The sequence below is a fragment of the Ruegeria lacuscaerulensis genome, from assembly GCF_013033355.1.
GTDB lineage: Bacteria > Pseudomonadota > Alphaproteobacteria > Rhodobacterales > Rhodobacteraceae > Ruegeria > Ruegeria lacuscaerulensis_A.
Genome location: NZ_WQDY01000005.1, coordinates 1 through 56787 on the forward strand (window position 1 = coordinate 1; position 56787 = coordinate 56787).

A 56787-nucleotide genomic window follows, 5' to 3' on the forward strand; every position below is an offset into this window, starting at 1 on the left:
CGGGCCTAAACGTTGCACTAAAGAAGGCCGTTCCACAGGGGCGGCCTTTTTCGTTTTTGGCGAGGCTCAAATCGATGCTAAAATATATCACATTGAAATGTTTGGATTGAAAAGGAACCTCAGGATGCCTTTAGCAATACGTTCGCTTTGTTTTGCCGCAGCAATTTCTTTTTCAGCCACTTGTGCGTTTACACAACAAATTGCCGATCGTATTTATTCAGGCGGCCCTATTATAACGATGAATGATGCACTCCCTTCCGTCCAAGCGGTCGCGGTCAAGAACGGTCGTATTCTGGCGGTTGGATCTCTGTCTGATCTCTCTGTGCATGAAGGTGAGGGCACACAAACTTTCGATCTGAATGGGCGCGCACTTCTTCCGGGCTTTGTTGACAGTCATGGACATGTTGTGATGGGCGGGCTGCAGGCATTGTCGGCCAACCTGCTTTCACCGCCTGACGGAGAAGTCACGGATATCGCCAGCCTGCAAGCTACATTGTCGAATTGGGCAGAAGAAAATTCAGAGGCCGTCGAACAGGTGAAAATGATCGTTGGTTTTGGATACGACAACGCTCAACTGCAAGAGCTGCGTCATCCCACGCGAGAAGACCTTGATGTAGTTTCCAGGGACTTGCCCGTCATAATTATCCATCAGTCCGGGCATCTGGGAGTCGCGAACACAAGGGCTTTGGAGTTGGCTGGCATTACAGCCGCTTCAGAAGCGCCTCCGGGTGGCGTGATTCAGCGCGATGAAGAAGGCGAACCTAACGGTGTTCTGGAGGAATATGCTTTTTTCTCGGTTCTTGTGCCGATGCTGGGAAATCTGGGTGAGGAAGGTCTGGTGGCCTTCGCCCGCGCCGGAGCCGACCTTTGGACCAAGTTTGGATATACGACCGGACAAGAGGGGCGATCTTCTGGTGAGATCGTAGAGGTACTAAGAAAGGTCGGTGCCACGGAAGGACTTCCCATCGACGTTGTCGCGTTTCCTGACGTATTGGAGGCCCGGGATTATATTCGCGATAACACCTCTGCGGACTACGTCGACCGGGTTCGGGTCGGCGGCTGCAAACTTACAATCGACGGGTCACCGCAGGGTTTTACTGCTTTGCGGGATCGTCCCTACTATGATCCAGTCGGCACCTATGATGCCGGCTACGCAGGATATGCTGCAATAACAATGGATCAACTGCAGGACGCTGTGAACTGGTGTTATGAGAATGGGTTCCAGATCCTTGTGCATTCAAACGGTGAAGGCGCGTCGGACATGCTGATTGCCGCACTGGAAGAGGCGCAAATCAAATATGGCGATCCGGGCAACCGCCCGGTTCTGGTGCACGGGCAGTTTCTGCGGGAAGATCAAGTGGCCAGCTTCAAGCGCCTCGGGGTCTTTCCATCACTTTTCCCGATGCACACTTTCTATTGGGGCGACTGGCACCGCGATCATACTGTTGGACCAGTGAACGCCGACAATATCTCGCCCACTGGATGGCTCCGCGAACGTGATATGATTTTCGGCACGCATCACGATGCGCCTGTCGCCTTTCCAGACAGTATGCGTGTTCTTGCGGCAACGGTGACCCGCCGCACCAGATCGGGTGATATTCTTGGGCCGCATCAGCGGGTTGATGTCATGACCGCTTTGAAGGCGATGACGATCTGGCCCGCGTGGCAGCACTTTGAAGAGGACAGCAAGGGCTCAATTGAGGTCGGTAAAGTTGCGGATTTTGTGATCTTGTCCGACGATCCCACGTCTGTGAATCCAGAGACTTTGGCGGGCCTCAAAGTGCTTGTAACCGTCAAGGGGGACGAGATTGTCTACGAGGCTGAGAAAGGCGTCGAAGAAGGCAAACTGCAGTTTTTCCCGTTTTCAACAGACCCCGTCATTGCCCATCTTTTCATGCACGCAGTCTATCAAGGTCTGAAGGTCGAAGAGCCTTGGCTTGTAAAGAACTAAGGTATGGTTGATCGGTTTAACTGCAGTGGCGTCACCTCGAGTCTGGTTGCAGGTTAAGACTTGATGGTGCTCTCATTGCGATGACGGGCGAAGGAAGTCATTTCGACTGCGCCCGTATTGATTGTAGTGGTCTTGAGTATGCGGTGGCGCGGAAGGGATTAATCGCCGAATAATCTCAGGCCCTGATGTTGATTCAACTGCTTATTCTGCTGCGTTTTGCAAATAGGTTATTTGGGAACGCATATTCCATTCCACCAACGAGATTCCCGATTGTGCTTTGTCAGTCATGGTGTTTCTTTAGCCGTGCTGTCGCATGGGATGCCTTCCCCGCGCATAGGAGAGCTTAAGAATGGACGACACCGAAATACGCTTGACCCGACGTCTGAAACGTCGAGGGTACCAAGTTTCCCCTGACAAAGAGACAGGCAGTTACATCGCAGGTCTGGGGTTCGATGTTGCGACAGTTTTCGATGTCGGTGTCGCCGGTGGGACCGCGCACCTGTACGAGGCTTTTCCAACGACAAAATTCGTGTTGATCGAGCCGATCTCTGAGTATGAGGACAAGCTGAGACGAAATTGGAGCGACAAGATCGACTTTGACTTTCATGCCTGCGGAGTCGGCTCCCAGGCCGGGCAAACGACGCTGCGTATTCCAACAGTCGGTCACCGTTCCATGGGCACGAGAGCTACCATGATGACGTTTGACGAGGCTGCGCGTGCCCATACTAAGGCCATCGAAGAACGTCAGGTCCCGGTTCGGACGTTGGACGACATCGCCGTGGACTATCAGGGGCCCTATGGGTTGAAGATTGATACCGAGGGTTTCGAAGTCGAGGTGATCAAGGGCGCTTCAGAAATGCTGAAAAACTGCGCCTTTGTCTTGGCCGAGGTCTCGGTCCGGCGCCGATATGAAGGTGGCTATAAGTTCAGTGATTTTGTAGCCGTTATGGCTGCGCATGGATTTGAACTACACGATTTTATTCGGCCACCTTCGCCCGAGGCGACCGACTGCGATGCAATCTTCGCACCGTTTGAAGGCCCGAGATTTGATTATCGAGACGCCAAGCTTTCGCGCATCGTTCAGAAAAGCAAGTAAACCAAGAACACTCGACCGGGCAGGGTGTGGATATTCTACCTGACTATCAAAATCCGGTCTGCTCCGGCCAAGGACTGGTGCTGTGCTAGATGACGTCAGCCAGCACCAGACGAATGATGTCTTCGCGTTTCAGGCCACGTGCGCGCAGCTCGTTGTCGTTCATCAACCAATATGCGCGAATTCGGCGCACTGACGACCGGGCCGTGGCGACCCGGTTCTGTAATATGCGCAGTTTTTGGGGCAGGATGCCGACAAACCCGACCGGGTAGGCGGTATACGGGCGGTGTGTGGTTGTTTTAGCCATGAACGTGTATCGCAGGTTTTGAAATGGACCTTCGGCATCTAAACGATTGAAGGATGCTCAGGTAGCCTGGATTGTTCATATCCGATGTGCAGCACGCGCAATGAAGCGCCTTTTTAGAGCGCTGACTCTGCTGCCGCGCGCACATTGCGGATGTTTTCGCCATAGACTTCAGGGTTGGAAACCGAGCCACCCTTGAATACTGCCGAGCCAGCGACCAGAACATCTGCGCCAGCGGCTGCTACCAACGGTGCGGTGTTTGGATCGACGCCTCCATCAATCTCGATATGGACAGGTCGATCGCCGATCATCTGGCGCAGGCGGCGAACTTTGGCTGTCATATCAATGAATTTTTGACCACCGAAGCCGGGGTTTACCGTCATGACGCAGACCAGATCGGTCAGGTCCAACAGGTGTTCGACCGCTTCGGCCGGGGTGCCGGGGTTCAGGGCAACACCAGCCTTCATGCCAGCAGCGCGGATCGCTTGCAGGGTTCGGTGAGTGTGCGGCCCTGCCTCAACATGCGCGGTCAGGATATCGGCCCCGGCGTCGGCATAGGCTTGAATATAAGGGTCGACCGGAGCGATCATCAGATGGACGTCCATCACCGTCTTCACGTGTGGGCGAAAGGCTTTGACCGCAGGCGGGCCGAAGGTCAGGTTCGGAACGAAATGGCCGTCCATCACGTCCACATGGACCCAATCGGCCCCCTGCGCTTCGATCGCCTGAATCTCGGCCCCGAAATTGGCGAAATCGGCGGAGAGGATCGACGGTGCGATCTTGATGCTGCGGTCAAAGGACATGTGTGGCCTCGTTTCAATGTCTAAGAGTCGGCCCGCATATACCTGCGGTAGGCGCAGAAGTGTAGAGCCATCGATCTTTGGCGCTGCGTTACAAAACTTTCACCCAAGTTACACATAGCCGTTGAAGATTGCCTTTAGCAGACCGCCAACACGAACTGGGGGTGGCCTGTGCTGCACATCAAGAAACTGACCAAGCGCTTCGGTGAAAACGTCGCAGTCGATTCAGCCACGTTGGAAATAGATAAACCCTGCATGATTGGCATCATCGGTCGTTCGGGGGCAGGGAAGTCGACCCTGCTGCGGATGATCAACCGTCTGACCGACGCGAGCGACGGAGAAATCCTTTTCGGTGGCCGTGATGTCACCAAGCTGAAGGGCCGCGACAAGCGTGCCTGGCAGGCCGATTGCGCGATGATTTTTCAACAGTTCAATCTGGTGCCGCGCATGGACGTGGTATCGAACGTTTTGCACGGTACGTTGAACCGCCATTCTACGCTGGCGACCATGTTCAACCTGTTTCCTATTGCCGATATCCACCGCGCCATCGACATTTTGGATCGGTTGGGCATTGCAGAACACGCGCCTAAACGCGCCGAGGCGCTTTCAGGTGGGCAGCAACAGCGGGTCGCCATCGCGCGCGCGCTGATGCAGGACCCAAGCATCATTCTGGCGGACGAACCCATTGCCTCGCTGGATCCGATGAATGCGCAGGTCGTCATGCAGGCACTGCGCCGCATCCATGAAGAAGACGGCCGCACAGTAATCGCCAACCTGCACACGCTGGATACGGCTCGTCGCTATTGCGACCGCGTTGTCGGTATGCGTGACGGTCGCATCGTGTTCGACGGCCTGCCCGAGCAACTGACAACCGGCGTCGCCCGCGAGATCTATGGCGCTGATGCCAGCTTCTCGGAAGAGGCGACATCGACCGAGATTGAGACGCTGGATGCGACTCAGAAGGCCCTGATGGAAGCGGAAGCAACCATCTAAGCCAACCACCCCTTTCATCGACCGGCCGATGAAAGGCCGGCATATCAAACCGGAGAGAGACAGATGAAAAAACTGATGGCAGCCCTGGTGGCCACAACTGCAATGGCCGCGCCGGCCCTGGCCGCGGATATCAACGAATTCCGCATCGGCATTCTGGGCGGTGAGAACGCTCAGGACCGTCTGAACAACAACGAATGCCTGCGCGAATACACCGAGGAAGAACTGGGTGTTGAAACCAAGCTGTTCGCACCGGCTGACTATGACGGCGTGATCCAAGGCCTGCTGGGCGGCACCATCGACATGGCGTGGCTGGGTGCTTCGGGTTATGCGAAAACCTACCTGTCTGATCCCGAAGCGGTCGAGCCGGTTCTGGTCAAGGTCAACACCGATGGCGGTTACGGCTATTTCTCGATCGGTTTTGCGCGCAAAGACAGCGGCATCACCTCGCTGGAGGACATGAAGGGCAAGACCTTTGGTTTTGGCGATCCGAACTCGACCTCGGGCTACCTGATCCCGTCGATCGAAATCCCTGCGGCAACGGGTTCCACCATGGAATCGGGCGACTATTTCGGTGAGGTGAAATTCACCGGTGGCCACGAGCAGACCATCGTTGCCGTGAACAACGGTGACGTCGATGGCGGCGTGACCTGGGCGGACGGTCTGGGCGATTGGGAAGATGGGTATCAGTCGGGCGCGCTGCGTCGCGCTGTTGATGCCGGTCTGGTCGACATGAACGACATGGTCCAGATTTGGAAATCCAAGCCGATCCCCGAAGGACCGGTTGTTCTGCGCACCGCACTGCCTGCAGATGTCAAAGAGAAAATGACCGCTCTGATGGCTGGTCTGGCCGAGAAAGACCGTGAATGCTTCTACGGCGTTGCCGCTGGTGAAGCCCGCGCGTTCGAGCCGATCACGCATGAAGCCTACGAAGTCATTATCGAAGCACGCAAGCTGAAGTCCAACTAAGCCTGCACACCCCTAAGACCGGGGTCCGGTGTTCCAAGCCGGGCCCCGTTTTCCACTCAGGAGCATTCCATGACAGACCTGACCGCAGGGTCCCTGACCGTCGACCAGATCCGGGCCGACTATACCGAGATGACACGACGCAAGCGGGTCTATGGTGGTATTCTTCTGATCGTTTTCGTGGCCTTGATGGCCGCCGGGTTCCGCACTGCGGATGACCGCAACGCGGGCAGTTTCGCGGATGGTTGGCACCGTATCTTTGACTACCCGGCAGAGGTGCTGTCCGAAGCCTGGGAAAAGATCGACGCGCTGCCTGCTAATCTGGTCAAGTTTTTCCCGGCGCTGGTCGAGACGATCAACATCGCCGCTGCGTCCACACTGATCGGCACCATAGCGGGTACATTCCTGGCGCTGATGTCCACACGCGGAATGGCGCTCTGGCCTGCGCTGATCCCCCTGTTTCGGCGTATCGCCGATATCTGCCGCGCAATCCCTGAAATCGTGATCGCTCTGGTCCTGATCTTTATTCTGGGTGGCGGCCCGGTTCCGGCGATGATCGCCATTGCAATCCATACGGCTGGCGCACTGGGCAAGTTGTTTTCTGAGGTGAATGAAAACGCCTCATTGAAACCGGTCGAGGGTTTGGCTTCGGTCGGCGCAAAATGGTCGCAGCGCATGTATCTGGGCGTAATCCCGCAGGTTGGGCCGAACTATGTCAGCTACGCGCTGCTGCGGTTCGAGATCAACATTCGCGCCTCGGCCATTCTGGGTTTCGTCGGTGCAGGTGGTCTTGGCTATGAGCTGCGCAACTCGATGTCCTGGGGGCAGGGCAAGTACGATCAGGCCGCCGCGATTTTCTTGCTGTTGTTCGTCACCATCGTTGTGGTCGACCAAATCTCGGGCCATCTGCGTGATCGCCTGACCCACGGATCCGAGAAAGGAGCGCGGGCATGAGCACCTTCGCCACTGACCTCACCCTTGATGAGTTGAAGGCCGAGGCTGATCGTCTGTTCAGCCGAAAGCGCCTGATCAATTTTGGATTGCCTGCGTTGGTGCTGGTCTATCTGACCTATGTGTTTTTCGCTTTCGACGTGCCCGGATTGGCCGGACGCGCCAACTGGGAAAACGGCAAGACGCTTGTGGCTGACAGCTACAGTTACAAAACCCACATCGAGCGTGACAATCGCACAGGCGAAGTCTCGGCCGCTATCGAAGGTGAGCGCAAGGGTGCATATCCCGAAGGCCAAGCGCCGGATTGGGTCGCTCTGGGCGAGACTACGGTGATTGATCTGAAAGACGGCCATATCGTGCGGTTCGGCCCCGAGACGGTGGAATATGACATCCCCGGTTATGGCACGGTGCGTGCAACGCCGACCCGTTCGGCGGGCGTTCAGGCCGAGCTGCCCGCAGGCGACGTGCCCGACTGGATCAATGTCTCAAAGAACCGGATGGCGATCACCACGGATGCGGGTCGACTGACCGTGACGCGCAACCGATCCGAGGTGTTCCGCTATTTCAACGGGTGGGAGCTGTTCTTCTTCACCCTCGATAGCCCCTACTATGGCAAGTCGTTCCCGCAACTCATGGGGCTGGCCGCAAATGGTGAGGCGGGCGCGATCCTGAATGATTTCTGGACCAACAAGATGTGGCGCCATCAGGACGTGGCCTGGGCCATTTTCGAGACGATCCTGATGGCCTTCCTCGGGACATTGGGGGCGGGCATGGTGGCACTGCCACTGGCTTTCCTTGCGACCCGTAACTTCAACCCGTTGCGTTCGGTACGGTTTCTCACGCGCCGTGTGTTTGATTTTGTGCGTGGTGTGGACGCTCTGATCTGGACCGTCGTTCTGGCGCGGGCTTTTGGACCCGGTCCGCTGACGGGTGCGCTGGCCATTCTGGTGACAGACACGGGGACGTTCGGCAAGATTTTTTCGGAAGCGCTGGAGAATGTGGATCAAAAACAGATCGAGGGCGTCCAATCGACCGGAGCCAATGCGCCGCAACGTTATCGGTTCGGGGTGATCCCGCAGGTGACGCCGGTGCTGCTCAGCCAGTTGCTCTATTTCCTCGAATCCAACACACGCAGCGCCACTGTGATTGGTGCGATTACGGGCGGTGGGATCGGTTTGTTGCTGACGCAGGCGATTATCACCCAGAAAGACTGGGAAGAGGTTGCCTACTACATCGTTCTGATCATCCTGATGGTGATGCTGATGGATTGGTTCTCGGGCTGGTTGCGCCGCCGATTGATCCAGGGAGAAACGAAATCCAAACGGGTAAAAACCAAGACCACCTGAGTGTTGGTCCAGAGGAACTTTCATGCCAAGACTGCGAGCGGATCAGCCATTCATCCATCCCGATTGTGCGATCACCAACAGCACGTTTGGGGAATACGTCGAAATAGGTGCCGGGACGCGCTTGGCAAACGCGATCTTCGGTGATTACTCGTATTGCGACCGAACGTGTGACATTGCAAATGCGCGGATCGGCAAGTTTGCGAACATCGCCAGCTTTACCCGGATCGGTGCGACGGATCATCCGTATGCCAAGGCTTCCTTGCATCATTTTTTGTACCGCTCAGCAGACTACTGGGATGACGCTGAAGATGACGCGGATTGGTTCCAGCATCGCGCAAGCCGGGTGACGGAAATTGGCCATGACACATGGATTGGCCATGCAGCTATTATCAAGCCCGAAGTTACCGTGGGTCACGGAGCAATCATTGCTTCTGGTGCGGTCGTCACCAAAGACGTTGCGCCTTACAGCATTGTGGGTGGGGTTACGGCCGATCTGATCCGTCCACGCTACCCGAATGGCGTAGCAGAGCGTATGTTAACTTTGGCGTGGTGGGATTGGGACAACGCGCGTTTACGAGCCGCCTTGCCGGACTTTCGAATGCTCGACGCCGAAGCCTTTTTGGAGAAATACGAATAGGCCGAGGACCTGTTTGACATGTGCTCTCGCGCCCGCGTGCGCATCGGCTTCGCCGACGCGCTCTGGCGGCCTTGGACCGGGCGCCGCGCTTTGCGCGGCGCTACGCCCAACGGGATGAGACCTCCGGAAGGAGGGCGAAGACGGGCGGGAGCGTTCTGGTCGCCTACTCGTTGTCCATCGTTAGTGTGACTCTTTCGCCTGCAAAATAGGTTCGTCCGAATTCAACGGGAATTCCGTTCGTATCTGCGTTTACGCCCACTGAGTACAGGACCGGAGCGCCTTCGCTGAGTTGCAGATGCAGCGCTTGTGTTGGCGTCGCGGCGCGGGCCGTCAGCCGTGTCGATACACGAACGTAATCCTCGACCCCGCATTGCTGCAGCGCTTTGGTCACCGACCGGGTCTCTACCAGTGCGGCAAGAATGCCCGGCAGACGCCCAGCTGGAAAGACGCTTTGAAAAAGCCCGATCGGCTGACCGTCGGCCAGGGAAAGACCATCGTAGACATGAACGGCTTCACCTTCGGATAGTTCCAAAGCTTCAGCTTCGGCCACATCAGCCGTTCGAGTGGTAAGGGTAAGGATTTTCTTGCCAGGAATCTTGCCGCTGGCCGAAATGCTCTTGTGGTAACGTACGCGTTTCCCGATGGGGTAATCCGTCGGGCGCGCCGTCACGAAAACTCCGGCTCCTCGTCTCGAGCGTACCAAGCCCTGGTCAGACAGATCTGACAAAGCCCTGCGGACCGTATGGCGATTGACCCCGTATTTAGCAGCCAGCTGCGCTTCGGTCGGCAGGCGATCACCAGTGTTATAGCGGCCTTCTGCAATGTCGGTTGTCAGGCCAAGAGCGATGCTTTTCCAAACTGGCGATTTGCCCATGTCACTAATTCTTCACAAGTAAGCGGATTGCGGCCCGCTGGGTTAAGATGTATTATTTGTCTAGTTGTATAGTTTAAATAGACAACCCAGCCAAGAGGGCTTGATGGCATATCTCGATAAACCAACGGATGCAGAACGTCGGCAATGGATGGACGTGTTGGCCCGCGCGCCCGAGGACGCGCTGATGGCCCTTTGGGACAAAGTCCAACTGCGCCCGACATTTGAATGGCTACGCGCGCCCGAGATTGGCGGGGTAATGGTCCGGGCGCGCACCGGCAGCACGGGGGCGCCGTTCAATCTTGGTGAAATGACCGTAACCCGGTGTTCGCTGGTGTTGCAGGGCGGTGCCGTCGGTCATGGCTATGTTCAGGGCCGGTCGAAGCCCAAAGCCGAAGTCGCTGCCCTTGTTGATGCGCTGATGCAGACAACAGCAGCCGACGCCATCCGCGCCGAAATCATTTCCCCCCTGTCAAGGCAGATGCAGGACGCACGAACCAAGCGGGCGGCCAAGGCGGCGGCGACAAAGGTCGAATTCTTTACTCTGGTCCGAGGAGAAGACTGATGAGCGCGCATCCTCAATTCTCAGGTGGTTTTGCGAATGCCCCGATCGAGGCGGCCCACGCCTTTCGGGCCGCAATGACGGTCATGGCGCGACCTGGCGAAATCCGATCAATTGCGGGCGCGCGCCCACCCAAGCCATTGTCTCAAGCAGCGGGTACTTTGTTGCTGACCTTGTGTGACCCGGATACAAGGGTCTTTTTCGCAGGCGCAACAGATACTGCCGCAGTGCGCCAATGGCTGACCTTTCACACCGGCGCGCCGATTGTCGAAGCGTCCAGCGCGGATTTCGCAGTAGGGACATGGGCGGACCTGCAACGCAATTCCAACTATCGCATAGGCACACCGGAATATCCTGACCGCTCGGCTACTCTGATTGTCGAGTGTGAAACGCTTGCGCAGAACGGGACAACACTGACAGGGCCGGGTATTCGGGATCGGTCACAATTGTCTTTACCGGATGTCGCGGTCTTTCAGGACAATTCGGCTCTTTATCCTCTGGGATGTGATTTCTTTTTCACCTGCAGAGACAAAGTCGCGGCCTTGCCGCGCAGCACGCAAATAACGGCGGGATCATAAGAATGTACGTAGCAGTCAAGGGCGGCGAAAAAGCCATCGACAACGCGCATTCCTGGTTAGCAGAGGAGCGGCGGGGATCAACGGATATCGTCGAACTGTCGATCGCCCAGATCCGAGAACAGTTGAGCCTTGCGGTAAATCGGGTCATGGCCGAGGGCTCTCTGTTCGATCCCGATTTGGCCGCGCTGGCCATCAAACAGGCGCGTGGTGATCTGATCGAAGCGATCTTTCTGATCCGCGCCTATCGCACCACGTTGCCGCGATTTGGCTATTCCATCCCTGTCCAGACGGGCGATATGGCCTGCGACCGCCGCATCTCGGCCACGTTCAAGGACGCGCCGGGCGGGCAGGTGCTGGGGCCGACTTTTGACTACACCCACCGGCTGCTGGATTTCAAACTAGCTGCAGATGGCAACGACACGGTTGCACCCATGGCCGGGCCGCGTACCGAGCCTACGCCTCACATTGCCGAGTTCCTAAAGGGTGAAGATATCATTCAGGACGAACCCACTAGCGACGACCTGCCGGGCGACTTGACCCGCGAACCGATGGAGTTTCCCTCCACCCGCCCGCTGCGCTTGCAATCACTGACACGCGGCGATGAGGGGTTCGTGCTAGGCATGGCCTACTCAACCCAGCGCGGATACGCCCGCAACCACGCTTTTGTGGGAGAGTTGCGGATCGGAAAAGTCGCCGTCGAAATGGACATTCCCGAGCTGGGCTTTGCCATTGAGATTGGTGAGGTTGAACTAACCGAATGCGAGACAGTCAACCAGTTCAAGGGCTCGAAAACAGAACCGCCGCAGTTCACCCGTGGCTATGGTCTGGTCTTTGGTCAGTCCGAGCGCAAGTCTATCGCCATGGCTCTGGTCGATCGCGCGCTGCGTTGGAAGGAGCTGGGCGAGGACAATTTGGGCGCGCCTGCACAGGATGAGGAATTTGTCCTAAGCCATGCCGACAACATTCAGGCCACCGGTTTCTTGGAACACATCAAACTGCCTCATTACGTGGATTTCCAGTCCGAACTGGAACTGGTCCGTAAACTACGCCGCGAGGCTGAGGAACGGATTACCCCAAAGGAGGCTGCGGAATGAAGGTCGTTGTATTCGATATCGGCGGCGTATTGGTTGATTGGCACCCCCATCTTGCCTGGGTTGACGATCTGGGGTCCGAGGACGCCGCCCATGCCTTTATCGAACGCACCGGGTTCAAGGCCAAAAACGCGCGGGGAGACAATGGTGAGCGGTTCGCCGATATGGCCAAAGAGTTGGCGGACCCAGAGGATCAAAACCTGTTCGCCTCCTACGTGGAGCGATATACCCTCACCGTTCAAAACGCGGTTAGCGGCACTTGGGATATCCTCGATCGCCTCAAGGCAAATGGAACCCCCGTCCACGCCATCACCAATTGGTCGGCCGAAACCTGGCCAGAGGGTCTAAAGGTGCACCCCCGGTTGGGTGAGGTGTTCGGAACGTTGGTGGTGTCCGGTCAGGAAGGCGTAATGAAGCCCGACCCGCGTATTTTTAGACTTCTGTGCGAACGGGCCGCTGTTCAGCCCCAAGACTGCGTGTTCATCGACGATGGTTTGCACAATGTCGAAGGTGCGTGTGCCGTGGGAATGGACGCTATTCATTTTGTCGGCACCGAAGCACTGGAAGCCGAATTGTCCGAGAGAGGAATACTATGAGCGAGTACAATTTCGCCTATCTCGACGAGCAAACTAAGCGGATGATCCGGCGGGCGATCCTCAAAGGACTGGCTGTACCCGGATATCAGGTGCCTTTTGCCAGCCGCGAGATGCCGATGCCTTATGGCTGGGGTACCGGCGGGGTGCAGGTCTCGGCCGCGACGCTGACGCCGGATGATACGTTCAAGGTGATTGATCAGGGCGCGGACGACACGACCAATGCGGTCTCGATCCGTAAGTTCTTTGAGAATACCGCCGGGGTCGTGACCACCGAAGAAACCGAAAAGGCCACTGTCATCCAGACCCGCCACCGGATCCCCGAGGCGGAACTGACCGAGGATCAAATCCTCGTCTATCAGGTGCCAATTCCCGAGCCTCTGCGCTTTCTGGAACCGCGTGAGACGGAAACGCGCAAGATGCACGCGCTTGAAGAATACGGGCTGATGCATGTGAAACTGTATGAAGATATCAGCCAGCACGGGGCGATTTCGACCTCGTATGCCTATCCGGTAAAAGTGTCCGGGCGCTATGTGATGGATCCGTCTCCGATCCCTAAATTCGATAACCCCAAGCTGGAAATGGACGCGATCCAGCTGTTCGGCGCGGGGCGCGAGCAGCGCATCTATGCGGTGCCGCCGCACACCAAGGTCGTCAGCCTAGACTTCGAGGACTATCCGTTCGAGGCGACCAAAGCTGATCACCCCTGCGACCTGTGCGGGGCCGAAGACAGCTATCTGGACGAGGTGATCATGGATGACGCGGGCAACCGGATGTTTGTCTGCTCCGACACCGATTACTGCCGCTCGCGCCGCGCGGCTGGACATGAGGGGCGTTTGGCCAAGGAAGATGCAGCATGATACGCGAACACGTTCTGGGAATTGATCATCTTGGCCTGACGGTTTCGGACCTTGAGGCGACCAAGGCGTTCTTTGTTGAGGCGCTGGGCTGGGATGTGGTTGGTGGACGGCCCGAGTACCCCTCGGCCTTTATCAGCAACGGTTCGGCGGTTCTGACCCTTTGGCAACAAAAGGGCGAAAATCAGCACGGCTTTGATCGTCATGCCAATGTCGGGCTGCACCATGTGGCGTTCAAAATCCCATCGCGCGAGTCTTTGGATGTGGTGTTTGCCGCTGTGAAAGACTGGCCCGGCGTTCAGTTGGAGTTTGCCCCCGAACCTTCGGGTGCTGGGCCAAAAATCCATTTCATGATCCGAGAGCCCGGAGGCAACCGGATCGAATTTGCCTATGATCCGAGGTAACCCCATGACCCCGCTGTTAAGCGTTCAGAATATCCGCAAAACCTATGGCACCCGGATCGGCTGTACCGGCGTCAGCTTTGATCTCTATCCCGGTGAGGTTATGGGGATCGTCGGTGAAAGCGGCTCGGGCAAGTCGACGTTGCTGAATTGTCTGGCCGGTCATCTGGAACCGGACGGGGGACGGGTTGTTTTCGACACACGAACCGACGGGCCAGTGGATACGGTGACCATGTCCGAACCCGAACGCCGGATGCTGGGCCGCACCGATTGGGCCTTTGTCCATCAGCACGCCCGCGACGGGCTGCGCATGTCGGTCAGCGCGGGCGGCAATATTGGCGAGCGTCTGATGGCCGTGGGCGACCGTCACTATGGTGACATCCGCGACAAGGCTATCGACTGGCTGGGCCGGGTCGAGATCGAAGCGAACCGCGTCGATGACCGCCCCACCGCCTTTTCCGGTGGGATGCAGCAGCGGTTGCAGATCGCGCGCAATCTGGTGACCGGGCCTCGGCTGGTTTTCATGGATGAACCGACGGGCGGGCTGGATGTTTCGGTTCAGGCGCGTCTGCTGGATTTGCTGCGCGGGTTGGTGCGCGAGATGGGGTTGAGCGCCATCATCGTCACGCATGATCTGGCCGTGGTGCGCCTGCTGGCGGATCGGCTGATGGTGATGAAAGACGGTCACGTGGCCGAATCCGGCCTTACCGATCAGGTGCTGGACGATCCGCAACATGCGTACACGCAGTTGCTGGTCTCAAGCGTGTTGCAGGTGTGAGAGATGATTGAACTGAACAACGTCAGCAAAAGCTTTACCCTGCACAATCAGGGCAGCGCGGTGATCCCTGTGATGGAGGGCGCGACACTCAGCGTGGCGCCCGGGGAATGCGTGGCTTTGACCGGAGCGTCCGGGGCGGGCAAATCCACCCTGATGCGGGTGATCTACGGCAACTATCTGGCCGCCTCGGGGCAAGTCATGGTGGGCGGCGTGGATGTGGCGCAGGCTGAACCGCGCGAGATTCTGGCCCTGCGGCGGGACACTCTGGGCTATGTCAGCCAGTTCCTGCGGGTGGTGCCGCGCGTGCCGACGCTTGAGGTGGTGGCCGAGCCTCTGCTGGCCGTCGGATGCGACCGTCAGGCGGCGCTCGACAAGGCGGCAGGGCTACTGGCCCGGCTGAACATTCCTGAGCGCCTCTGGACGCTCAGCCCCACGACCTTTTCGGGCGGCGAGCAGCAGCGCGTGAACATCGCGCGGGGCTTTGCGCACGACTATCCGACGATGCTGCTGGATGAGCCCACCGCCTCGCTTGACGTGCAGAACCGTGAAACCGTGCTGAACCTGATCGAAGAAGCGAAGGCGCGCGGTGCGGCGATCATCGGCATTTTCCACGATGTCGGCGCGCGTGAACGGGTGTGCGACCGTGAGATCAACGTCTCGGATTTCACACCGGGGATGGCCGCATGACCCTTGCACCGGTCATTGCGGTCGTCGGACCCTCGGGCGTTGGCAAGGACAGCGTGATCGAGGCGCTAGAGGCGCGCTCCGCACGTATTCACCGGATGCGCCGGGTGATCACCCGCCCCGAGGGCGAGGACGGCGAAGATTTCGACCGGGTCTCCGAAGGCACATTTCAGCAGATGGTGGATGAGGATGCCTTTGCCCTGCACTGGCCGGCCCATGGGTTGCTGTATGGCGTGCCCCAAAGCATCCAGCAGCTGCGGGGGCAGGCGGATGCAGTTTTGGTGAACCTGTCCCGATCCGTGCTTTTGCGCGCGCAAGAGGTATTTGGCGATCTGGTCGTGATCTCGCTGACCGCCGACCCACAGGTGTTGGCGCAGCGCTTGTCGGCGCGTGGGCGCGAAAGTGCGACGGATCAGGCACGGCGGCTTGAACGCGCGCAGACTACGCTGCCCGATGGATTGCGCCGGGTGGTGCAGATCGACAATTCCGGTCCGCTGGACCAGACGGTCAACACCATCCTGACCAAGCTTCAGCCGGAAAGGGCATAGCGATGGATCAGGTGAAACCGCCCGTCCGCGGCCTCGCCCATCAGCGCCAGATCCGTGATGTGGAACGGTGCGGGCAGCAGGGGTGCAAGCCGCGTGTCCAGCGCATCCTGAACGGTGGCCAGCGTGGGTTTGTCCAACTTGCCGCTGAGGGTGATGTGAAAGCGGAACGAGTCCATCACGTAAGGGTATCCCCATTGCACCAGATTGACCTCATGCGCGGGCGACAGTCCGGTGCCACGACGACGCTGCAATTCGGCGTCGGATGCGGGCGCACGGAAGGGATCCAGATCGCGCACGCAGGCAGCCGCCAGCGCGTTCAGCGCCGCCTCGTCGCCTGTGGGGCGCAGGGCCAGAAACCGACCCAGTCGCGCGGTCTCAAGTCCATCCAATTTGACCGGGGCTTGCGCAGCGGCCAATTGCGCGCAAGCCTCGCGCAGCGCCTCAACCGTCTGCCCATTGCGCAGTCGGAACGGAGGCTTCATCGTCGCGTGCAGCCCGTATTTGCGCGGCACTTGCGTGACGGCGGCCACATCCACGCCGGGGATATCGGGGTGCGCGACCGCAGCGCCGGCCTCTATGTCCCAGCCCAGCCAGCTTGTGCCAAACCGGGTCCACTCGGCCCCGGCGGGTGGCGCAAAATAGATCGCGTATCGCGTGAATGTCACATTGGCCTCCTATGCGTGGCCTACCCAATAGCTCAGACCGTGTGAAGTTCAGATGACAGAAGAAATGATCCTTGCCAATGCCACGCTGGTTCTGCCCGATGAAACGGTTACAGGTAGCATCCGCATCACCGGCGAAACCATTGCCGAGATCGCCACGGGCAGCACCGTGCCGCCCGGCGCGGTGGATTGCGGCGGCGACTATGTCTGCCCCGGTCTGGTCGAGCTGCACACTGACAATCTGGAACGCCATATTCAGCCGCGCCCCAAAGTCGACTGGCCTCACGCGGCGGCGATTCTGGCGCACGATGCAGAACTGGCCAGCACCGGCATTACCACCGTATTCGATGCGATGCGCATCGGTTCGATCCCGTCGGGCAACCGATACAAGAAATACGCCCGCGAGCTGTCGCGCGAACTGTGGGAACTGCGCGAACAGGATGCGCTGAAGATCAGCCATTTTTTACACCTGCGGGCCGAGGTCTGCTCGGAAACCCTCGTGGCCGAGCTGGACGAGTTCGGCCCCGAGGATCGCGTCGGTCTGGTGTCGCTGATGGATCACACGCCCGGCCAGCGGCAATTCCGCGACATGACCCAGCTTGAGGCCTATATGAAGGGCAAGCATGGCATGAACGATGATGACTTCCTGCAGCACGTGGCACAACTGAAGGCGTTGCGCGACCGGTTTGGCGATCAGCACGAGGTTGAGACGGTCAAGGCCGCCAAACGGTTCGGGGCGATGCTGGCCAGCCACGATGACACGACGCAGGATCAGGTGGCCGTTTCGGCGGGGCATGGCATCACGCTGGCCGAATTCCCCACCACGGTTGAGGCCGCCCGGGCCTGCCACGATCACGGAATCAAGGTTATGATGGGGGCGCCCAATGTGATCCGGGGCGGGTCTCATTCCGGCAATGTCGCGGCGCAGGAACTGGCTGATTTGGGCCATCTGGATATTTTGTCGTCAGACTACGTGCCCGCCGCGCTGCTGCTGTCGGCAACCCGCCTGGGAGATATGTGGGGCAATATGGCGCGTGGCCTGCGCACCGTCACCCAGACGCCGGCTCAAGTGGTCGGTCTGGGCGACCGGGGCGAGCTGCGTTCGAGCACCCGCGCCGATGTTATCCGCTTTCGTATCCGCGAAGGCGCACCGGCGCTGAACGGTGTGTGGTCGCGCGGGCGGCGTGTCGCCTGATAGGGCGCGTCAGGTCAGCCTGATAGGGCGCGTTAAATCACTACCAATTAGGCACGGTAGAAAAGATATCGGTCCGGGGCAATGGTTTCCGGCCCTGCAAACTGATCAAAACCAACCAGTGGCTGACCCGATATCAATAGCCCTCCGGGCAGCATGACCTGCGCGATCAGCGGGCTGAGGCGGGCTGCCTCGGCCACATCGTCTTCCTTGATGCCACGCCCGAAATCATAATGTGCCAACGCAATCTTGGGGCCGCCTTGCGCCAGCTTTTCCAACATCGGCTCGGCCTCGCCTTGCAGGAAATCCTCGGCCGGCGGAGTGCTGGAGGGATGGCATTGTAGCACCCGGTCCATCACCCAGATGCGCCGGTCGGGCAGGATCTCGCGCAGGTGGTCATAGGTGCGGCCATTGCCCAGGCCCATATCCAGAACATCTCCGGGGTGATCCGCGATCTGTTCTACGGCCCAGTTCAACCCATCGCGTTGGGCGGTCAGGCGGCGCAGCATTGAATCCAGTCGGCTCATTCGGGTCTCCGTATTTCGTTGGTCGCGACCCAGGGGACGCCGGGTCCATCCAGAAGAAGGTGCAAAAGGTCGTGGGTAAAGGCCCAGATCGCGTCATCATGCACGAGGTGGTGGGTCAGAATGCCGAAGGGTTCGGAATTATCGCTGCGGCCTTCTCGTCGATCTCGCAATAACGCGGTTGCCGTGTCAATCAGACGCTCGGGCGGCACAAGCCCTCGTGTGCCGTGCCAATCAATCGGATCAAGATGCGTGTTGACCTGTTGCAGCCCGGGCGCGGCGGTGGGCGTGGCCCGAGGCGTGGCCGTGGACAAAATGCGATAGCCCAGTGCAGGCAGTTCCGCGACGACCTCGGGCGCGATACGGTTCCAGGGCGGCACGAACATAGGCGCCAAACGGTCGCCGTACAGCTCTTGCAGCCGGTCCAACCCCTGCCGTGCGTCGCCAATGATCGTTGGCATCGACCGGTGCATCCGAAACTCGGATTTCTTTTCCTGCTTGGGCGCGTGATTCAGATGCGCCCATCCATGGACGACGGGGATCAGGGTGCTGCTGTCGACCCGGGCGACAAGGCTTGTGTCGCAGGTCTTTGGAATGACAGCCAGGTGAACTGGTACCCCAAGTGTATCCGACAGGGCGATCAGTCGGTCAAGCTGCGGCGTTGCGGAGATAGCATCATCGTCACGCCACCATAGGGGCAAAGACAGTCTGTGCTGTTCCCACACGGCCAATTCGTCCTGCAGTGGGCGCCAGTTGGGTATCATATACGGCCCTCCAACAGCGTCTTCGCGATCTCGACGGTTTTGGCAGCTCCGTCAAACCCACGGTCGGGAACGGTACGTTCAGGGCCCGATGTCGCACTTTCTATCGCCCGAGCCAGCAGTTCTGCATCTAGCATCTGGCTTGGGATGACTTCGATGGCTGGAAGGGCGGCCAGTGTTCGCGCGCGCAGCGTCTGCTCAACTTCGCTGCCGTCGTCGAAAGGGACGAACACGGACGGAGCTCCGGTCTGCAGAATATCCAGGGCGGTGTTGTATCCGCACATGCTGACCGATGCGGCTGCGATTGGCAGCATTTGCCGAAAATCGGGCCTTACCGGTTCCAACGCAACCGACGCATCCTTGACCAAAGGCGTCAGCTGCTTGATGCGCGCTTGGGCATCCTGGCCTCCGACCAGCAGGCGCCAGCGCCTGTTGGGCATCTTTCGGGCAGCCTCGATGGCTGTCTGAAAGATCGGCTGTCCAACCGACCCTCCGCCTGCACTGACAAGGATTTCACCTTCACCGGTGCGCTGTGGGTGTGCGGTCGGCGCGTCAGGCGCAACGAACCCGGTATAGTGCAACCGCTTCTGAAGTTGCTCGGAAACCGGCCAGCTGACCTCAAGCGGGATGACTGTTTGATCCGAATGCACAAGGACACCGTCGTAGTGTTCGGATATGATCTGATCTGTCCGTTCAGCCTTGGAGGGCTTCGAGGGCGGCGCAAGAATGTCTCGGACCGATCCCAAGATGACAGGAGGCCGGGGCAACGCACGGGCCGCGTCCAAGGCGGCGGTGAACTCGGCCGACAACGACCTGCGCCCGAACGGGTACAACTCGGTGATCAGTACGTCCGGTGAGAAGCTTCTGACAGCTTCGGTCAGGGCAACACTACGAGCGGACATGTAATCCGCATCTGCCACCTCACCTGATTGCGTCAGAAGGCGCGTAAAATTGGTACCGTCTGAACGCAGTGGGGGCAGCCCCAGCAAAGACATCCCAGAACTGTCCAGTTGGGGCGCAGGCATGCCACCAGATACTTTCAGAACTTCGTGCCCCGCTTGCACAAAAGCGCGTCCAAGGGTCAAGGCGCGACTTAAATGTCCGGTGCCCAGCAGGTGGGTGACCACGATCATCACTTTCATGCGACGGGCTCCGAGCGGATCAGGCGCACGGGCTCAGGCCACGCGCGCAGAGGTTGTGTTTCAACGATATACAGTCTGTTGCGCTTGATTTTAAAGGGGGGCGGCCCGTCGAAATTCCAATCCCATGCACTTGCCAGAATGACCCGCATGATGCCTATGTGACAGACGGCCACCGTATCGGCCTGCAAGCCGTCAAGCCAGGGGCGCACGCGGTGCCAAAGCTCGGTGGGGCTTTCTCCGCCGGGTGGGCGAAACTGCCAGCTCCAATCCTCGATGTGGCGATAACCGCTGTTGGGGTCCGCGATCAGGTCGACCCCGCGCAACCCTTCCCATTCGCCCCAGTTCATCTCAGTCAAAGCGTCGTGGGTGTCTGGGGTGCGCCCAGAGACCAGACGCGCTGTTTCAACTGCGCGTTGCAGCGGGCTGGACCAGAGCTCGGCTTTATCCCAAGGTTCGGGCAGGGCATAACCCGCAAGATCCTGACGGGCATCATCGTCCAACGGAATATCACTGCGTCCCTGAATCCGGCCTGCGCGGTTCCAAGGTGTATGACCATGGCGGAGCAGCGCAAGTCTCGTCATCCCCGACCCTCGATCAAGGGGCGGACAGCTTTCCAAAAAGTCTCGGTTGCGTTCGGTAAAAGGTGACGGGCAGCGACGTAGGCGCGCGCCTCGGTTCCGGTTTTCAGGCGCTGCGTGTGGTCACGCAGCAGGCTTTGTAAATGTGCCGCTAGCCCTGCTGGCCCTGTCTCGGTCGTGGGGTAGGTCGAGGGTAACAATACATCCCGCACGCCGGGTCTATCCTGCGCAACAACTGGAATACCGCTGGCCTGCGCCTCAAGGTAGATCATCCCATACGCCTCATTCACGCCGGGCCACAGCAGCACCGACGCGGTGTCATAGCACATCTGAACGGCAGCACGGTCAAGTTGCCCCAGAAAGCGCACTTTGGACCCGAACCGGGCCATCATGGCCTCAACTTCGGGTCTGGCGGGCCCATCGCCGACAATGTTCAAAGCCCATTGGCCTTTCAGATGCGCCAATGTTTGGGCCAGTATGTCGTAAGAAGCCAGCTTGTCGCCGTGGCGCATCATTGCGACCGTCAACATCGGCCCGTCACATGAAGAGGCCTCTGGCAAGTCTTCTGCGGGCAGAAACGGGGGCAGCTCGATCAGTTTCTGCGAGCCGAACCTTTCGCGCTCTAGGGTAATCAGGTCGTTCGCGGTGTGGTAAAAGATCACGTCGGCCGCGTCACAAGCATTGTGTGCGGCTTTGGCGAAACCCGCCCAAGGGCCGGTCAAGCGGCTGGTCGCGCGCGTGCTTTCCAACTGAACATAGGGAATTCCTCGGGCGGAGCTGACACGTGGACCCAGCAAATCGGGGGCCTTGTAATAGTTGTGGTAGGTCACCCAAAGCGCGGTGTTTGTGGGCAATTCTGTTACAAGACGCTCTGCTTCGCGTTCCGCGGCTTCGTGCAGCTGCGTCTGAACCCGCGTGTCCCCGGTTTTGTCGTAAAGGCGAAGGGACGAGGCCAGCTCGACCGTATCACCCTGCGCGGCGATTGCGGTCATCAAGTTCCGGGCCATTTCCCTATCGCCGGACGGCACCGGGCTGTCCGGGGATTTCATCGGAGCGTAGAACGCAACCCGCGCCATCAGCCCCTGTCCGCCCCCAGAGCGGTCAGACGTTTGGACAAAAGTGCGATTCCGGGGTCCATACGGAAGTCAGCGATCAACCTGTCATAGGCCGCTTTCGCCATGTTTTCAGTTGATCCAGGGTCGGCTGCCATGCTGGAAATGGCCGCCGCCAGCGCGGTGGGGTCATCACTGGACAGCACACCGTGGGTTCCTGTTTCGATGAATTCGGGAATGGCCGAGACCGGGGTCGACAGGATCGGCAGCCGCTGAGACGCAGCCTCCATCAGCACATTGGGCAACCCGTCGCGATCTCCGTCCGTGGCAATGCGGCTGGGCAGCACAAACAGGTCCGCCTCGCGCATGGCGGCAATCACCTCGGGTTGGTCGCACGCGCCTTTCCAAGACAGGCGGTCCGCGACCCCTAAATCTTGTGCGAGGGTGCGTAGCGCGTCTCCCAAAGCGCCGCCGCCGATATGGGTCCAGTTCCAGTCCAGGGTTGTGGGCAACAAGGCACAAGCGTGGAGCAGGCGGTCAAAGCCCTTTTTCTCGACCAGACGCCCTACGGAGAGCATGTGGAAGGGTGCATCGGGCGCGCGTGGGTTACGTTTCGGAGGAGACGGAAAACGGCTCAGGTCCAACCCGTGATAGATCAGATCAATGCGCGCGGGGTCATCGGCAAGGCTGCGCAGATGGTCTGCGCCAACGGCGGTGCATGTGGCGCCAAAAGATGCACCATGCGTTTCAGCGTGCAGTTTCTCGGCCTTTTCCCATTCGGGCGAGGTCCAGATGTCTTTGGCATGGGCGGAAAAGCTCCACGGTAGTCCCCGCATGATGGCGGCATAGCGTGCGACCGAAGACGGGGTATGCATAAAATGCGCATACAGGACACGCGTATCCTGCGGCAGTTCGGCGGCCAGAACGCACGCCTGCCCAAAGCGTCGGATGCGGTTATGTGTGGGGTCGCGGCGCAGATCAGCGCGCCAGATTCGGTATGCTTCGCCATAGCCGGGCATGGCGCGTGCAACAGCGCGGGCGGCCCAAACGCGCTGGGGTTCCTGATACAGGTATTCGGGCAGGTAATGGACCTGCCCTGTGAACCTTTCATGCAGGGGATGACGTTTGACGTCAGTAGGATGGCGAAGCGACCAGATGTCAAACCGGTGGCCCGCATCCTGCAATGCTACCAATTCTTGCGCGATAAACGTTTCCGACAGGCGCGGCCATCCTTTGACCAGCACCGCTAGTTTCGGTTGTGTAAGGCTCATCCGGTGGCCCGTTCCTGCTCTCCGGTCAGCAAAGCGTGTACTCGACTTGTGACATAGTCCAGACCGTCCAGCAGCCCATCGCAGATGACCTCGGATGGAAGGGACTGATTGGGCAATGCTCGGATGGCATTGATCATCGCATCGGTCGTCAACCCATCGCGGCTTTCGTCGAGCATTCGAACAAGGCCCAGTTCTTCGGCGCGCGAGGCCCGGATCCATTGTTCCAGCCGGGGCGTGGTGCGGGGCACGATCACGGCACGCTTGTCAAATGACAGCACCTCGCAAAACGTGTTGTAGCCGCCCATACAAACCACACCCGCCGCACCGGCAAACAGGGTTTCGATCTGGGATTCAAATCCGACGGCCGTTACGCGACCGTTCAGGGCTGCGACGCGCGTTTCAAACTCTTCTCGCAGTTCTCCTGACAGGAAGGGGCCGTAAACCAGAACAGCTCGAGGCGAAAGCGTCGGGTCGTGCTCGTAGGCGGACAACACAAGGTTTACCATCGCCTTGCCATCGCCACCGCCGCCGGGCGTGATCAGGATGTAAGGCTGCTCGGGCGGTTCTGCGACCGGTCCCAGATCGCGGCGCAAATATCCGGTCCAGTGCATACGCGCTTGGGTGGCAGGGCTAAGAGGCAACCCCTGTGTTGGATCATAGATCGACCGCAACCCATAGACCCAAATCTCATCATAATAGGTCTCGGTGGCATCCAGGGCTTCTTTTCGGTCCCATTCAGCGGCCAGCACTTCGGGCTCGTCTAACACGTCACGCAAGCCCAGGACGATCTGGGTTCGTTTGGTTTTCAAAAGGCAGTCCAGCGTTGGCAAAAGTTCCCCGCGAAATCCGGTGGGTTCTTTGTCAACGATCAGAACATCAGGATCGAATTGTTGAACGGCAGTTTGGATAAGGCTCGAGCGCAACTCCGTCACGTCTTCAATCCCCATCCCCATCGTCTGCGAGGCATAAGACCCGTCGGCGCGCTTGGTAACCCCCGGCAGGCGTACGTGGTCGACGCGACGGGGAAAGGTGAAGCGGCCTGCAACTGGAGACCCGGTTAAGATCAACGCCGAAGCCGAAGGATCAGCCTGAGTTATTGCAGCTGCCAAAGCACGGGATCTGCGCAAATGCCCCAATCCGAACGTATCATGGCTGTAGAACAGGATGCGAGGCGCACGGCCGGTTTTGTCGTTTTGTTTTCCTAGGCTCATTCTTTCGCCCGTCTTAGTGTCTGAGTGCAACTCCGCGCGCTTGCACGTCTATCGTATTTGTTTTTCGGCTGCTTGTAAAAAACGCTGCTTTGACCTGCCGAAACCGACAAACATGGCGATTTGGCTACATGTTGTAGATCCTTTCTGTGGTTCGCCGTGTTTTCCACCAATAGATACAACCATCTAAGCCGTGCAACGCACCGCGCTCCTCATATTCAGTTTTTGTCAGATTGGAAACACTCGACACGTGCCCATTGTACCGCGCACCCAGTAAAAAACCGTTCCCGAAAACAAGCGGTTGATGATTTGAACACGCAAATGTGCTTTTGTATTGTGCGTTGCAAATGTCGAACTGGATAGAATCCCCTATGAAACCAAGATTTGGTGCCATCCTTGCCCTGTTGATCTGGGCGACCACTTTGGTGTTTGCAGTCGGGGCCTCAGCGCAGACCTCGCTTATACCCGGTTATACAACGAACTCTGATACTGCGGCATCTACGACCGAAGAGGGCGACCTGGCTACTGCTATCCGGTCGGCCACCGAGGCCGGAGCCAGTGTCATCGTTATCGACAGTGCGGGCAAAGTCGTGTCTTCGGGTCAACAAACAGTATCGGCTGACGGTGCGGGCCCTTCAGACCCGATGTCTGATGGCTCTCAACTTATGAAAGCGCAGGAGAGGTTCTCTAAGTTCCGCGAGTCGATGCAATCCCGGCTCGAGGCGCTTCCCTATTCGATCTTCGAGGTCAAATACGTCCTGCGTCAGACCAGCCCCGATGGTCGGATACAGACCTATGTCGAGGTGCTGTTCTGGAACATCCTGTTCCTGCTGCTGGGGCGTTGGCTCTCAACCGAGATTTACGGCAAGCGCATTGCCAAAGGGATTGTCGTCGCGCGGTCCAAGGAAAACCCGCAAGGTTATCGCGAAAAAATGCCGTTTCTGGTGTTCCGCTTCCTTATGGGGATAGGGGGCACGATCTTTGCCATGCTGATGGCCCTAATCGTCGGGTTCCTGTTCTTTGGCGAGGCTGAGGACATCTCGATCCAGTTTACGGTAACCGCGATTTTCGCGGCCTTCTTCCTGTCGCGCACGGTCTCTGATCTTTGGCGCATGGTATTGTCACCTTATCTCAGCCAGTACCGGCTGCCGCCCTTTTCCGACCGGGACGCCAAGCGGCTTTATATCTGGGCATCGGCGATCGCGACTTACGACATTTCGGTCGTGATGTTTTCGACATGGGTTGCGGATTTCGGGTTGAACTACAACGTCTATGCCATGGTCTATGGCGGTCTGACTATGCTGGGCGCGTTTGGCAATGTTCTGATGATCCTGTTCAACGGCCGCGCAATTTCCAATGCCATCCGGGGCGGGCGAGCCAAAGAACAAGTGTCATGGATACTGCGCTTTATCTCTTTGGCGTGGGCGCCAGTTTTGATCCTGTATATCGTTTTCAGCTGGTTCAAACTGGCCGTCGATCTGGTGCTGGAGAATGAAAACTCGATCCCTATCGTAGCCAGCAGCTATGCCATCTTCATGTCGGTCGTGATTGCTTATGGCGCAATGAACTATCTGCTCGAACGGTATTTTGACCGAAACCGTCAGATAGAAGAAATGAACGCCGAGGGTGAGATCGGCCCAGTGGAAGAGGTTATAGAGACCCCTCTGGCCGAAAAACGTGCGCATTCGATCGTGACCTATGAAGATCTGGCCCGTCGTGTCGCGGGTATCCTGGCCTTTGTGGTGGGCCTTTATGCGCTGGTTGTCATCTGGAACCCGGATGCCAGCTGGAGCGAGGAGCTGCCCATCGAACGGTTCCTGGATGTGATGGTCATCATGTTCATCGGCTATATCCTGTTCCATTTCTTCCGCATCTGGATCGATACGAAGATCGCAGAAGAGATTGACGATGGCGGTGCCGAGGCCGAGTTGGGTGATGAAGGAGGTGAAGGTGGGCAGAGCCGCCTTGCCACTTTGCTACCCCTGTTCCGGGGGGCCATTTTGGCTGTGGTCGTTGTCACCATTGTCCTGATCGCACTGATGGAGCTGGGCATAAATGTCAGCCCGCTATTTGCTGGCGCGGGTGTCGTTGGTCTGGCCGTGGGGTTCGGCTCTCAGACCCTTGTGCGGGATATCTTTTCGGGGGCATTCTTCCTGATGGATGATGCGTTTCGCAAAGGGGAATATATCGACATTGGCGACGTGAAAGGCACGGTCGAAAAGATTTCGGTCAGGTCGTTCCAGTTGCGCCACCACTTGGGTGCGCTGAACACCATTCCGTTTGGCGAGATCAAAGTGCTGACGAACTATTCTCGTGACTGGGTGATTATGAAGCTGCCCTTGCGGGTGACTTATGACACTGACGTCGAGAAGGTGCGTAAGCTGATCAAGAAGCTGGGTCAACAATTGCTGAGCGACCCTGTGATCGGCGACAATTTCATCCAGCCGCTCAAGTCTCAGGGTGTGATCGAGATGCAGGATTCAGCGATGATCATCCGCGTAAAGTTCATGACCAAGCCTGGCGATCAGTGGCTGGTACGCAAGAAGGTTTATCAGGAAATTCGCGAACTGTTCGCGCGCGAAGGTATCCGGTTTGCGCACCGCGAAGTGACAGTGCGCTTGGCCGATGAAAAAGCTACCGAAGATCTGACGCCGAAACAGCGCGAGGCAGTAACAGGCGCTGTGCAGGCCGCGATTGACGAGGACTATCTGGACGATATCGGCCCCGGTGGAGGGGATGACAGGTAGGATGCGCTCCCGTCCCTTTTCGGCACGTCTCTGACGAGACGCACCCAAAAGCGTTGGGCCGGGCCGCGCGTTCCGCGCGGCGGTTGCGCTATGGCTTAAGCGAAGGCCAGATGGGATCAGACGTTCCCAGTTTGGAGGCAGGCCGGGACCAGATCATATCCGTGCCACCCACGCGAAGGGCTGGTTTGAGGCGATGGCCGACACCCCAGTCGGATTTCTCAGGGGCCGGCGCATAATCGGTTGGGTTGGCGCGAGTGATTTCATTTGAGGTTTCGGCTTTACCCAACACGGCCAGCAACTCGGCCGTTCGGGCCAGAGACAGTCGCGCCTGCATGATCGAATTGCCCAAGGCTGCCTCGGACAACGCCGACAGCGCTGCGGCCGCCATCAAATACCCAGTCGCGTGATCCAACGCCTGAACCGGCAGCGGCGTTGGTTTATCTGCTTTGGCCCAGCTTCGCCCGGCATCCGCGATGCCCGCGCTCATCTGCACAAGGCTGTCAAAACCGCGCCGATTGGACCAAGGTCCCTGCCAGCCATAGGCATTCAGGGTGACTTCGATGCGGTTGGGCGCAAGCTCGTCCCGTTTTGCTTGTGTCAGTCCCAGGGCATCCAGGGCACCGGGGCGATAACCGTGCACCAACACATCCGCCCGAGAGAGAAGGTCTTGCACGGCTTCAAGGCCGGCGGGTGTTTTCATATCCAGATAGGCGCAACGCTTGCCCAGCGAAACATCGGGGATCACGCCGGGTTCGTCCCAGCCAGGGGGGTCGATGCGTAGAACTTCGGCGCCAAACCCCGCCAGCGTGCGCGTCGCAATCGGGCCTGCAAGTACGCGGGTCATGTCCAGAACGCGTAACCCTGCCAACGGACGTTCGGCTGTCGCTTGCGGTCGGTCGCGTAACGTAACTTGACGCGGATTGTGCCAGCCGATCAACGGATCGCGGGAGACAGCCCGGCCCTGTGGATGTTCCAGCCATTCCGAGCGGCTGCGCATTGCGGCTGTTGCTCCTCCCTCGGCCACTATGGCTGCTTCTAAATCGACGGTAGACCATGTTCTGACTGCTTGGGCCACGGCATCCCTGTCAGGCTTGACCTTGAGAACTTTCAGGGCGGCCTGCCGATGGGCGGGCAGGTTCGTATGCAACCTGATCCAACCGTTGGATGCCTGATAGTCTCCGGCGATGGCGTCCCAGAGGCTGGGCATTTCCCACCCTTCCGGTTTGAACGAGAAACCGTACCACAGCGAGGCCAAACGGTGATCAACCGTTAATTCGGGCGCGTCGCTGACAAGGTTCAGCGACTTCATCAATCGGATGAGTTCCTGACCGACGGCCGCAAAGCTCGCGGTTGCCAGCTCGGACACGGCAAAAGCGCTGGGCCGCGCCCCGCTGCCGGTCACGCGGTAGCTGTCGGAAGCGGGAAGCGCAGAGAGCAGGGTCATTGTTGATAGGGGTCCAGACTGTCACGCAGCCCGTCGCCAAGGAAGTTGAAGGCCAGAACCACCACGATGATTGGTAGCATCGGAATTGCTGTCCACGGGTAGATCTCGATCGAAGCGAGGTTCTGGGCATCGTTCAACATTACGCCCCAACTGACGGCTGGAGCCCGCAAACCAAGTCCAAGGAAGGACAGTGCTGTTTCCCCAAGGATCATTGCAGGTATCGACAGCGTGGCCGAGGCGATCAGATGGGACATGAAGTTCGGCAGCAGGTGCTTGCGGATCACGCGGCCCGAACTTGCGCCCATCATCTCGGCAGCGCGGACGTATTCTTCTTCGCGCAGCGACAGGAACTTGGCGCGCACGGATCGCGCAAGGCCAGGCCAGTCTAATATCCCGAGGATGATCGAGATGATGAAGAACACAGCCACGGGGCTCCAGTTCGAGGGCACCGCCGCAGACAAGGCCAGCCACAACGGCAGTTCGGGCAGTGACCGTAGAATCTCGATGACGCGGTTGATGACCCAGTCGATCTTGCCGCCGAAATAGCCCGCCATCGACCCGAACAAGATGCCCAGGAAGAACGACACCGAGATACCGATCAGACCCACCGTCAGCGACAGTTGCGCGCCATAGAGAATGCGGCTGAAGACATCCCGACCCAGACGGTCGGACCCCCACAGGAACAGCGTTGCACCTTCGGGCGCACAGAACAAATGTGTGTCCGACTTGATCAGCCCCGCCAGCTTGTATTCGGCCCCTTCACAGAAGAACTGGAGCGGGCGCGGATCGCTGGTGTCGGTCACGGCTTTCCACTGGAAGGTCTCAAGGTCGGCCTCGATCACCGTCGGGTAGACAAACGGACCGACGAATTCGCCTTCGTGGAACCAGTTGACGCTTTGGGGCGGGGCATAAAGATGCTCGTCATTGCGTTCATTTGCACCATAGGGGGCAATGAACCCAGCAAAGGGCAGCATCAGGTAGCACAGCAGCAGGAAGATGCCCGAAATCAGGCCCAGTTTGTGGGTGCGGAATTTGCGCCAGACCAGCAGCCAGTTGGGGGCGTCCAGATCGGCGCGCTCAAGTTGTTGCAGGGCGGCGTCTGGATCGAAGGGGGCATCGTCGACATAACGATCGTCAGAGCGTTTGGTCATGCTTCACGCCCCTCATACCGAATTCGCGGGTCCAGCATGACCAGCAAGATGTCTGAGATCATGGTCCCAATCAGCGTCAGCAGGGCCACAAACATCAGGATAAAGGCCGACAGGAACTGATCCTGCGTCTTGAGCGCCGTCAGCAGGGTCGGGCCAATGGTTTGCAAACCCAGCACCACCGAGACCAGGACCGACCCCGACACCATAGAGGGAAGCAGGTTGCCGATATCGGCCACAAACGGGTTGAAGGCCACGCGCAGGGGATACTTGGTCAACATCCGCGACGGAGCCATACCCTTCGCGATGGCGGTTTCCACATAGGGTTTGCCCAGCTCGTCCAGCATGTTCGCGCGTAGCCGCTGCATCATCGCGGACGCGCCCGAGGTGCCGATCACGAAGGTTGGAACAATCAGGTGGATCAGGATGGACTTCAGCTTGTCCCAGCTCATCGGCTGCCCCTCGTAGATCGGATCCATCAAACCCCCGATGGGTAGGTTGAAATATTGGTGACCGTAGTAGAACAAGATCAACGCCAGCAGAAAATTTGGCGTGGCCAGACCCAGATACCCTACGAAAGCCGAGGTATAGTCGATCCAGGTCCGTGACCGCGCCGCCGCGAGCACGCCCAGCGGCAGGGCGACGGCATAAACAAACAGGATCGCGGCAAGGTTCACCACAACGGTCAGCCACAGGGTGTCGCCCACGATCTCGGCTACGGGACGATCGAACTCGAAGGACCAGCCATAGTTGCCTTGTATCAGGCCTTCAAACCCATGTGGCCCGGGCCAGAACCCCATCCAGATCAGGTATTGTTCCCACATCGGACGGTCCAGAGCGTATTCTGTGCGTAGAAATTCCGCCTTGGCTACACCTGCAGACTGACCCGATGCCTGAAGCTCTGCGATCTGGTTGCTGAGGTAATCTCCGGGCGGCAGGTTGATGATCACGAAGATCAGCACTGACACCACAAGCAGCGTCAGCAGCATCGTGAAAAAGCGATACACCACGTAGCGCAGCATTACCATTTAGCTGCTCCTGTCAGTCGGCGAAGAAGAACTCGTCGGGTCGGTGAATGCCAAAATGCGCGCCGGGTTCCCATGCCCACATTGCCTGTTCGGGTACGTTGCGCAGACGGTTCGATACTACGACGGGTTGTGGGGCACCATTCAGGATACCAATCGCATAAAGCTGGTCAGCGTGGATCTTCAGCATCTCGGTCCACACGGCTTTGCGCTCATCATCTGTGGTCGCGATTTCCCAGTCATGAGCCAGTTCCATCAGCCGTGCGGCTTCAGGCATATCAGGGGCTTCCCCTACATCACCACCGGTTTGATAATATTGACCCCATTTCGGCCAAGCCAGAAACACCTGATCCGTTGGGGCCAGATAGGCAGGTGATGTGTGGGCTTGCGGAATGCCGTCATCCCAGCCGAACCAGACCGAGGCCATGGTGTTGCCCGCAAATACTCGGTTGCGCAGGATGTCGCGGTCCAGCGGGCGCATTACTAGATCAACACCAATCTCACGCCACGTATCTGTCACGATCTGCAGGGCATTCTCGACCTCCTGACGCTCGCCTGCGGTTTCGATGATCAGCTCCATCGGGCGACCGTCAGGCAGCAGGCGAACACCGTTCTTGTCGCGTTTGTTCAGCCCGGCTTCATCCAGCAATGCGTTGGCCTTGTCGATATCATACTGCGCCCAGGCCTTGGCGTTTTCTTCGTTGTAGAAAGGAGAGGCCGGCAGGACCGACATCGCGCCCGGCTGTGCCAGTTTGAAATATAGCGCCTGATTTATCGTCTTGCGGTCGATGGCCAGCGAAAGCGCGCGCCGTACGCGCACGTCACGCAGTACATCACGCCAGCCTTCATCGGAATAGTTCAAGTTGGGATAAATCGCGATCTGGGACGCAACACCAGTTTTCCAAAGCAGTGTCTTGTAGTCCCCGCCGGCTTCACCTTTTTTCAGGATCGACGCATCCCGGAACGCCAGCCCGCGACCTTGAAGATCGGTCTCGCCTGCGTTGGTTTTTGCGGCAACCAGACCGGGTGCCACGATCTCCATCTCGACCACGTCGATATAGGGCAGTTGGACGCCCTTGCTGTCGATACGGTGGTAGTAAGGATTGCGCACGAAATTGTGCCGGATTTTTTTACCTGAGCTGGCGTTCAGCCAGGGTTGCAGCGTCGGCAACTCGTGATTGTCGAACTTATAGAGGTTGTCGAGTTTGTTGTGCAGTGCAGCCCAGCTTTTGACGCGGGCGTCTTCAACCTGAAAGGCCAGCTCCTCTGCATCTGCGAACTTCTCGTGGTATTGTTTCAAAAACTCAGATGGGCGGTAGATAAACGGCGGGCGGGCCTGAGCAAGCGACTGCAGGAAATCCGGGTTTGGGTCTTCCCATTCAAAAACAACGGTCGTTTCATCCGGGAAGGTGACGGTCGGTGTCTTGCCTTCGACGATCAGAAAATCCGGTGGTCCCGACGGGCTGAGCAATTCATTGTTTGCCACGTCCTCCCACCAATACCGGAAATCCTCGGATGTGAAGGGGGATCCATCCGACCATTTGTGGCCTTCGCGTAGGTTCAGAGTGAATTTCCGGTTGTCTTCGGTTTCAAAGGATTCCAGCAGATCGGGCACGATTTCGTAGTTCTCATCAAACCCTACCAGCCGGGCGTAGCCATAGACGACCATCTGCCGGATGTCCTTCGAACGGGTAACCATGGTTCGCAAGGTTCCTCCCGGAGTGCCGAATTCGCGCCCCTTGGCGTTCAGATCGACGATCAGTGGTTCGGCGGGTAGGCGTTCTTGCACAGGGGGGAGGTTTCCGGCAGCCACTTCGGCTTGCCAGAAAGCGCTTTCCTGCGGGGTGGTTGTCTCGGCCACGACGGGCGGAAACCAAAACGCAGACAGGGCGGCTGCCAGGATCAGGGGGCGAGGGGTCTTAAACATGGCATCGTACCTTATGGCCGGGCTCCATCTCTACCAACGAAGGTATCACGGAGTCCGTAAATCGGAAGGCGTCTTCCCAACTGTCGGGGGAACCGGCGCCCAAAGCAACCAAATTCAGGTCAATGGGCCGGTTGATGTCGGGTTCCGGTTGAGCGGCAATCAGCGCCTTTGTGTAGGGGTGGTGCGGGTTGTAGAACAGGGTCTCGGGCGGCGCTTGTTCCACCACAAGACCCCGGCGCATCACCGCGACTTCGTCGGCAATGCGGGCCACGACAGCAAGGTCGTGAGAAATAAAGAAGTAAGACAGGTTCAGGCTGTCCTGCAGGTTTTCCAGCAAGGTCAGGATCTGCTCTTGCACAGAAACGTCCAATGCCGAGGTCGGCTCGTCGCAGACAATCAGCTGTGGGTCCAGCATCATTGCCCGTGCGATCGACAGACGCTGTCTCTGGCCGCCCGAGAACGCATGCGGGTAGCGCTTTAGCATGTCGGCGTTCAAACCGACGCGTTTCAACATGTCTGCCGCTTTGTCACGTTGTTCAGCTGGTGAGCCGATATTGTGAATCTCAAGCGGCTCGGTCATGGCGTCCTGAATGCGCATGCGCGGGCTGAGTGAGCTGTAAGGGTCCTGAAACACCATCTGAGCCTTGCGCTGAAACGCGGTGCGCTGGGCGCGGGTCATTTTATGGACCGTGATCGGATCGGCGTCGGGCGCGGTGCGAAACAGCACCTCGCCGCCCGGATCGGGGGGCTCGGCCCCTAGTGCAATACGGGCTGCGGTGGTTTTGCCCGATCCGCTTTCACCGACGATGGCCAGTGTCTTGCCGCGCGCCAGATTCAGATCGACGCCCCGACACGCGTAGATCATTCGATCGCCCTGCCAACCCTTGCTGGAGCGCATCGTATAGGTTTTGGACACATCCTTCATTTGCAGGATGAGGTCCTCATGGGGCATGGGCAGCCCTACTGCGTCCTTTTCAGGAATCGCGGGCGCGGCATTGAACAATTGCTGCGTGTAAGGATGCGCTGGCGCGGTCAGAATTGGCGCAGCAGCGCCGGCCTCCATGACGCGGCCTTTGTGCATGACGACCACTTGTTCGGCCATGTTCGCCACCACGCCCAGATCGTGTGTCACAAGGATAAGCGCCATGCCCGTCTCGCGCTGCAGCTCCTTGATTAGCCCCAGCACCTGCGCCTGAGTGGTCACGTCCAACGCGGTGGTCGGCTCATCCGCGATCAGCAGCTCTGGCTTGGCGACCATCGCCATCGCGATCATCGCGCGTTGCCGCATCCCGCCGGACAGCTCGAACGGATAAGAATCATAGGCGCGCTGCGGATCGGGGAACCCAACGCGTTCGAATTGGGTCAGAACCTCTTTACGGGCTTGCGCCTCAGATGCGCCGCGATGCAACCACAGAACTTCGCTGACCTGATTGCCGATCTTGTGCAGCGGCGACAGCGACCGCATCGGTTCCTGAAAGATCATCGAGACCCGATTGCCGCGAATGTCGCGCATCTGGCGCTCGCTGATCGCGGTCAGGTTTTCCATGCCTTTGGAATCATTCAGAGTAATGGTCCCGCTGCGAATTTGCGCCGTGCGTGGGAGGATCCGAAGTGCTGCGCGGCACGAGATGGTTTTGCCAGAGCCGGACTCGCCCACCAGTGCCAAAGTCTGCCCGGCCTCGACGTCAAAACTGACACCTTGAACAACGGCCTCACCAGCACCGAACCCGATGCTAAGATCCCTGACAGACAACAACGCAGTCATGCGGGTTTTCCACCCGTTCGGCCGTCACTCGGCATAGGCTTGATCAACTCCCCGTGTTTTTTGACGCAGTTTCGCGCGGTTGCCCCTGTTTAGTCAAACCCGTTCTTGTGTTGAAATGTCGCGGAAATATGAAACTGCGGCGAAATTGCCTACACAAACCCTTGATGATTTGTCATCACAGGCGGTGTCGTTGCCTTGTTATGCGTCGGCAACTATCAAGGAGAGATTTCCCAGTGTCCGATCCCCAAAGTCGTCTTGATCTGTTTATCGACCGTATGGTCTCGCAAAGGGCTTGTCTGGACTTTGCCATTGACCAGACCCAGGACATGCCGGGACCGGTGTTCGAATTGGGGCTGGGCAATGGTCGCACCTATCATCACATGGTGCAGTATGTGCGGAACCGACCGGTCTATGTGTTCGAACGCGCGGTCGCGTCACACCCGGACTCGACACCTCCGGACGATCTGGTGATTCTGGGGGATGTCCGCGAGACGTTGCCGGCATCGCTGGACCGTTTTGGCGCAACCGCCAGCCTGATTCATGCTGACCTTGGCGGGCATAACCGCGAAAAGAACGACGCTTTCGCGCGGTTTGTATCCCCTCTGATCGAGCCGTTGCTGGCCGAGGGCGGACTGATGGTGTCTAGCGACCGCATGTATTTTGACGGATTGACCGAGTTGCCTTTACCCGACGGGGCCGTCGCGGGGCGCTGTTTCGTCTATCGCCGCTGAAGGGGATGCCAATGCTGTTTTATGATTGCTCGACCGCACCTAATCCGCGCCGTGCGCGGATGTTCATAGCTGAAAAAGGGCTTGAAATTGAGACGCGTGACATCTCGATCGCCAAAGGCGAGCAGTTGAGCAATGAATTCCTTGCGGTCAATCCAAATGGCACTATTCCCGTACTTGTTACAGATGAGGGGACCGCGTTGACCGAAAACCTTGGCATCGCGGCATACCTCGAAGCCCGCTTCCCCGAGCCGCCGCTGATGGGCCGTACATCTGACGAAAAGGGATTGGTTCTGATGTGGAACAGTATTGTCGAACAGCAAGGCGGTGCGCCGGTCGCCGAGGCGCTGCGCAATACCCATCCCGTTTTCGAAGGTCGCGCGATTCCCGGCCCGGCGAATTATGCGCAAATCCCGGAATTGGCCCAACGCGGGATCGAAAGGGTGAGGCGATTCCTCGACATGCTCGAAGGGCGCTTAGCGGAAAGTGCTTATGTCGCAGGTCCGGAGTTTACCCTGGCTGATATCTCGGCCTTTGTATTTGTAGATTTTGCGCGCGTCATAAAAATGCGAATTCCGCAAGAAAACAAAGCGACTCAGGCATGGTTCGATAAGGTCGCAGCGCGCGCCAGCGCCCAACTTTAATTTCGTTGAATTCAATCAACACAAACCGTCGTCACGAACTGTACATAAATGTCTAGACAGAAGTGAACAGTGCGTCTAGCGTCCCGTGTAAGTCATGCAGGGGAGAGCGGGATGAAGTCTCAGTATCGCGTTGTGGTTATCGGAGGCGGGGTCGTAGGCGCTTCGGTTTTGTATCATCTGGCCAAGTTCGGCTGGTCGGATGTGGTGATGCTTGAGCGACGACGGCTGGCCTCGGGGTCATCGTGGCACGCAGCGGGCGGTATTCACGCGCTGAATGCCGATCCAAACATGGCGGCGCTGCAAGCCTATACGATCGACCTGTTGAGTGAGATCGAGAAAGAATCAGGCCAGAATATCGGTTTGCACATGACCGGCGGTCTGACCTTGGCAGGTACGCCCGAACGGTGGGAGTGGTTGCAGGCGAATTACCGTATTTTCCAGTCCATCGGCATTGATGACTGCGAATTGTTGTCGCCGGAAGAGGCGCAGAAACGCTGCCCGATCATGTCCACCGATGGCGTCTTGGGCGCGATGTGGGCTGATCGCGAAGGCTATATCGACACGACCGGTACGGTCCAGGCCTACGCGACGGCGGCGAAAAAGCGCGGTGCGGAATACTATGAGGAAACCAAGGTCGAAAGCCTGACGCAGACGGCCGATGGGTGGGAGGTTGTGACCGACAAGGGCACGATCACCTGCGAACATGTGGTCAACGCGGCGGGGCTCTGGGCGAAGCAGGTCGGGCGCATGGCGGGGGTAGAACTGCCGGTTTCTCCGCTGAAACACCACTATCTGATCACCGATACCGTGCCCGAGGTCGCGCAGGCAGATTTCGAGATGCCGATGACCGTGGACCTAGAAGGCTTCACCTATATGCGGCAGGACCAGAAAGGCGTTCTGGTCGGTATCTACGAGGTCGAGCACGAACACTGGGCCATGGACGGCGCGCCTTGGAACTATGGCGAGGAACTGTTTCAGGAACAGCTGGATCGGATCGAGAATGAGCTGACGCTGGGTTTCGAACGCTACCCCTCGATCCAGAATGTGGGCATCAAGACTTGGGTGAACGGCGCCTTCACTTTTGCGCCGGACGGTAACCCTCTGGTCGGGCCGGTGCCGGGTAAACGTGGCTATTGGTCGGCCTGTGCTGTGATGGCCGGGTTCCTGCAGGGCGGCGGCGTTGGTAAAACACTGGCCGAGTGGATGATCCATGGTGAGCCCGAGGCGGATGCCTGGCCCATGGACGTGGCCCGCTTTGGCGATTTTGCGCAGAACAAACGCTATATCCGCGAAACCACGGGGCAGTTCTATTCACGCCGCTTCGTGATGACCTATCCGAACGAGCAATTGCCTGCGGGGCGTCCTCTGAAAATGGCCCCGGCGCATGATGCTATGACCGAAGCCGGGTGTAAGTGGGGCGTCAGCTGGGATCTGGAAGTGCCGCTCTATTTTGCGCCGAAAGGGTTCGAGGAAACGCCAACCCTGAAACGTTCCAATGCACACGACATCGTGGCTGAGGAGTGCAAGGTGATCCGCGAGGGTGTCGGTTTGATGGATATTACCGGCTTCTCGCGGTTCGAAGTCAGCGGCCCCAACGCGCAGGTTTGGCTGGACAGGGTGATGGCCTCGAAACTGCCTGCGCCGGGACGTGCCAAGCTGGCCCCGATGCTGGGTGAGAACGGGCGGCTGAAGGGTGACCTGACCGTTCTGAACTGGGGCGACGGGACGTGGTGGATCATGGGCAGCTACTACCTGCGCGCCTGGCACATGCGCTGGTTCGATGACCACATGATCGACGGCGTCTCGGTCCGCGATCTGGGCGAAGAATACTGCGGCTTCGCCGTGGTTGGCCCGAAATCGCAGGCGGTGGTCGAGAAGCTGGCCGAGCAGGATATCTCGGGTCTGAAATTCATGGGCTGCGGCGAGTTCGATATCGGTCTGGTCCGCGCCCGTGTGGCCCGAATGTCGGTAACAGGCGAGAAAGGGTACGAGATCAACTGCCGTTATGGCGACCACATAAAACTGCGTCGGATTTTGCTGGAAGCCGGGGCCGACGAAGGCATCCGAGAATGTGGCTTCAACGCGATGCTGTCCACGCGGCTTGAGAAGAGCTTTGGCATCTGGTCGGCGGAATTCACACAGCTTTATACGCCGGGGATGACCGGAATGGATCGCTGGATCGACTGGGATAAATTCTTTGTCGGCAAAGAGGCTGCCTTGGCGGAACGCGACGGCAACGGACCGGCCCAAGTGCAGGTCACGCTGGAGGTCGACGCATTGGACGCTGACGCCAGCGGGTACGAGCCCATCTGGGCGGACGGCGAACGCGTGGGCTTTGTGACCTCGGGCGGCTACGGCCACTATACCGGCAAATCGCTGGCAATGGCGCTGGTCAACCGAGACAAGGCCGAGCCGGGGACCGAGTTGTCAGTGCATGTGGTCGGTGTCGAACGCTCTGCACGGATTGTTGCGCCATCACCGTACGACCCGCAAGGCAAAGCGATGCGAGGCTGAACATGGAAGCTCAACGTGGCAGACGCAGGCGGGGACGGGGGACCGAGGCCGCCCCCGCACCCAAACGGGATGTGAATTACCGCCAGCTCAGAAACCCGTTTCCGCCGATGGAGGTGTTCTCGGCGGATCAGATCGCCGACATGCACGCGTCGTCCTTACGTCTGTTGCAAGAACTCGGCATCAAGGTGCTGCTGCCCGAAGCGCGGACGTTGTTCGCCAAGGCTGGGGCCAAGGTCGATGAAGACGCCGAGATGGTATTTATTGGCAAGGAAATGGTCGAGGCGGCCGTCGCTTCGGCCCCCAAATCCATCGCTTGCCGGGCAGGGGCGCGGCATCGGGATTTCACGCTGGAACTGGGATCGTTGGTCTTTCAACCTGGTGCTGCGGCCCCCAACGCCACCGATCTAGAACGCGGGCGGCGGCCGGGATCGGGACGCGACTATCTGGAATTCCTGAAGCTCACCCATCATTTCGACGTGTTCCAGATGATCTCGCCCCTGGTCGAACCGCAGGACGTGCCGACCAACGTGCGACACTACTTCACGACGCGCGCGCAGATGGAGCTGACGGACAAGTTCCCTTTCTTCTTCTCACGTGGGAAACCGCAGGTTTTGGACAGTTTTGAGATGCTGTCTATCGCACGAGGGCTTTCGGATGACGCATTCCGCGCGGACGCGCATTGTTATACGATCATCAACACCAACAGCCCACGCACGCTGGATATTCCGATGGCGCAAGGGTTGATCGACTTTGCGCGGCACGGCCAAATCTCGATCATCACACCGTTCACGCTAATGGGCGCGATGGCTCCGATCACCGTGGCGGGTGCTATCACTCTGTCCCATGCCGAGGCGCTGGCCGCGTTGACCCTGACGCAGCTGGCCAACCCCGGCGCGCCGGTGTGTTATGGGACGTTCACAAGTAACGTAGACATGAAATCGGGCGCGCCTGCCTTCGGGACACCTTCGCACTTTCAGGCGTCCTCGGCGGCGGGGCAGTTGGCGCGGCATCTGGGCCTGCCGTGGCGGTCGGCTGCAGGCTCGGCCTCGAACATCAATGACGTGCAGGCGGCGAATGAAAACCAGTTCGGCCTGTGGGGCTGTCTGATGGCCGGGGCAACCGTGATCATCCATTCGGCCGGGTGGCTCGAAGGCGGCTTGACCGTATCCTACGAAAAACTGGTTAGCGATGCCGAAGTGCTGAACATGGTGGCCGAGCTGTGCAATGGCGCGCAGGCCGGCGCCTCCGAGATCGGGTTCGATAGCGCGCTGCGCGAGGTCGACCCCAGCGGACATTTCTTTGCCACCAGTCAGACAATGGAGCGCTATAACACCGAGTTCTACCAACCCCATCTGCACGACTATGCCAATTTCGGCACGTGGACGGAACGCGGATCGGTCGATGCCAACCATCGCGCGACCGGGGTCTGGAAGGACATCCTTGCCAATTTCGAATCCCCCGTTCAGAACTCTGACCGGCTGGGCGATCTGCACGACTTCATTGCCCGACGCACAGAGGAGGGCGGTGCGCCGCCCGAGAGTTGAATGAGCAAACCGATCCTGCACCGCGACGACCCCGAGGCCGAGCCTCTGGTGGGTAACATAAAGGTCACGCGCGACGACTGGTTGAACGTGGCGATGGACGTCCTGATCTCGGACGGGATCGACCAGATCAAAGTGCTGAATCTGGCCGAGCGGATGGCTGTGTCGCGGTCTTCGTTTTATTGGTATTTCAAATCGCGGCAAGAGCTGCTGGACGCGTTGTTGGCACGCTGGCAGGCGACCAACACCGCTGGGTTGATCCGTCAGGCCGAGGCCCCGGCAGACACGATCACGGGCGCGGTGTGCAATGTGCATCGCTGCGTGGTGAACACGGATCTGTTCGACACCGCGCTGGATTTCGCCATCCGCGACTGGGCGCGTAAATCGGGCAAAGTGCGTCGTGCGCTGGATCAGTCGGATGCACGGCGGCTAGAGGCTTTGCACGCGATGTTCGCGCGCTATGGCTATCCCGAAGTCGAGGCCGAGACCCGAGCCCGCGTGCTGTATTACATGCAGATTGGATACGATCTGGCACAACTGAACGAACCCATGTCTGTGCGGATCGCCATGGTGCCGCACTATTTGTTTGTCTTCACCGGGGTTGAGCCGCGCCGTGAAGAGATCGAGGAATTCAGCGCCTATTCCCGGCGCTACTGGACAGGAGATCCGTCATGACCCAACCAGACGCAATCATAATCGGAACAGGCGTGATCGGCGCAGCTATCGCGTTCGAGATGGCCAAGGCCGGGTGGAAAACCTTGTCACTGGATCGCAATACGCAGGTTGGGCATGGCTCGACCGCCGGGTCATGCGCGATTATTCGGATGCATTACTCCACCTTTGATGGCACCGCTTTTGCGTGGGAGGGCTATCACTATTGGCGCGACTGGGCCGCGTATCTGGGCTTGCCAGAAAACGCCAATCTGGCGCAGTTCCGCGAGACCGGGTGCCTGGTGATGAAGACCGAGGCCAACGGAATGTTGGAAAAACACATGGTTAACAGCGCGGATCTGGATTGCCCGTTCGAGGAATGGACACCCGAGAAGATCACCGAGCGCTTGCCTGTCTATTCCATGGACAGTTTCACACCGCCAAAACGCATGGTCGATCCTGAGTTTGGCCAGTCCAACGGACGGAAGATGCAAGGCGGAGTATTCTGGCCACAGGCGGGCTATGTGACTGATCCGGCATTGTCGGCGCAGAACCTGATGGATGCCGCCAAACAGCACGGGGCCGAGGTGCGAACAGGGGCCGAAGTGGTTGAAATTCTGACAGAGGCCGGGCGCGTAGCTGGGGTCAAGCTGGCCGATGGTGAGGAGATCCGTGCCAAAGTGGTGGTGAATGTGGCCGGGCCGGGGTCGGCCATCATCAATGGTATGGCAGGGGTGCTGGATGATATGACCATCGAGACGCGCCCTCTTCGGCAAGAGGTCGTGCATGTGCCTGCGCCCGAAGGGTTCGATTTTGAAAACGATGGCACCATCGTCTCGGACAGCGACATCGCGCTGTATTGCCGCCCCGAGCATGGCAACCACATCCTTGTGGGCTCGGAAGACCCGGAGTGCGATCCGCATCAGTGGTGCGAGGATGATGTCAACTACAACCGTGATTTCACCGACCAATGGACCACGCAGGCGATGCGCTATGCCCAGCGGGTTCCTAGCCTGGGCATCCCGTCTAAGACGCGTGGTGTGGTGGACCTATATGACGCCTCGACCGACTGGATTCCGATCTATGACAAATCCAGCCTGCCGGGGTTCTACATGGCCTGCGGCACAAGCGGGAACCAATACAAGAACGCGCCGATTGCCGGCAAGATGATGGCTGCTCTGATAGACTATGTCGAAGGTGGCGCCGATCATGACGCCCAACCGCTGCAGTTTACGTTGCCCTATATCAATCGCGTGATCGACGTGGGGTTCTATTCCCGGAAACGCCCGATCAACGAGGAAAGCAGTTTTTCAGTTTTGGGGTAGTTTGACGCGCAAAACGCTCTAACCTTTCTGGGGACTGCAACAAGGCAGGACCCCAGAATGACCGATACTCAGACCCGAGTTTTGATTCTTGGAAGCGCGCCGGCTGCCGTTGCAGCGAAGGATTGGGAGCGTTCGCCATTTACGCACATAGTCGCGATCAACAACGCCTGGCGTATTCGTAATGATTGGGATGTACTTATCCACCCCGAGGACTTCCCGGTCGAGAACCGACCCGCCGCGACGCTTAGCAGTCAATCCATTGTTGGTGCCGCAGACTACGTACCTTTGCAAAATGGCTATGGTGGGTTCGTCTACGCGGGCGGCACGATGGCCTTTACCGCAGGGTACTGGGCACTGGCTGCGCTTCGCCCCTCTGTGTTGGCATATTTCGGCTGTGACATGGTCTACCCCAGCGCTGGAAAGACACATTTCTATGGAACCGGGGCGGCCGATCCTTTACGTGCTGACGTTACGCTCAGGTCACTTGAAGCAAAATCGGCTCGGCTTGGGTTGTTCGGTGCTGCTCAGGGATGTCGGATCGTGCGGCTTTCCAACGGGGAAAGCAGGCTGGTCTATCCTTCGGTCGCTTCGACATCGCTTGGTTCGGTCGATCTGCCGTGCACGCATGGGATGAGTGCGGCATTGCAGCGTGAAAAAGAGCTTGGTTACTACGTGCCGTCGGGTCGCTATTGGGAGCATTCGGATGCGTTTGACACCGACCGAATAGATGAATTGGACAAGATGTGGCTGTCAGCTTACCGGCAGAGTGCGTTGGGTAAGGTCGCCTAAGCTGCGAATTTCACCCAGGCCCAGACCATTGCGACATAGGTTAGATTGTGCAGGCACTGATCCAGCCCGGCCGCGCGCCAAAAGGCCGCTTGCGTTGGCATTAGTTGCTTTTTGTCGGAATAGCTGGCCTTTGCGAAATCAATATTGAAATGAACGATCCATTCCAGCGCGGCGATGATAAGAATAAATGCCCAAGGCGAGCCAAATAGTAGGAAAACAATGACGGACCCCACAACATGCACTGCCGCATGTTGTGCGCGTCCCATATGAAAATATTCCCCGCGTCCCGCCAGCATTTTCGGCGTTTGGAGGTAATAGTCCGCAAACATATGTTTGATCTGCAATAAGCAGAGCATCAAAAACACTGCGCCTAAATTGGCAGGCAAATGAATCCTCCCGACATCGTCCTGATTTAAACACTAGGCGGTAACTTGTGGTTGCGCAAATGAACTTGTTCACATTCGGCGAAAATCTGATCAAATTGGAAACTGTTTGCGTCGCTGGCCACGATTGCGGTAAATTCAAACCATTGGATTTGCGACAATGTCGCCAAGATCGGGTCAGTGATCCGCAACAGGGGCAGGTTCCATAGAACGCACGATTTTCCGCTTTATTTGGAAATACTCCAAACGCGATCAGTTGATCTTGCTGGCCGTGACTGCGACGCTGTTTCCGCTGCTTTACCTGACGCTGGAATTGCCAAAACGGATCATCAACGATGCGATCGGGGCCGGAAGCTCGGTGGTGAACGTGATGGGCTATCAGTTGCCGCAGACCACCTTCCTGATCATCCTGTGTTTCGCGTTTCTGGCTGCGGTTCTGGCCCACGGCCTGATGAAAATGCGGATCAACACGATGAAAGGCGTTCTGAGCGAGCGGATGCTGCGTCGTTTCCGGTATCAACTAATCAGTCGCGCGCTGCGCTTTCCCCAACCTTATTTCGAGCGCGTCAGCCAGGGTGAGATGGTCTCGATGATCACTGCCGAAAGCGAGCCGATGGGTGGGTTGATGGGGGACGCGATCAGCCAACCCGTGCTGCAGGCCGGGCAGATGATCACCATCCTGTCTTTCCTGTTTCTGCAAAGTGTCTGGTTCGGCCTTGCCGCAGTTGCCTTAATCCCAGTGCAGGCCTGGTTGATCCCCAAGCTGCAACGTCAGATCAACCTGCTGAACAAAAGCCGGATTCAAGAAGTCCGTATTCTGGCCGCTCAGATTGGGGAAAACGCGGCGGGCGCGTCGACGCTGCGCACGAATGGGGGGTGGCGGTACCGTCGTGCGATGATCTCGGACCAGCTGGGGCGGCTGTTCAGCATCCGTTTCGAGATTTACCAGAAAAAGTTCTTTATGAAGTTCATCAACAACTTCATTTCGCAACTGACGCCGTTCTTGTTTTATCTGGTTGGCGGTTTGCTGGTTCTACAGGGCTCAGTCTCGCTGGGTGCGCTTGTCGCGGCGCTGGCGGCCTACAAGGACCTGAGCTCTCCGTGGAAAGAGCTGCTGACCTACTACAATCAGACTCAGGACATGTCATTGCGCTGGGATGTAGTGGTTGAACGGTTTGCACCCGCGGGAATGGTTGACGAAAAACTGTTCGAAGGCGAACCAGACAGCACGCCGCGCCTGAACGGCGATATAACACTGGATCACGTCTCGGTCCGGGATATGGACGGCAATCAGGTTCTTGATGACCTGAACCTGACCTTTCCCGGTGGAAAAACCATCGGCGTCGCAGCCCCCAGCGAAGAAGATCGGCGCGCCCTGGCAGAATTGCTGACGCGCGAGATCATGCCTTCGTCCGGTCGGGTTGAAATCGGGGCGGAAAACATGGCCGACCTGCACCAAGGCGTCGTTGCTGCACGAGTTGGATATGCGTCTTCGCGCCCGGTGATGTTTCAAGGCTCGTTGGGCGACAACGTTATGATGCCGATGCGGTTCAAGCCGGTGACAGGCGGGGTCGAAGATCATGACTTTGCAGAGACCCGGCGGGCAGGGAATAGTGACGATCCCTACAGAGCCGAATGGCTTGACCCTTCGCGGGCTGGTGTTGAAAACGCCGAATCTCTGCGCGACTGGTGGCTGCATCTGATCGACGGCATGGGCTCGGGCGCGGCGCTTTTTCAACGTGGGGCAGAACAGGTCTTTGAACCGGGCGAACACCAGGATCTGGCCCGGAAGCTTATTGAATTGCGACCCCTCGTACAGCAGGCGGTGCGAGATGCCGGGCTTGAACAGCAGGCCCTGATCTTCGACTGGTGCTGCTACAATCCTGCCTTACCCGTTGCCGAAAACCTGCTGTTCGCGACCCCGCGTGTGCCTGTGACGCAGGACTTGCTGGCCCGCCAACCTGTCTTTTTGGGAGAGCTGCGAGAACTGGGCCTGGACGAGACACTGGTCAACCTGACGCGCGATGTGGTGGATATGCTGCGGCAGATCTTTGGTCTGGACGGCACAGACCATCCGCTGTTTCGAAAGCTGGGCCTTGAAGCACAGACTTATGAAAGCGCGATAGAATTGCTGGAGCAGACGCGGGATGAGGGGGTCTCGGGTCTGAATGACGAACAGCTCGCTAACCTGCTTGCCGTTCCCGTTGTGATTTCGGCCGAGCAAATCGGCCCGGCATTTTCAGATGAACTGAAGAACCGCATTCTTGAACTGCGCCACAGTCATTCGCATAAACTGCTTGAGACTTTGCACGACGTGTTTGTGCCACTGAATGCCGAAGAATTTGCGCCCGGCCTGACGGTGATGGAGAATGCGCTGTTCGGCAAGGTCAGCCAGATTGGGGGTGCGCGCTCGGACGAGGTGCGCAAACTGATCGTGGATGTTCTTGACCGCAACGGGGCACGGCCACAGGTGGTCGAATTGATCTATGACGTTCCGGTGGCGCTGGGTGGTCAGAATCTGCCGGCGGTTTTTGCCGAGCCGCTCTCGTTCACGCGCGCGACGATCAAGAAACCGGATATCCTGATTTTGGATAATGCGCTGGCCAGCTATGACATGGCCACGCAGGTGGCGGTCTATAAGAATATACGCTCTTTGCTGCCTGAGACGACCGTCATTTATCTGAACGATCAGTATGACAATCCGGATGTATTCGACATGTATGTCGAAATCCGGCAGGGTCGGGTGGTTTCAGATGAAGGACCTGCGGACGTGGAAGAAGACAGTGCAGCCTCGGCCGACTTGGCGCGCAAGCTGCGCGCGCTTGAGCAGACGCCGCTGTTTTCGGGTCTTGACCGTCGTCAGCTGCGCCTTTTGGCCTTTGGTGCCCGCTGGTTTGACGCCAAGCCTGGCGAGGTTGTGTTCCTCAAGGACGACCAACCCACAGATGGGGCCTATGTGGTGTTGGAAGGCGAGGCGGGTCTGTATCTGCCACAACCTGACGGACCGGATCAGTTGATCACAAAAGTTGGTGCAGGAGCGCTAGTCGGTGAGCTGGGCCTGATCCGCAAAGAGCCGCGCGCACTGAGCATGCTGGCCGAGACGAACCTGTCCTGCCTGCGGATCGGGGAAGAAGAGTTTTTGGCCGTTGTCGAAAACGATGCCGCCACGGCCTTTAAGCTGATGCAGGTGATTGCAGGGTATGTGTCAAACTAGTCTTGCGGTTTACAGAACAGGTCGTAAAGCAAACCAATCATTTGGGCCGTGTTTCCGTCCTGCAACGAATAGTAGATCGTTTTCCCCTCTCGCCGGGTCGACACCAGCCCTTCGCCGCGCAATCGCGCCAGCATCTGGCTGACGGCGGCTTGTCGGATATTCAGCAGGTTCTCAAGCTCACCCACTGATTTCTCACCTTCACCCAAATGGCAAAGGATCATCAGGCGGCCTTCATGGGCAAGAATTTTCAGGAACGCAGCGGCGTGCGCGGCGCTCTTTTGCATATCTGAAAGGGCGCTGTCCTGATCCTGAGCGTCTTTTTCCTTAAGTGTCACGTAGGGGCCTGCTTGTGATAGGGGGTCAAGGTAATATGCCCCAAACCGCAGCAGTTTGTCACCCCTCGGTTGCAGGGGCACCGCCCTGAAACGCATTGCCGTCGACGTAATTGCAGGGCTCTTCCTGCATCTGAAGATGTAATCCGTCACCCGTGAAAGGATGCGCCCGCGCCAGGTCTTCGTCGACATCGATGCCCAACCCTGCAGCCGTAGGTGCCGTTACAAAGCCGTTTTCAACGCGCAACGTGCTTTTGATCAGGGCGTCGTGAAATGGGGTCTCGATCGTTTCCAGCAAAAGCAGATTTGGGATCGAAGCCGCCAGATGAATATTCGCGGCCCATTCCACCGGCCCCGCGTATAAGTGCGGAGCCATTTGTACGTTAAAGACCTCGGCCATGGCAGCGACTTTCTTCATTTCCCAGATGCCACCGGCGCGGCCCAGTGCAGGTTGAAGAATCTCGGCTGCGCCAGCGCGCAGGACGGCCCCGAACTCGGCCTTCGTGGTCATCCGTTCGCCTGTTGCCACAGGAATTCGGACATTGCGGGCAACACGGGCCATGTCCTCGATCATGTCGGGGGGTGTGGGTTCTTCGAACCAGAGTGGCGAATATGGTTCTAGCGCCTGACCCAAGCGGATCGCACCGGCGGTGTTGAATTGGCCGTGGGTGCCGAACAGCAGATCTGCCTTGTCGCCCACGGCCTCACGGATGGCCTTGCAGAAGGCGACAGACATCGAGATATCGGACATTGCAGGCATATGCCCGCCGCGTATTGTGTAAGGCCCAGCAGGGTCGAACTTGACCGCTGTAAAGCCGCGTCGAACCATTTCAGCAGCGCATTCAGCTGCCTGATCAGGTGCCGTCCAAAAGTCGTTAAGATTATGCTGGGGTAGGGGGTACAGATAGGTATAGGCGCGGATCCGATCATTCACCAGCCCACCCAGCAGAGCGTAGACGGGACGGTCGCGATCTTTGCCCAGAATGTCCCAGCACGCGATCTCAAGCCCCGAAAACGCGCCCATGACTGTCAGATCGGGTCGTTGTGTAAAGCCGCTGGAATAGGCGCGGCGGAACATAAGCTCGATGTTTTCGGGGTTTTCGCCCTGCATGTGACGCTCAAAGACGTCTCGAATGACGTGGCGCATAGCATCAGGGCCTACAGATGAAGCATAGCATTCGCCCCAACCGGTTATGCCTGTGTCGGTCGTGACTTTGACCAATATCCAATAGCGCCCGCCCCAACCGGGTGCCGGCGGAGCGGTCACAATGATGTCGAGGTCCTGCAGCTTCATGGCGTCTCCTCCGGTCGTTTGCCTCAGGCTTTGTCGAACATGATCACGTTTCGCTTGGCCGAACCGGTTTTGGTGTCTGCGATCGCCTCGTTGATCTGCGACAACGACCACCGGCCTGAGATCAGCTCGTCCAGTTTCAGCCGCCCCTGTTCATACAAGTCAATCATCCAGGGAATATCGCGCTGTATGACCACGTCGCCCATCTTCGATCCGATCAGGCCTTGCCCTAGCGCTGCAAGGATAACGGGTTCATAGCTTGACTGATCACCTGAATGAGGCATCCCGATCATGACAGCCTTCCCACCGGGTCCAAGATAGCGGGGTGCCTGATCGTAGGCTGGGATGGCGCCCACCGTGATCAGCACGGCGTCGGCCCCACGCCCGCCCAAGGCTTTGTAGGCGTCCTTCCATGGTGACTTCGACGTCGCCAAGACACCATGCGTCGCACCGAACTCTGCAGCGATGTCCAACTTATCTTCGGTCATGTCGACGGCCACAATGCGCCGCGCTCCGGCGATACGCGCGCCTTGAATGGCGTTTAGCCCCACGCCGCCAGCACCGATCACGACCACGTCCTGCCCTGGACGCAAACCGGCGGCGTTCACCGCGGCACCCACGCCGGTGATCACACCGCAGGACAATAGGCTAGCTACATCCTTGGGCATGTCTGACGGGATTTTCACGATCTGACGGTGGCTGACCACAACTTTTTCGGCAAAGGCACCGCAGGCCATGGCCTGTTCCAGCGGTCCACCGTCGGCTGTGCGCAGCGGCCCTTTAACGGTGTCATATGGCGTTTCGCAAATCGTTGGGTTGCCGCCTGCACAAGACGGGCAGGATCCGCAGGCGCGGATGAGGGTGACGACAACCGGGTCGCCGATGGCAAAGCCCCCAGCTGCCGGACCAACCGCAGTAATGACGCCCGCGGCCTCGTGCCCATAAACGGCAGGCAGGAACCCACCCCAGGCACCGCTTGCGTAGGATATATCCGAGTGGCAGATCGCGACCGCGTCCAGAGTGACTTCGACCTCGCCCGTTTGAGGTGGCGCGATTTGGATGTCCTCGATGACCAAGGGGTCACCGAAGGCCCGGCAGACGGCGGCTTTGATTGTTTGCATCTCTTCCCTCATTTCCTTTGGGCCACGGTGGCGCGCCGGATTGCATGCTGCAAGGTGGAATCCGTCACAGCGGTGTCGCTGTTACACTTTTTTGGGTTTTGCTTTCAGAAAGGCTGCAAAGCCGACGACCATCAAGACCATGGCCAGCAGGAAAGGGGCACCCGGCAGATAAAATCCCGTATCTGGTCTGGCAAACTGCGCAAAGACGCTGGTCATCAGCAAGGGGGAAATCACCATCGATAGGGCATGCAGTGAGGTAAGGACGCCCTGCAACTCGCCTTGCTGGCTGTCCGGCGTAGCCTTGGACATCATCGCTTGCAAGGCGGGGGTCACAACCGCACCCAGCGCGGTGAGAGGGATCAGCAGCAATGCGATCGGACCACTTGTCAGAAACGCCAGAATAGCGAAGCTGATAATCTCGATGACCATGCCGTAGATGATCGTTCCTCTTTCGCCCAGATACCGGGTAGCTGGCCGGATCAACCCGCCTTGAACGGCAGCCATGCCAATTCCATAAACACCAAGGGACAAGCCGATCATCTGGGGGGACCACCCAAACCGTTCGGTGGTGAAATAAGCCCAGATGGCAGGGTATACGTAAATTGAGATCGAATAGAGGAAATATACCCACAGCATCGGGCGAATGCCGGGCAATCCCGCAATGGCGCGGAGGGAATTGATTGGGTTTGCGCGGCGCAGATTGAAAGCTCTGCGCGTTTTGTCGGTCACGGTTTCGGGCATTACGAAAAGGCCAATTGCAAAGGTCACCAATGATAATGCAGCAGCTGCCCAGAAGGGGGCACGGGTCCCGTATTCGCTCAGCAGGCCGCCGATCACGGGGCCCAAAACGAACCCGACGCCGAAAGCTGCGCCGAGCAGACCGAAATTGGCCGCCTTTTCTGCGGGTTTGGAAACATCTGCCATAAAGGCTACTGCAGTGGCGTGGGTGGCCGCTGTGACTCCGCCCACAATCCGCCCAACCAATAGCAGCCAAATACTGCCCGCCAATGCCATCACCACATAGTCCAACGACATAACGAACAATGACACCAGCAGAACTGCCCTGCGCCCATAGGCGTCTGAAAGATTGCCGAGGATGGGGCCGAAGACGAATTGCATTGCCGCAAATGCAGTGCTGAGAACACCTCCCCAAACTGCTGCACCGGCCAGCGTACCGCCCTGAACTTCGACGATGAGTTCGGGCATGATCGGCAGAACCAGCCCAATGCCCATTGCGTCGATCATGACTGTGAGCAGGACAAAGAGAAAGGGAAGACGCATGGAAACCGCTGAGTGAATACTCCGGCACTCTAGCCACAGAGTTTATCGCTGAAAAGTGGCTTGCGCGCCGCCCTCGTGGGGCAAGTCAATTGCGATACTGTCCAATATTTCGGCCAGCTGACCCGGATGGGAAAAGAACGGAGAGTGAGAGCTGTCGATGCTATGCCGCATGGCTTCGGGAACGCCGAAACTCATCTGCTTTTGATACTCGGGCGGGATAGTACGGTCGTTAGTGGCTTGGATATAAGCCTTGGATACGCGCGCGAATGCATCGCTGAGCGGCAGGGGCGTATCTTGCGGCGCAATGGCCTGAGGACATAGCCGCGAAAGCGCATAGGGTACGGTTTCAGCCGGGCAGTCGTGATAAAACAGATCCTGAACCCGCTCGGGCTTGACCGTGTAGGATAGACCATCTGCCGATTTATCCACCGCATCTCCGATGGTCTGACGAGGGGACTGCCGGCGCATCTCGATCATCGACATCCCGTCTTTGGGAAGGTAGGCGCACAAATACACCAAGGCGCGTATCCTTGTCGGCTGGGCCTCGGCCGCGGCGCTGATCGGGTAGCCGCCCCATGAATGCCCGACGACAATCGTCTGCGGCGAACACGCCTTGAGTACCGCGTCGCGGCATCCCTGCAATGTGACCTCGGAAACCGGCGTCGGATCAGCACCGTGGCTAGGCATGTCGATTGCGCGTGCCGTATGCCCCAAAGCGGCAAGTTCGGGGATCAGATCACGCCAGCACCACGCACCGTGGCATGAGCCATGGACCAAAAGGAAATCTGCCAATGCTGTTCTCCTTCAGATATGCCCGATATCCGCCAGGAAACGGCTTAGAATCGCTGCGTATTCCTGGGGTTGCTCGACACAGGGCAGATGCCCGGCTCGACGCATCAGTTCAAAACGAGAGCCGGGGACAAGATCAATGGTTTCTCGTACCAGATCAGGCGGAGTTGAGCCATCCTCGCTGCCGGCAATGCCCAGTATAGGCAACCTTAAGCCGCTGGTTGGCGTATAGAAATCCGTGCCTGAAATCGCCGCGCAGCATCCCAAATATCCGTCCTCGGGTTGTCGCGCCATCATGTTGCGCCATAACAGGTGATCTGGCGTCGCCCGAAAGCCTTTTGAGAACCAGCGTTCCATTGTGGCGTCTGCCAGCGCTTCGACCCCACCTTCACGAATGGCTTCCATACGCTGGTTCCACATCGCTGGTGTGCCGATTTTGGCCGCGGTGTTCGACAAGACCAACCCCCGGATCAAGTCCAACCGTTTGACGGCCAAGCCTTGTGCGATCAGCCCGCCAATCGAAAGGCCCACGAACACACAGTCCCGGACTTCGAGGTGATCCAGCAGGGATTCTGCATCCCGAACCAGCGCCCCCATAGAATACGGAGCAGGTGGTGCAGAAGACAGCCCGTGCCCCCGTTTGTCATACCGGATCAGACGAAACCCGGCCGGCAGATGAGGCAATACGGCGTCCCAAAGCCGCATATCCGTGCCCAGCGAATTGGCGAACACGACTGGTGCCCCGCTTGGATCGCCATCCTCACGGTAATGGAGCTTTATGTCCCCGAAGTCTGCAATTTGCATGACATAATCCCCGTTCGTCATACGCTAAGCCAGCACCCTGCCTTATCGGTCCTGTGTTGTCAGGTCAGGAATTCCAGCGCTTTTCCAAAGACTTCCGGGTCAGCGTTGCCGCCAGATGCCACTACGATAACAGTGTCGCCTTCAATTTCGGTACCACGGTACAAAGCGGCAGCCAACGACACAGCGCCGCCTGGCTCCAACACTATTTTCAATCGCAAAAATGCTTGGGCCATGGCGCGAAGGGCTTCCTCTTCCGTGACCGAAAGGCCCGGACCGCACAAACGGTTCAGGATGGGAAAGGTGAGGTCGCCGGGCTGCGGTGTAAGGATCGCATCGCAAAGATTGCCGGATGTCGCCTTGTTCGCCTGAATCTGCCCGGTCGCCAATGAGCGTTTCACATCGTCAAATCCTTCGGGCTCACACGGGCGGGGGCGAAGCCCCGGAGCGTGACCCTCCAATGCCAGCGCGATTCCAGACGTCAGCCCGCCTCCGCCGCAGCAGACAAGAACGTCGGCTTGGGTGACACCAAGGGCAGTGGCTTGCCGGGCGATCTCCAATCCCGTCGTGCCCTGACCCGCTATAACCTGTGGTTCGTCATAGGGTCGGATCAGCGTCAAGCCACGCTCGGCTGCAAGGGCTTCGCCGATCTCTTCACGGCTTTCATTGGCGCGATCGTACAACACCACTTCTCCGCCCAAAGCGCGGGTGTTGTTGATTTTCAACTGCGGCGCGTCCGAGGGCATGATGATGACGGAGGATATGCCGTGTTGTGCGGCGGCATACGCTACCCCCTGTGCGTGGTTGCCCGACGAATAGGCGATCACGCCGCTCTGGCGCTCGGCTTCACCCAATGCGGAGATGGCCGACCAAGCCCCTCGAAACTTGAAACTGCCCGTGTGCTGCAGGCATTCGGGTTTGACCAGAACCCGACGGCCGGCAAGTTCATCAATGAACGGAGAGGACAGCAGCGGCGTTTCCCGCACATGTCCTTTCAGACGTTCAGCGGCGGATTCGATCATTTGCAATGTGCTCATAGGGCGTCCAGTGTTTTTCGGATCAGATCAAGCGATTCAGGTTCATCCAGAAAAGGCGCATGGCCCCGATCTGGAACCGAGACAGAGACCAGCCCCGGATGTCGATCATGCATCTCGGCCAGGGTCTGCTCGCTTAGCACGTCCGAGTTTTCGCCGCGAATAACACCGGTCGGGATGTTTCGCAGAGCTTCAAAGAACAGCCACATGTCCGGTATCGCGCCTGCCGCTGCCTGATCCAGGAGAGCGGTGCGCAGGCTTGGGTCGTAGCGCAGTTTCAAACCTTGCGGGGTTTCCTCGTTCTGGAACTCAGCCATTTGTCGCCACCTTTGCAGTGGGACACCGGGGAAATGCGCCTGCATCATGTGCTGCAGGGCACGCGCCGCGTCGTCATAGGTCTTTGATACGGGTTGTTTGCCGACATAGTCCATGATCTTGGCGATACCCGACGTATCGATGACAGGGCCAATATCGTTAAGCACAACTGCGGCCAGACGCTCCGGGTGGCTGGCAGCCAGTGCCATGGCGATCAGACCCCCGCGTGACGTTCCGATCACTGATACCCGCTCAAGGCCAAGGTGATCCAGCAATTCAATGGCGTCATGCGCTTCGCGCAAAACGTTGTAGTTGCTATGGTCGGGGTCATAGTCCGATTGTCCACGCCCCCGATAATCCATTGCGATCATTCGATGATCGGTCATCTGTGGCGCCAGAAACGAAAAATCCTGCGTGTTACGGGTCAGCCCTGCAAGACAGAAAACAGGTATGCCGGACCCGGTGTCCTCGAAATATAGTTTCTTGCCGTCAGTGGTCGTGAAAAAGGGCATTACAGTCCTGCGATTTGGGGAATGGTCGTCAGGTCGGACAGTACATGCGCAGGCTTCCATGGCAAGCGATCCATCGGCTCCTGTGCCCGGTTGACCCAAGTGGTCACGAAGCCGTACCCGCTGGCCCCCGCGGCGTCCCACCCGTTTGAACTGACAAACAGAACCTCGTCCCGCGCGCATCCGAAACGTTGTTGAACCAGATCATATACTTTGGAATGCGGTTTGAAGACGCCGACACTTTCGACCGACAGAACATCGTCCAGTACATCGCCGATGCCGGCCGATTGGACCGCTCCGTCAAGCATCGGAGGGGAGCCGTTCGACAGTATTGCAGTCTGATGGCCGCCAGCTTTCAGAGCGGCTAGCATGGCGGGAACCTCGGGGTAAGCCGGCAATTCCCAATACAGGTCCAGCAAGCGCTGTCGCAAGGTCGCGTTGCCGTCCAGACCAGTGGCCTCCAGCGCCCAGTCCAACCCATCTTGGGTGACGTCCCAGAAATCAGCATGAGCGTCGGCAACGGCGCGCAGCCATGTGTATTGCAACTGTTTCAGCCGCCAGTAGTTCGCCAGGTCGGGCCACTTTTCCTGCAATGATTCAAAGCCCGGTTCTGCCGCGGCCTGTCGTGCCGCAGCCGCGACATCAAAAAGCGTGCCATAGGCGTCGAAAACGCATGTTGTGATCGGCATTGTGTCCCCTCCATCCATCCGGCGCAGGTTTGCACAACAGGTGGTCGCTTGAAAGGGGGAAGGGTTTACAATGACGTGTCAGCCCCTAGGGTTGGCCGTTCAACTCTTTAACGGCCGGAGGCCAGAATGACCGCAATCAAACAGGGCGACACTGTTCGCATTCACTACACCGGTACGCTGTTGGACGGAAACGTCTTTGACAGTTCGGACGGGCGCGACCCGTTGGAGTTCGTGGTAGGCTCGGGCCAGATCATCCCGGGTCTGGACAGTGCGATGCCGGGTCTGACGGTTGGCGAAAAGAAGCGAGTCGAGATTGCCTGCGTTGATGCCTATGGACCGATTAATCCAGAAATGCGGCAAAGTATCCCCCGCGAAGGTATCCCGGATGACATTCCCCTGACACCAGGATCACAACTGCAGATGCAGACGCCTGAAGGTCAGGTGCTGCCAGTCACGGTGGTCGAGGCTGACGACGCAACAGTGACGCTGGATGCAAATCATCCATTGGCTGGTCAGGATCTGATTTTCGACGTCGAGGTTATTTCAGTCAACTGACCTATCGTAGCAGAGAGGATCAGCCTGTAATCAGGCTGGTCCAGGATTCGAACTCAGCACGAACCTGCGGCTGCGTGAAAAACACAAACAACATTAACAATGTTGTCAGGCCCAGCAATGCAATCCGCCCGCGTACCCCTAGAAAACCCGATTTACGACGGGACCTAGAGGAGCGCGCGTTGCTTGCAACAATATGATCAGCTTTGCTCATGCCGCCTGTTTTGCCGGTGAAAGATGGTCAAATCTTGGCACCGGCAGGGAAAACTCGGGTCACATAAAGTCTGGCTGCGGCATGCCCAGTACGTGGAACCCGCCATCTACCTTGATAATCTCGCCCGAGGTGCAGGCTCCGGCTTCTGATGCCAAGTACACAGCAGTGCCGCCCACGGCCTCTAGCGTCGCGTTCGAGCGCATGGGCGCATTCTGGTCGCAGAACTTGTAGGTCTTGCGTGCGCCACCGATGGCCGCACCGGCCAGTGTTTTCATCGGACCGGGCGAGATGGCGTTCACGCGAATGCCTTCGGGGCCTAAATCATTGGCCAGATAGCGTGTAGCCGATTCCAGCGCCGCTTTGGCGACGCCCATCACGTTGTAGTTCGGAACCACGCGATTCGAGCCCTGATAGGTCAGCGTCAGCAAAGTGCCACCATTGTCCTTCATCATGGGATAGGCGCGGCGGGCGACCTCGATAAAGGAGTAGGCCGATACATCCATCGAATGTTTAAAGTTCGCCCGCGTTGTGTTCAGGAACCGGCCGGTCAGTTCCGACTTGTCCGAATAGGCGATTGCGTGGACCACGAAATCAATCGTCGGCCAACGCTGGGCTAGTTCGCCAAAGGCGCGATCCAGCGATTCGTCGTCGGTCACATCCGCGTCGACCATGAAGTCGCTGTCGAGGCTTTGCGCCAAGGGCTCCAGCCGCTTTCCGAATGCTTCGCCCTGATAGGTGAAAGCCAGTTCGGCGCCCGCTTCGTGCATGGCCTTGGCGATGCCCCACGCGATCGAGCGGTCATTGGCCACGCCCATGATAAGGCCGCGTTTGCCTTTAAGAAGATCCGACATCACATTCACCCGTTATACTTTGAAAGAACCATGGATCCGTTGGTGCCGCCAAAGCCGAAGCTGTTGGTCATCACCGAGTCGAGTCCCGCATTTTCAACGACTTGCGTTGCAATTTCACCGGGCTGGATGCCTTCGGCGAGTGTTTCGACATTGATCGACGGTGTAATGAAATCATTGTCCAGCATCAGCAGGCAGAAGATCGCCTCCAATGCGCCCGCAGCGCCTTGCGCGTGGCCGGTCATCGACTTGGTCGACGAAATCGGCGGCACGTTGCCTTCGCCAAAGATGCGGCGCACGGCTTCAACCTCGCCCACATCGCCGACCGGGGTCGAGGTCCCGTGGGCGTTGATGTATCCAACCTTGCGGCCTTCGGGCAGGGTGGACAGGGCCAGACGCATCGCGCGTTCGCCGCCTTCACCCGAAGGCGCCACCATGTCATGCCCATCCGAAGTGGCTGCATAGCCGGTGACTTCTGCGTAGATCTTGGCCCCACGCGCCAAAGCGTGATCCAGATCCTCAAGCACGACGATGCCGCCGCCACCGGAAATCACGAACCCGTCGCGATTCTGATCAAAGGCGCGCGAGGCTTTGTCCGGCGTGTCGTTGTATTTCGACGACATCGCGCCCATCGCGTCGAACAGGCAGGACAGCGTCCAGTCCAGCTCTTCGCCGCCGCCTGCAAACATCACATCCTGTTTGCCCAGCATGATCTGTTCCGCCGCGTTGCCGATGCAATGCAGGGAGGTCGAGCAGGCCGAGGTGATCGAATAGT

The 56787-nt window shown here is 58.4% G+C and carries 55 protein-coding genes (1 of these 55 only partly in view); 27 read left to right on the forward strand and 28 right to left on the reverse strand.

Going from position 1 to position 56787, the window contains the following annotated elements; translation table 11 throughout:
* The first annotated feature begins 238 nt into the window (after positions 1–238).
* Positions 239–1951 carry an amidohydrolase gene (locus GOW48_RS10550; protein ID WP_234899453.1) on the forward strand — a complete coding sequence of 571 codons (1713 nt, stop codon included), beginning with the start codon at positions 239–241 and terminating at the stop codon, positions 1949–1951.
* A gap of 349 nt (positions 1952–2300) precedes the next feature.
* Positions 2301–3047 carry an FkbM family methyltransferase gene (locus GOW48_RS10555; protein ID WP_170753545.1) on the forward strand — a complete coding sequence of 249 codons (747 nt, stop codon included), beginning with the start codon at positions 2301–2303 and terminating at the stop codon, positions 3045–3047.
* A gap of 85 nt (positions 3048–3132) precedes the next feature.
* On the opposite strand, the gene GOW48_RS10560 is transcribed toward GOW48_RS10555, so the two are convergent.
* Together GOW48_RS10560 and rpe are read right to left on the reverse strand one after the other, a co-directional pair.
* On the reverse strand, positions 3133–3351 hold the full coding sequence (locus tag GOW48_RS10560; RefSeq protein WP_170753547.1) for a hypothetical protein: 219 nt from the start codon (positions 3349–3351) through the stop codon (positions 3133–3135).
* A 113-nt stretch (positions 3352–3464) separates the two neighbouring features.
* Positions 3465–4151: a ribulose-phosphate 3-epimerase gene (gene rpe, locus GOW48_RS10565; RefSeq protein ID WP_170753549.1), complete on the reverse strand. Its 687-nt coding sequence runs from the start codon at positions 4149–4151 to the stop codon at positions 3465–3467.
* A gap of 168 nt (positions 4152–4319) precedes the next feature.
* Between rpe and phnC the strand changes: the two genes are divergently transcribed.
* From phnC to GOW48_RS10590, 5 genes are all read left to right on the forward strand, one after another.
* The gene (gene phnC / locus GOW48_RS10570) at positions 4320–5141 is read left to right on the forward strand and encodes a phosphonate ABC transporter ATP-binding protein (protein WP_170354788.1); all 822 of its coding nucleotides are present in this window, start codon (positions 4320–4322) and stop codon (positions 5139–5141) included.
* Positions 5142–5204: 63 nt separating this feature from the next.
* Positions 5205–6107: a phosphonate ABC transporter substrate-binding protein gene (phnD, locus tag GOW48_RS10575; RefSeq protein ID WP_170753551.1), complete on the forward strand. Its 903-nt coding sequence runs from the start codon at positions 5205–5207 to the stop codon at positions 6105–6107.
* A 69-nt stretch (positions 6108–6176) separates the two neighbouring features.
* Complete coding sequence (gene phnE, locus GOW48_RS10580) at positions 6177–7058, forward strand: phosphonate ABC transporter, permease protein PhnE (protein ID WP_170753553.1); 882 nt, start codon at positions 6177–6179, stop codon at positions 7056–7058.
* The gene (phnE, locus tag GOW48_RS10585; protein ID WP_170753555.1) at positions 7055–8401 is read left to right on the forward strand and encodes a phosphonate ABC transporter, permease protein PhnE; all 1347 of its coding nucleotides are present in this window, start codon (positions 7055–7057) and stop codon (positions 8399–8401) included. The genes phnE (GOW48_RS10580) and phnE (GOW48_RS10585) overlap by 4 nt, the downstream gene beginning before the upstream one ends.
* 22 nt (positions 8402–8423) lie before the next feature.
* A complete protein-coding gene (locus tag GOW48_RS10590) occupies positions 8424–9038 on the forward strand; it encodes an LbetaH domain-containing protein (RefSeq protein ID WP_170753557.1) in 615 nt (204 codons plus the stop codon).
* A gap of 163 nt (positions 9039–9201) precedes the next feature.
* Here the strand turns inward: GOW48_RS10590 and phnF are convergent, their stop codons facing one another.
* Positions 9202–9912: a phosphonate metabolism transcriptional regulator PhnF gene (gene phnF, locus GOW48_RS10595; protein ID WP_170753559.1), complete on the reverse strand. Its 711-nt coding sequence runs from the start codon at positions 9910–9912 to the stop codon at positions 9202–9204.
* Between the two features lie 103 nt (positions 9913–10015).
* Here phnF and phnG point away from each other — a divergent pair, with 103 nt between their 5' ends.
* The 9 genes from phnG to phnN are packed head-to-tail and all read left to right on the forward strand — an operon-like array spanning position 10016 to position 16001.
* Entirely contained in the window at positions 10016–10474 is a 459-nt protein-coding gene (gene phnG / locus GOW48_RS10600; protein WP_170753561.1) for a phosphonate C-P lyase system protein PhnG, read from the forward strand.
* Positions 10474–11049: a phosphonate C-P lyase system protein PhnH gene (gene phnH / locus GOW48_RS10605; protein ID WP_170753563.1), complete on the forward strand. Its 576-nt coding sequence runs from the start codon at positions 10474–10476 to the stop codon at positions 11047–11049. Before phnG ends, phnH begins: the two co-directional genes overlap by 1 nt.
* A 2-nt stretch (positions 11050–11051) precedes the next feature.
* On the forward strand, positions 11052–12143 hold the full coding sequence (locus tag GOW48_RS10610) for a carbon-phosphorus lyase complex subunit (protein WP_170753565.1): 1092 nt from the start codon (positions 11052–11054) through the stop codon (positions 12141–12143).
* Entirely contained in the window at positions 12140–12736 is a 597-nt protein-coding gene (locus GOW48_RS10615) for an HAD family hydrolase (RefSeq protein ID WP_170753567.1), read from the forward strand. Before GOW48_RS10610 ends, GOW48_RS10615 begins: the two co-directional genes overlap by 4 nt.
* The gene (locus tag GOW48_RS10620) at positions 12733–13593 is read left to right on the forward strand and encodes an alpha-D-ribose 1-methylphosphonate 5-phosphate C-P-lyase PhnJ (protein WP_170753569.1); all 861 of its coding nucleotides are present in this window, start codon (positions 12733–12735) and stop codon (positions 13591–13593) included. The genes GOW48_RS10615 and GOW48_RS10620 overlap by 4 nt, the downstream gene beginning before the upstream one ends.
* Positions 13590–13994 carry a VOC family protein gene (locus GOW48_RS10625; RefSeq protein WP_170354807.1) on the forward strand — a complete coding sequence of 135 codons (405 nt, stop codon included), beginning with the start codon at positions 13590–13592 and terminating at the stop codon, positions 13992–13994. The genes GOW48_RS10620 and GOW48_RS10625 overlap by 4 nt, the downstream gene beginning before the upstream one ends.
* Before the next feature lie 4 nt (positions 13995–13998).
* On the forward strand, positions 13999–14769 hold the full coding sequence (phnK, locus tag GOW48_RS10630) for a phosphonate C-P lyase system protein PhnK (protein ID WP_170753571.1): 771 nt from the start codon (positions 13999–14001) through the stop codon (positions 14767–14769).
* Between the two features lie 3 nt (positions 14770–14772).
* Positions 14773–15456, forward strand: coding sequence for a phosphonate C-P lyase system protein PhnL (gene phnL / locus GOW48_RS10635; RefSeq protein ID WP_170753573.1), 684 nt, complete (start codon positions 14773–14775; stop codon positions 15454–15456).
* On the forward strand, positions 15453–16001 hold the full coding sequence (phnN, locus tag GOW48_RS10640) for a phosphonate metabolism protein/1,5-bisphosphokinase (PRPP-forming) PhnN (protein ID WP_170753575.1): 549 nt from the start codon (positions 15453–15455) through the stop codon (positions 15999–16001). The genes phnL and phnN overlap by 4 nt, the downstream gene beginning before the upstream one ends.
* Here phnN and GOW48_RS10645 read toward each other — a convergent pair.
* The gene (locus tag GOW48_RS10645) at positions 15983–16666 is read right to left on the reverse strand and encodes a DUF1045 domain-containing protein (RefSeq protein ID WP_170753577.1); all 684 of its coding nucleotides are present in this window, start codon (positions 16664–16666) and stop codon (positions 15983–15985) included. The two genes, phnN and GOW48_RS10645, sit on opposite strands and share 19 nt — an antisense overlap.
* 52 nt (positions 16667–16718) lie before the next feature.
* Here GOW48_RS10645 and GOW48_RS10650 point away from each other — a divergent pair, with 52 nt between their 5' ends.
* On the forward strand, positions 16719–17858 hold the full coding sequence (locus GOW48_RS10650) for an alpha-D-ribose 1-methylphosphonate 5-triphosphate diphosphatase (protein WP_170753578.1): 1140 nt from the start codon (positions 16719–16721) through the stop codon (positions 17856–17858).
* 47 nt (positions 17859–17905) lie between these two features.
* On the opposite strand, the gene GOW48_RS10655 is transcribed toward GOW48_RS10650, so the two are convergent.
* The 7 genes from GOW48_RS10655 to GOW48_RS10685 are packed head-to-tail and all read right to left on the reverse strand — an operon-like array spanning position 17906 to position 24394.
* Positions 17906–18382, reverse strand: a complete 477-nt coding sequence (locus GOW48_RS10655; protein WP_170753580.1) for a class I SAM-dependent methyltransferase — start codon at positions 18380–18382, stop codon at positions 17906–17908.
* The gene (locus GOW48_RS10660; RefSeq protein WP_170753582.1) at positions 18379–19143 is read right to left on the reverse strand and encodes a polysaccharide deacetylase family protein; all 765 of its coding nucleotides are present in this window, start codon (positions 19141–19143) and stop codon (positions 18379–18381) included. The genes GOW48_RS10655 and GOW48_RS10660 overlap by 4 nt, the downstream gene beginning before the upstream one ends.
* Complete coding sequence (locus tag GOW48_RS10665; RefSeq protein WP_170753584.1) at positions 19140–20282, reverse strand: glycosyltransferase family protein; 1143 nt, start codon at positions 20280–20282, stop codon at positions 19140–19142. The genes GOW48_RS10660 and GOW48_RS10665 overlap by 4 nt, the downstream gene beginning before the upstream one ends.
* Positions 20279–20863 carry a histidine phosphatase family protein gene (locus tag GOW48_RS10670; RefSeq protein WP_170753586.1) on the reverse strand — a complete coding sequence of 195 codons (585 nt, stop codon included), beginning with the start codon at positions 20861–20863 and terminating at the stop codon, positions 20279–20281. Before GOW48_RS10670 ends, GOW48_RS10665 begins: the two co-directional genes overlap by 4 nt.
* The gene (locus GOW48_RS10675; protein ID WP_170753588.1) at positions 20860–21936 is read right to left on the reverse strand and encodes a glycosyltransferase family 4 protein; all 1077 of its coding nucleotides are present in this window, start codon (positions 21934–21936) and stop codon (positions 20860–20862) included. The genes GOW48_RS10670 and GOW48_RS10675 overlap by 4 nt, the downstream gene beginning before the upstream one ends.
* Entirely contained in the window at positions 21936–23183 is a 1248-nt protein-coding gene (locus tag GOW48_RS10680; protein ID WP_170354818.1) for a glycosyltransferase, read from the reverse strand. Before GOW48_RS10680 ends, GOW48_RS10675 begins: the two co-directional genes overlap by 1 nt.
* Positions 23180–24394: a glycosyltransferase family protein gene (locus GOW48_RS10685; RefSeq protein ID WP_170354819.1), complete on the reverse strand. Its 1215-nt coding sequence runs from the start codon at positions 24392–24394 to the stop codon at positions 23180–23182. The genes GOW48_RS10680 and GOW48_RS10685 overlap by 4 nt, the downstream gene beginning before the upstream one ends.
* 368 nt (positions 24395–24762) lie before the next feature.
* Between GOW48_RS10685 and GOW48_RS10690 the strand changes: the two genes are divergently transcribed.
* Complete coding sequence (locus GOW48_RS10690) at positions 24763–27138, forward strand: mechanosensitive ion channel domain-containing protein (RefSeq protein WP_170753590.1); 2376 nt, start codon at positions 24763–24765, stop codon at positions 27136–27138.
* Positions 27139–27226: 88 nt separating this feature from the next.
* Here the strand turns inward: GOW48_RS10690 and GOW48_RS10695 are convergent, their stop codons facing one another.
* From GOW48_RS10695 to GOW48_RS10715, 5 genes are read right to left on the reverse strand one after another with little or no spacing between them, the layout of a single operon-like run.
* Positions 27227–28582: a CoA transferase gene (locus tag GOW48_RS10695; RefSeq protein WP_170753592.1), complete on the reverse strand. Its 1356-nt coding sequence runs from the start codon at positions 28580–28582 to the stop codon at positions 27227–27229.
* Positions 28579–29733 carry an ABC transporter permease gene (locus GOW48_RS10700; protein ID WP_170354822.1) on the reverse strand — a complete coding sequence of 385 codons (1155 nt, stop codon included), beginning with the start codon at positions 29731–29733 and terminating at the stop codon, positions 28579–28581. The genes GOW48_RS10695 and GOW48_RS10700 overlap by 4 nt, the downstream gene beginning before the upstream one ends.
* Positions 29730–30758, reverse strand: coding sequence for an ABC transporter permease (locus GOW48_RS10705; protein WP_170753594.1), 1029 nt, complete (start codon positions 30756–30758; stop codon positions 29730–29732). The genes GOW48_RS10700 and GOW48_RS10705 overlap by 4 nt, the downstream gene beginning before the upstream one ends.
* A 13-nt stretch (positions 30759–30771) precedes the next feature.
* Entirely contained in the window at positions 30772–32682 is a 1911-nt protein-coding gene (locus GOW48_RS10710; protein WP_170753596.1) for an ABC transporter substrate-binding protein, read from the reverse strand.
* Positions 32675–34447, reverse strand: coding sequence for an ABC transporter ATP-binding protein (locus GOW48_RS10715; RefSeq protein WP_170354825.1), 1773 nt, complete (start codon positions 34445–34447; stop codon positions 32675–32677). The genes GOW48_RS10710 and GOW48_RS10715 overlap by 8 nt, the downstream gene beginning before the upstream one ends.
* Positions 34448–34647: 200 nt before the next feature.
* Here GOW48_RS10715 and GOW48_RS10720 point away from each other — a divergent pair, with 200 nt between their 5' ends.
* The 7 genes from GOW48_RS10720 to GOW48_RS10750 all read left to right on the forward strand — a co-directional run bounded on the left by GOW48_RS10720 (position 34648) and on the right by GOW48_RS10750 (position 42639).
* The gene (locus tag GOW48_RS10720; protein ID WP_170753598.1) at positions 34648–35178 is read left to right on the forward strand and encodes a class I SAM-dependent methyltransferase; all 531 of its coding nucleotides are present in this window, start codon (positions 34648–34650) and stop codon (positions 35176–35178) included.
* A gap of 11 nt (positions 35179–35189) precedes the next feature.
* Positions 35190–35819: a glutathione S-transferase family protein gene (locus GOW48_RS10725; RefSeq protein WP_170753601.1), complete on the forward strand. Its 630-nt coding sequence runs from the start codon at positions 35190–35192 to the stop codon at positions 35817–35819.
* A gap of 111 nt (positions 35820–35930) precedes the next feature.
* Positions 35931–38333, forward strand: coding sequence for a GcvT family protein (locus GOW48_RS10730; RefSeq protein ID WP_170753604.1), 2403 nt, complete (start codon positions 35931–35933; stop codon positions 38331–38333).
* Between the two features lie 2 nt (positions 38334–38335).
* A complete protein-coding gene (locus GOW48_RS10735) occupies positions 38336–39877 on the forward strand; it encodes a trimethylamine methyltransferase family protein (protein WP_170753606.1) in 1542 nt (513 codons plus the stop codon).
* Positions 39878–40549, forward strand: a complete 672-nt coding sequence (locus GOW48_RS10740; RefSeq protein WP_170354830.1) for a TetR/AcrR family transcriptional regulator — start codon at positions 39878–39880, stop codon at positions 40547–40549.
* Positions 40546–41850 (forward strand): NAD(P)/FAD-dependent oxidoreductase, encoded by a 1305-nt coding sequence (locus tag GOW48_RS10745; RefSeq protein WP_170753607.1) that lies wholly within the window; start codon positions 40546–40548, stop codon positions 41848–41850. The genes GOW48_RS10740 and GOW48_RS10745 overlap by 4 nt, the downstream gene beginning before the upstream one ends.
* A 57-nt stretch (positions 41851–41907) precedes the next feature.
* Positions 41908–42639, forward strand: coding sequence for a hypothetical protein (locus GOW48_RS10750; RefSeq protein WP_170753609.1), 732 nt, complete (start codon positions 41908–41910; stop codon positions 42637–42639).
* On the opposite strand, the gene GOW48_RS10755 is transcribed toward GOW48_RS10750, so the two are convergent.
* Positions 42636–42995 carry a DUF3307 domain-containing protein gene (locus tag GOW48_RS10755; RefSeq protein ID WP_170355054.1) on the reverse strand — a complete coding sequence of 120 codons (360 nt, stop codon included), beginning with the start codon at positions 42993–42995 and terminating at the stop codon, positions 42636–42638. The genes GOW48_RS10750 and GOW48_RS10755 overlap by 4 nt on opposite strands.
* 244 nt (positions 42996–43239) lie before the next feature.
* Here GOW48_RS10755 and GOW48_RS10760 point away from each other — a divergent pair, with 244 nt between their 5' ends.
* On the forward strand, positions 43240–46236 hold the full coding sequence (locus GOW48_RS10760) for a cyclic nucleotide-binding domain-containing protein (protein WP_170753941.1): 2997 nt from the start codon (positions 43240–43242) through the stop codon (positions 46234–46236).
* On the opposite strand, the gene GOW48_RS10765 is transcribed toward GOW48_RS10760, so the two are convergent.
* The 9 genes from GOW48_RS10765 to GOW48_RS10805 form a co-directional block, all read right to left on the reverse strand.
* On the reverse strand, positions 46233–46520 hold the full coding sequence (locus GOW48_RS10765) for an ArsR/SmtB family transcription factor (protein ID WP_170753943.1): 288 nt from the start codon (positions 46518–46520) through the stop codon (positions 46233–46235). The genes GOW48_RS10760 and GOW48_RS10765 overlap by 4 nt on opposite strands.
* A gap of 109 nt (positions 46521–46629) precedes the next feature.
* A complete protein-coding gene (locus GOW48_RS10770) occupies positions 46630–47862 on the reverse strand; it encodes a mandelate racemase/muconate lactonizing enzyme family protein (protein ID WP_170753611.1) in 1233 nt (410 codons plus the stop codon).
* Positions 47863–47885: 23 nt separating this feature from the next.
* Positions 47886–48980 (reverse strand): Zn-dependent alcohol dehydrogenase, encoded by a 1095-nt coding sequence (locus GOW48_RS10775; protein ID WP_170354834.1) that lies wholly within the window; start codon positions 48978–48980, stop codon positions 47886–47888.
* An 81-nt stretch (positions 48981–49061) separates the two neighbouring features.
* Positions 49062–50261 carry a TCR/Tet family MFS transporter gene (locus GOW48_RS10780; RefSeq protein ID WP_170753613.1) on the reverse strand — a complete coding sequence of 400 codons (1200 nt, stop codon included), beginning with the start codon at positions 50259–50261 and terminating at the stop codon, positions 49062–49064.
* Positions 50262–50303: 42 nt separating this feature from the next.
* Positions 50304–51053: an alpha/beta fold hydrolase gene (locus tag GOW48_RS10785; protein ID WP_170753615.1), complete on the reverse strand. Its 750-nt coding sequence runs from the start codon at positions 51051–51053 to the stop codon at positions 50304–50306.
* A gap of 12 nt (positions 51054–51065) precedes the next feature.
* Positions 51066–51854, reverse strand: coding sequence for a 3-oxoadipate enol-lactonase (pcaD, locus tag GOW48_RS10790; RefSeq protein ID WP_170753617.1), 789 nt, complete (start codon positions 51852–51854; stop codon positions 51066–51068).
* Between the two features lie 59 nt (positions 51855–51913).
* Positions 51914–52888, reverse strand: a complete 975-nt coding sequence (locus GOW48_RS10795) for a threonine ammonia-lyase (protein WP_170753619.1) — start codon at positions 52886–52888, stop codon at positions 51914–51916.
* Positions 52885–53712 (reverse strand): alpha/beta fold hydrolase, encoded by an 828-nt coding sequence (locus GOW48_RS10800; protein ID WP_170753621.1) that lies wholly within the window; start codon positions 53710–53712, stop codon positions 52885–52887. Before GOW48_RS10800 ends, GOW48_RS10795 begins: the two co-directional genes overlap by 4 nt.
* Entirely contained in the window at positions 53712–54398 is a 687-nt protein-coding gene (locus GOW48_RS10805) for a haloacid dehalogenase type II (RefSeq protein ID WP_170753623.1), read from the reverse strand. The genes GOW48_RS10800 and GOW48_RS10805 overlap by 1 nt, the downstream gene beginning before the upstream one ends.
* A 126-nt stretch (positions 54399–54524) precedes the next feature.
* Between GOW48_RS10805 and GOW48_RS10810 the strand changes: the two genes are divergently transcribed.
* Positions 54525–54953, forward strand: coding sequence for an FKBP-type peptidyl-prolyl cis-trans isomerase (locus GOW48_RS10810; RefSeq protein WP_170354841.1), 429 nt, complete (start codon positions 54525–54527; stop codon positions 54951–54953).
* Positions 54954–55223: 270 nt separating this feature from the next.
* Here GOW48_RS10810 and GOW48_RS10820 read toward each other — a convergent pair whose 3' ends face one another.
* On the reverse strand, positions 55224–56015 hold the full coding sequence (locus GOW48_RS10820) for an enoyl-ACP reductase FabI (RefSeq protein ID WP_170753625.1): 792 nt from the start codon (positions 56013–56015) through the stop codon (positions 55224–55226).
* 5 nt (positions 56016–56020) lie between these two features.
* Positions 56021–56787: the 3' portion of a beta-ketoacyl-ACP synthase I gene (gene fabB, locus GOW48_RS10825; RefSeq protein WP_170753627.1), read on the reverse strand. 463 nt of this gene lie beyond the right edge of the window; only the last 767 of its 1230 coding nucleotides appear in the window; its start codon lies beyond the right edge, outside the window — the gene reads right to left on this strand; its stop codon occupies positions 56021–56023.

Bases quoted from the DNA above. Each gene is read 5' to 3' on its own strand.
- GOW48_RS10550 (WP_234899453.1), top strand. From the start codon at position 239: ATGAATGATGCACTCCCTTCCGTCCAAGCGGTCGCGGTCAAGAACGGT.
- GOW48_RS10555 (WP_170753545.1), top strand. From the start codon at position 2,301: ATGGACGACACCGAAATACGCTTGACCCGACGTCTGAAACGTCGAGGG.
- GOW48_RS10560 (WP_170753547.1), bottom strand. From the start codon at position 3,351: ATGGCTAAAACAACCACACACCGCCCGTATACCGCCTACCCGGTCGGG.
- rpe (WP_170753549.1), bottom strand. From the start codon at position 4,151: ATGTCCTTTGACCGCAGCATCAAGATCGCACCGTCGATCCTCTCCGCC.
- phnD (WP_170753551.1), top strand. From the start codon at position 5,205: ATGAAAAAACTGATGGCAGCCCTGGTGGCCACAACTGCAATGGCCGCG.
- phnE (WP_170753553.1), top strand. From the start codon at position 6,177: ATGACAGACCTGACCGCAGGGTCCCTGACCGTCGACCAGATCCGGGCC.
- phnE (WP_170753555.1), top strand. From the start codon at position 7,055: ATGAGCACCTTCGCCACTGACCTCACCCTTGATGAGTTGAAGGCCGAG.
- GOW48_RS10590 (WP_170753557.1), top strand. From the start codon at position 8,424: ATGCCAAGACTGCGAGCGGATCAGCCATTCATCCATCCCGATTGTGCG.
- phnF (WP_170753559.1), bottom strand. From the start codon at position 9,912: ATGGGCAAATCGCCAGTTTGGAAAAGCATCGCTCTTGGCCTGACAACC.
- phnG (WP_170753561.1), top strand. From the start codon at position 10,016: ATGGCATATCTCGATAAACCAACGGATGCAGAACGTCGGCAATGGATG.
- phnH (WP_170753563.1), top strand. From the start codon at position 10,474: ATGAGCGCGCATCCTCAATTCTCAGGTGGTTTTGCGAATGCCCCGATC.
- GOW48_RS10610 (WP_170753565.1), top strand. From the start codon at position 11,052: ATGTACGTAGCAGTCAAGGGCGGCGAAAAAGCCATCGACAACGCGCAT.
- GOW48_RS10615 (WP_170753567.1), top strand. From the start codon at position 12,140: ATGAAGGTCGTTGTATTCGATATCGGCGGCGTATTGGTTGATTGGCAC.
- GOW48_RS10620 (WP_170753569.1), top strand. From the start codon at position 12,733: ATGAGCGAGTACAATTTCGCCTATCTCGACGAGCAAACTAAGCGGATG.
- GOW48_RS10625 (WP_170354807.1), top strand. From the start codon at position 13,590: ATGATACGCGAACACGTTCTGGGAATTGATCATCTTGGCCTGACGGTT.
- phnK (WP_170753571.1), top strand. From the start codon at position 13,999: ATGACCCCGCTGTTAAGCGTTCAGAATATCCGCAAAACCTATGGCACC.
- phnL (WP_170753573.1), top strand. From the start codon at position 14,773: ATGATTGAACTGAACAACGTCAGCAAAAGCTTTACCCTGCACAATCAG.
- phnN (WP_170753575.1), top strand. From the start codon at position 15,453: ATGACCCTTGCACCGGTCATTGCGGTCGTCGGACCCTCGGGCGTTGGC.
- GOW48_RS10650 (WP_170753578.1), top strand. From the start codon at position 16,719: ATGACAGAAGAAATGATCCTTGCCAATGCCACGCTGGTTCTGCCCGAT.
- GOW48_RS10655 (WP_170753580.1), bottom strand. From the start codon at position 18,382: ATGAGCCGACTGGATTCAATGCTGCGCCGCCTGACCGCCCAACGCGAT.
- GOW48_RS10660 (WP_170753582.1), bottom strand. From the start codon at position 19,143: ATGATACCCAACTGGCGCCCACTGCAGGACGAATTGGCCGTGTGGGAA.
- GOW48_RS10665 (WP_170753584.1), bottom strand. From the start codon at position 20,282: ATGAAAGTGATGATCGTGGTCACCCACCTGCTGGGCACCGGACATTTA.
- GOW48_RS10670 (WP_170753586.1), bottom strand. From the start codon at position 20,863: ATGACGAGACTTGCGCTGCTCCGCCATGGTCATACACCTTGGAACCGC.
- GOW48_RS10675 (WP_170753588.1), bottom strand. From the start codon at position 21,936: ATGGCGCGGGTTGCGTTCTACGCTCCGATGAAATCCCCGGACAGCCCG.
- GOW48_RS10680 (WP_170354818.1), bottom strand. From the start codon at position 23,183: ATGAGCCTTACACAACCGAAACTAGCGGTGCTGGTCAAAGGATGGCCG.
- GOW48_RS10685 (WP_170354819.1), bottom strand. From the start codon at position 24,394: ATGAGCCTAGGAAAACAAAACGACAAAACCGGCCGTGCGCCTCGCATC.
- GOW48_RS10690 (WP_170753590.1), top strand. From the start codon at position 24,763: ATGAAACCAAGATTTGGTGCCATCCTTGCCCTGTTGATCTGGGCGACC.
- GOW48_RS10695 (WP_170753592.1), bottom strand. From the start codon at position 28,582: ATGACCCTGCTCTCTGCGCTTCCCGCTTCCGACAGCTACCGCGTGACC.
- GOW48_RS10700 (WP_170354822.1), bottom strand. From the start codon at position 29,733: ATGACCAAACGCTCTGACGATCGTTATGTCGACGATGCCCCCTTCGAT.
- GOW48_RS10705 (WP_170753594.1), bottom strand. From the start codon at position 30,758: ATGGTAATGCTGCGCTACGTGGTGTATCGCTTTTTCACGATGCTGCTG.
- GOW48_RS10710 (WP_170753596.1), bottom strand. From the start codon at position 32,682: ATGTTTAAGACCCCTCGCCCCCTGATCCTGGCAGCCGCCCTGTCTGCG.
- GOW48_RS10715 (WP_170354825.1), bottom strand. From the start codon at position 34,447: ATGACTGCGTTGTTGTCTGTCAGGGATCTTAGCATCGGGTTCGGTGCT.
- GOW48_RS10720 (WP_170753598.1), top strand. From the start codon at position 34,648: ATGCGTCGGCAACTATCAAGGAGAGATTTCCCAGTGTCCGATCCCCAA.
- GOW48_RS10725 (WP_170753601.1), top strand. From the start codon at position 35,190: ATGCTGTTTTATGATTGCTCGACCGCACCTAATCCGCGCCGTGCGCGG.
- GOW48_RS10730 (WP_170753604.1), top strand. From the start codon at position 35,931: ATGAAGTCTCAGTATCGCGTTGTGGTTATCGGAGGCGGGGTCGTAGGC.
- GOW48_RS10735 (WP_170753606.1), top strand. From the start codon at position 38,336: ATGGAAGCTCAACGTGGCAGACGCAGGCGGGGACGGGGGACCGAGGCC.
- GOW48_RS10740 (WP_170354830.1), top strand. From the start codon at position 39,878: ATGAGCAAACCGATCCTGCACCGCGACGACCCCGAGGCCGAGCCTCTG.
- GOW48_RS10745 (WP_170753607.1), top strand. From the start codon at position 40,546: ATGACCCAACCAGACGCAATCATAATCGGAACAGGCGTGATCGGCGCA.
- GOW48_RS10750 (WP_170753609.1), top strand. From the start codon at position 41,908: ATGACCGATACTCAGACCCGAGTTTTGATTCTTGGAAGCGCGCCGGCT.
- GOW48_RS10755 (WP_170355054.1), bottom strand. From the start codon at position 42,995: ATGCTCTGCTTATTGCAGATCAAACATATGTTTGCGGACTATTACCTC.
- GOW48_RS10765 (WP_170753943.1), bottom strand. From the start codon at position 46,520: ATGCAAAAGAGCGCCGCGCACGCCGCTGCGTTCCTGAAAATTCTTGCC.
- GOW48_RS10770 (WP_170753611.1), bottom strand. From the start codon at position 47,862: ATGAAGCTGCAGGACCTCGACATCATTGTGACCGCTCCGCCGGCACCC.
- GOW48_RS10775 (WP_170354834.1), bottom strand. From the start codon at position 48,980: ATGCAAACAATCAAAGCCGCCGTCTGCCGGGCCTTCGGTGACCCCTTG.
- GOW48_RS10780 (WP_170753613.1), bottom strand. From the start codon at position 50,261: ATGCGTCTTCCCTTTCTCTTTGTCCTGCTCACAGTCATGATCGACGCA.
- pcaD (WP_170753617.1), bottom strand. From the start codon at position 51,854: ATGCAAATTGCAGACTTCGGGGACATAAAGCTCCATTACCGTGAGGAT.
- GOW48_RS10795 (WP_170753619.1), bottom strand. From the start codon at position 52,888: ATGAGCACATTGCAAATGATCGAATCCGCCGCTGAACGTCTGAAAGGA.
- GOW48_RS10800 (WP_170753621.1), bottom strand. From the start codon at position 53,712: ATGCCCTTTTTCACGACCACTGACGGCAAGAAACTATATTTCGAGGAC.
- GOW48_RS10805 (WP_170753623.1), bottom strand. From the start codon at position 54,398: ATGCCGATCACAACATGCGTTTTCGACGCCTATGGCACGCTTTTTGAT.
- GOW48_RS10810 (WP_170354841.1), top strand. From the start codon at position 54,525: ATGACCGCAATCAAACAGGGCGACACTGTTCGCATTCACTACACCGGT.
- GOW48_RS10820 (WP_170753625.1), bottom strand. From the start codon at position 56,015: ATGTCGGATCTTCTTAAAGGCAAACGCGGCCTTATCATGGGCGTGGCC.